Source organism: Nocardia sp. NBC_01503, assembly GCF_036327755.1.
Classification (GTDB): Bacteria; Actinomycetota; Actinomycetes; order Mycobacteriales; family Mycobacteriaceae; genus Nocardia.
This window is the reverse complement of the sequence record NZ_CP109596.1, coordinates 4118806-4176476: the sequence shown is the minus strand read 5'-3', so window position 1 is coordinate 4176476 and position 57671 is coordinate 4118806. Positions and strand designations below refer to the sequence as shown.

The following is a 57671-nucleotide window of genomic DNA, read 5'->3' as shown; positions in this document are numbered from 1 at the left end:
AGCCCCACCCTGGTCGCGGCCTCGATACAATCCACGAGCACCTCCTCCGGCGTAGCGGAGAACCCGGTCAGCGTCTCGAGATCGATCGTGTTGCCCCACACCGCGATATGCTGGAGCACGGTCCGCACGACCACCGGCAGCCGCTCGATTCGTTCGATCAGTACGGCCCGGATACTGGTCGGCATCGACCTGCGATCCCCCCGCACCGCGATGAATTTGGAGATCTCACGAATGAACAGCGGATTGCCGCCGGTCCGTTCGTGCAGGGTCCGGACGGTGTCACAGTCGATCGAGACCAAACCGGCATCCCGTGCGATCTGCCGCGTCCCGGACAGATCCGACCCGGTCAGCTCCAGACGCTCGGTGATACGGTCCGCCAGCATCGCCTCGGTGGCGCGCACCCGGGGCGGGAGTTCGGAATCGCGAGCGGTCACGACGATGAGGACCGGCTCACACTGCAACCAGGTCACCAACTGGCACAACACCTGCAGCGTCGCGTTATCGGCGCGGTGCACATCCTCCAGCACGATGACGGCAGGACCGTTGCGGGCGAGCTCTCGGCATCGCAGGCTGACGGCCCGGACGATGGTGAAGGGGTCGACTGTCTCCAGCCGGTCATCCGGTACCGACTGCCCGCCACCCAGCCCCGCCAGCACCTCCGACCAGGGCCAGGCCGGCGGTGCGCCGTCGACCTCCGGACAGCGCCCGGAAACCGTGACCCATCCGGCGGCGGCCAGGTTCGTCGACACCATGGACGCCAGGGTGGTCTTACCGGCACCGATATCGCCGACCAACCAGATCAGCCGCAATCCGGCGCTGCGGGCCTCCCGCGCCGCGCTCGCCATCGCGGCGAATTGTGCCGGGTAGCAACTGGTTCCAGGTTGCTGATCGGATCGCGGCACCGGTACCCGACGCGACCGCTCGCGCGCGTTCGATACCTCCGGCGCCCGGTCGTCGTGGACGGAGACGGTCGCGGGTGAACGCTCGGCGCGCTGATCCGCGGCGACGGATTGACTGAGAATCGCGGATTCGAGTTCGTTCAGCCTGGATCCGGAATCGATTCCGTACTCGGTACGCAGAAACTCCCGGGTTCGGCGTACCGTGGCGAGCGCGTCGATCTGCTGTCCGAGTCGATACTGCGCCAGCGCGAGCAGTCGCGCGGTCTCCTCACGCCCCGGAAACTCCTCGATCTGCCGGCGCAGGGCGGTGACCACCTCACCGAACCGATCGAGCTCGAGCGCGGCTTGGGCACGCATCTCGATCGCACTCGCGTGCAGATCGGTCAGCCGCGAAACCTCCGAGGCCGCCCAGGAGGCATCGGCAAAGGATTCGAACGCCGCACCGTGCCAACAGTCCAGCGCCTCACCGAGAATTCGGTAACGCTCCACCGGCCCCGGATGCTCGGCCGAATCATGAACGCGCTCTTCATATTGCCGCATCAATGTCTCGAACTGCCAAGCGTCGACATTTCCGGAATCCAGTCGCAGCGCATACCCACTGCCTTCGGAGACCAGAATCTGAGCGGGCGTCCGGGGTCTTCGAGTCGGTTCCAATACCCGCCGTAGATTATGGATCTGGACCTGTAGCGCGGACGGCGCGTGCGGTGGCGGACTGCCTTCCCACACGTCCTCGACCAAACGGTCGACGCCGAGAGTTCTTCCCCCCGCCAATACCAAACGACCCAGGATCGCCTGCTGCCGTCCCGCTCCGATACGTGCTGTCCGGCCGCCGAGCATTACTTGCAATGGACCGAACACGTGCACCTGTGGCTTCGTCATCACACAACGTCCCCTCCGATCGTCAAGCTTTCCGTAACAGAAATCTGAAACAGGTCGGTAAAGTACCTCCGCACCACACCATTGACAAATCAAGACCATACATTGATGCGTCATGAAAGCCATTGGGCGCCAACTCAATTGACCTATCACGCCGACATCTCGGAACATCCGCGCCGGCCGATCACCCCCCGGGAAGGCGCTCCACCCGGCAGAATCGCAACCGGCGCTGCCGCAACTGTATTCACAGAATCCAGCCGTGTCGCCACGATGCGGAATTACAAGATCGCATCGAATTGAATGTGAAGTCACGGGGAAGTCACGCGTAAGCAATAGGAAAGCACGCGGGCGGATACTCGGCGAAACACATTGTCCCACTCACGGAGTTGAACAGTATGGAAATGACCGAAACCAATCACCACGCCGTCCTCACCGGACTGCTCGGCGTCGCCGAACGGGTGATGGAGTTGACCAGCTATCTGATGGTCCCCGCGGCAGTCCCCGAAATCGCCCCGGAACTGGGCTTTTCCGAGCAGCAGGAGCCAACGCGCCCCGGGTTGTACCGCGATCGGGACGGTGATATCTGGCAGCGGAACGAGGTCGGCTGGCGGCTCTGCGTACAGCAGGGCGTCGCACTCGACGTCGCCTCCATCTGGAATTGGATGGACGGTCATGTCCGCGAATACGCGCCTTTCACCCCGCTCGCCGTGAACTGAATTCAGCGCATACACCCATCAGGATGCTCGATCGAGGCAGGGGACGATGACCGATTCCTTTCGCGCGCAGATCGACCGGAACACAGTCCAGCCGATCGGACGACCCGAGCTCTACGCCCGCTTCGACGCCGCGGTCCTGGCCGCGGCGGGCCATGTGGTGCGAATCACCGCGCCCGCGGGCAGCGGGAAGACCGTACTGATCACCGACTGGCTCGGAAATCGGCCGCACCGCACGCGCTCCGGCACCCACATCGGCCGATTGACCATGACCGGAACGAACTCCGGAGCGGTCGAGCTGAGAACCGCACTGCCGCAATGCCTCGGTCTGGACCCCGCCCCGCCCGAGACCGACTCCGCCGCGCACCTGGCCACCGCGCTGGGTGCGCGCGGAGATCGGAACATTCTCGTCATCGACGACGCACACGAGATCATCGATCCGGAGTCGATCGCATTTCTGGAGAAGTTTCTCGACAATGGTCCGGCCAACCTCACCACCGTGCTGGCCGCCCGCCACGACCCACCGCTGCGCTGGCACACCATGGAGTTGCGCGGCGGCGTATCTCGTTTACGCGCGCCGGATCTCGCGTTCAGCGCGGCCCGGGTACGGCAGCTGTGCGACCGGCACGGGTATCGGGTCACCGATACCGAACTCGGCACCATCATGCGGCTCACCCGCGGCTGGGCCGCGCTGGTCCGAATCGCCGTGCGACATCTCGCGGCACACCACGATCGGCCGACCGCGCTGGCCGAATTGGCACTCGTCCCACCCACCATGGCGGATCTGTTCGACAAGGAGATCCTCGAGCCGCTGCCCGAACACCTCCGCCGATTCGTCACCATCATGAGCGTTCCGGTCGCGTACACCGCGGCGCAGGCCGAATACGTCACCGGCACAACGTCACAACCATTCCTGGACGAACTCGCACAGCTCGAATTCCCGGTACTGCATACGGCCCGGGAAGGCGAGCTCTGGTTCACCTACCACCCATTGCTACGCGCACATCTGCTCGCCGAGTTCCGCCACCGCGGTACGAAGACCTGCGCCGAGCTGCACGCGCGCACCGCCGAGTGGTACCTGTTCACCGGTCGCCCGATGTCCGCCCTGCCCCATCTGCTCCACAGCCCCGACCCCGAACCCTTGCGCGAGTTCCTCCGCGAGCAGGCGCTGCGTGTGGTGCTCAATGGCAATGGCCCCAACCTGTTTCAGCAGATAGAACAAGGCAGGCCCGCGCTGGCCGCCGACCCGTTCCTGCGCGCCATGCGCACCGTCGCCGCGCTCGAACAGCAGAGTATCGCCAAAGCGACGGTCCAGCTGGATCTGCTGCTGCGCCGCCCCGGCGAGACCGGAACGATCGCCCCCGATCCGTGGCTGACCCCGCTCGCCCTGGCCGGCACCGCCGGAATCGCGCTGGCGACCGGTGCGGGGCTGACCGAATTCCGTATTCCACAACGCCTTCCGACCACCGGACAGCCAGATCTGGACAGCTATACAGCGATTCAGCTCGGCACCGTCATGATGGCGCGCGGCGATATCGCCTCCGCGGATCAGCAATTTCGCCGGGGCCTCGCACTGGCCGACTCCACCGGGAACGCCCGACTCACCATGCGCGCCGCCACCCGCCGCGCGGTCGCGGCCGGACTCGGCGGCGCCCTGGGCCGCATGCGACAGCATGCCGAGCGCGCCACCGACGTCGCGTCCGCACACGATCTGCTCGACTCCCGCGATGCCCGCCAAGCCGCGGCGGTAGCGGCATTCGCCGAATATCTGCGCGGCACAGCACCATCGGGCATCGAACGAGCCCGCCTGCTGCCCGGACACCGCCTGCCCGACGGCACACCGGCCCCCAGCGCCGGACGCTACGCGGAGGTTCTCGGGCGGCTGCTCACCTTCGACACCGACGACGACCAGTACGACGCGGCCGAATCGCTTCGGCGCGGTACGGCGGCGCTACTGCGGCGGCCGCCGCTGCTGCCCGCCGCGATCAGCCGGCTCATACCGCATGTGACCCGGGTTCTGCTCGAGGTCGGCGGAACGCACTCCGCGCGCGCGATCGTCGATCAGGCCGGCGCCTTGCTGGGCGACACCGCCGATATCGTGCTCGCCCGCGCCCTGCTCCTGATCGAGGATCGCCCCAAATCCGCACGGGCACTGGTGGAACCATTGCTCACCGCGGCGCAGCCCGGGCATCCGCTGACCACGGTCACCGCGTGGACGGTGGAGGCGAGCGCGCAGGCCGCACTGCGGAATCCGCCGAAGGCGCGTGCCGCCATCGCCACCGCCGTACGCCGCGCGGCGCCCGATCATCTCGTGCGCCCCTTCCTCGATGTCCCCGGCGCCTGTGCGCTGTTGGACGAACACACCGGAACCTTCGGACATGACAATGAATTCGCCGATATGGTCCGCCGCCACTCCGCCGTCCACCGCCCGCACTCCCAGCCCAACCTCACCGCGACCGAGCTGACCGTCCTGAATCAACTGCCCTCCGGGCGCACCGCCCAGCAGATCGCCGAAATCCTCGGCGTCTCCATCACCACGGTGAAGACGCATCTGCGTGGTATCTACGCCAAGCTCGGTACCAGTTCCCGCGCGGGCGCACTCGATCTGGCGCGCCGCAGCGGGCTGCTCTGATCAGCGAATCACATTGTCGTACAGCGCCTCCTCCACCGTGGGATACACACCGAGAGGGCCGCCTCGGGACCAGGCCTGCCGCGCCGAATCGACGACCCGGTCCGTACCGGTGGCCACCCGCAACGACACACCGCGCCAGGCCAGCGCCGAACTCAATCGGCCGAGCTCCCCCGCCGCGGTGATATCGATGAACGGACACTCCCGCGCGTCCACGACCACCAGCCGGGCGTGTGGGTCGCAGCTGCGAAAGACGCTCTGCCGCAGGCTCTCCACATTCGCGAAGAACAATCCGGACCGCACCGGGACGATTCGCGCGCTGCCCAGCGCCAGCGGGCCGATATCGCGTACCCGAGTGGCACGGCGGCGCACCAGCCGCGCCCACGCCGTCCGGCGCAGTGTCAACAGCAGCGAAAGTACGACAGCCGTCAGCAGACCCGCGAGCACACCGAAGATCAGCACGGCCAGCAGCGTGAGCGCCGCCGCACCGAAATCACCCACGACGGTGCGCTGGTACACACTGTGCGACCGCTCCCGCCACACCCGATGCAACCTGCGCAGCTCGGCCACATCCAGCACCTCGATCAGCAGGGCGATCGCGACGGCCGCGAGAACGGCGGTGGGCAGCCCCTCGAACATGCCGGTGAAACGCACCAGCGTCACCAGTGTGAACACCGCGACGACCGCACCGCACAATCGAGTTCGCGCCCCCGCCAGATCCATTGCCGCCGTCCGGGACGGACTGGCGCCGACCACCATTCCCGAACACGCTCCCGCTCCGAGATTGGCGAAACCGAAGCCGAGCATTTCCCGGCGCACGTCCACCTCGTCCCCGGTACGAGCCGCATCCGCCTTCGCGGCGGACAGCCCCTGCGCGAACCCGATCAGCAGTACCGCCAGTGCCGGACCCACCAGCGCCACCAGATCATGCGCGGTGATCGCGGGCGGATCCGGCACCGGGAATCCGGGTTCGACGGGTGGCTCCACCGCCATCCCGGTCTGGTCGAGCCGGAACAGCCGGACCAGGGCGACACCCGCTATCACCACGATCAACGGGCCGGGTAGCAGTGGCGCCCAACGCTTCACGATCAGCACCACGAGCAACGCACCGATCCCGAGCACGGTGGTACGCCATTCACCCGCACCGAGGTGCACACCGGCCGACCAGGCTCGGGAGACGAAGTTCCCCTGAAAGTCGGTCATCCCGAACAACTTCGGCAACTGGATGACAATTCCGGTCAAGACCAGACCGGTGATGAAACCCACCAGCACCGGCGCGCATACGCAGGCCGCCGCGGTACCCAGGCGAGCGAGACCGGCCAGGATTCCGGCCACCCCGCTGACCAGCGCGAGCGCCGCGGTCACCGCCAGAAAACGATGACCGCTCGCGGCGGCGATCGGAGCGGCCACCGCGGCCGAGAGCACCGCGGTCGCCGACATCGGCCCCATCAGAACATGTCTGGAACCGCCGGTCAGCGCGTACAGCAGCAGGGCCGGAATGACCGCGTACAACCCGGTCACCGCCGGCACGCCGGCGATGGTGGCGAAGGCGAACGCCTCGGGTACCAGCGCCGCCCAGATCGTCAATCCCGCAACGACATCCGCTCGCACCCGGCGACGCCGGGTCGCGACGCTCAGTCCGCCTGCGAGTGCCACGTCGCCACCGCCCAGATGACAACCACATCCAGCACGATGACCAGAATCGACCAGGCCGGGTAGTACGGCAGCGACATGAAGTTCGCGATGATCGACAACGCCGCCACCGACATGGCCGCGACGCGCCCCCACGCCGTACCGCTCATCAATCCTATTCCGGTGAGTATCAACACGATTCCGGTCACGATGTGTATCCAGCCCCAAGCCGTGGTGTCGAACTTGTAGAGATACTCGAGCCCGATGAAGTACAGCTGATCGGCGGCCACCGCGGAGATGCCCTGCAACATATCGAGTACGCCGACGGTCACCAGCAGGATCGCCGCCGCTACGGCTCCCCCGGGTGTCCGCTCCTGACGCACCACGCGATCGGTCTCTGCGCTGAATGTCATGGTCAACCCTTTCTCGACAGTGTTGGGTGCATTACGAACCTGCGCCCCGCACAGTCGATTCGCCTCCCCCGGATCGGATGAACCCGGAAACGGCGAAGCTCTGGATCCGGCGACGGGAACCGAATTCATCCGTTGCGAACGAGGGAAAACTCCGGCCGCGGTCGCAGGGTCGATTCCGTATCACCCATTCCGGGATCAACCCGGGACACAGAAGGGTTGTCGGAAAATGTCATTCTGGGACATCGTGTGGTTCATCGTGCTGAGCTTCCTGTTCTTCGCGTACCTGATGCTGCTGTTCTCGATACTCGCCGACCTGTTCCGCGACAGCAGCGTCTCCGGCTGGACGAAGGCCATCTGGGTGCTATTCCTGCTGTTCCTCCCATTCATCACCGCACTGATCTATCTGATTACCCGGGGAAATTCGATGGCGGCGCGAGCTGCCGCGCAAAGCATTCAGCGGCAGGAGGCACAGAACGACTACATCAGGCAGGTCGCCCGCGCGGACACCACCGCGCAGTTGTCCGATGCGAAGAAACTCCTGGACGAGGGTGCGATCAGCCCGGAAGAATTCGCCCATCTCAAGCGAATGGTGATCGGCTGATTCCGGTGCGGCACAGCGAAAGCGCCCGCGCACCGAATCCCACCGGTTCGGGTCTGGTGCTCACTGTTCTGGCCTCCGGCCAATTCCTCATGACCCTGGACAGCTCGGTCATGAACGTATCGATGGCCAGTGTGGCGGACGACCTGGGCACCCCCATCACCGGAATTCAGACCGCGATCACGCTCTACACCCTGGTCATGGCCAGCATGATGATCACCGGCGGCCGAATCGGCGCCATGCTCGGACGCCGCCGCGCCTTCCGGCTCGGCCTCATCGTCTACGGCATCGGCTCGTTCACCACCGCTGTCGCACCGAATCTCGCTGTGCTGCTACTGGGTTGGTCATTCTTCGAGGGCCTGGGCGCGGTGCTGATCATGCCCGCGATCGTCGCCCTGGTATCGGCGAATATCGTTCCGGAGCGCCGCACCGCCGCCTACGGCCTGATCGCCGCGGCGGGCGCCGCGGCCGTGGCGGTCGGCCCACTGATCGGCGGCGCGGTGACCACCTACGCCTCCTGGCGCTATGTCTTCCTCGGGGAGGTCGTCGTCGTGATCGCCATTCTGCTGACCCTGCGCCGCATCGCGGACGCGCCACCGGTCCCGGGCCACCTCGATATTCCCGGCGCCGCGCTCTCGGCCCTCGGCCTGGGGTTGGCCGTCACCGGAGTGCTGCGCTCGAGCGAATGGGGCTGGATCGCACCCAGACCGGATGGACCGCGACTACTCGGCCTGTCACCGGTGATCTGGCTGATTCTCGCGGGAATCGTTGTGCTGTACGGGTTTCTGCGCTGGCAGTTGTACCTGGTGCGCACCGGCGGGCTACCGCTGGTGGATCCCGGACTGCGCTCGAACCGGCAACTCCGCGGTGGGCTCGGAATGTTCTTCGCGCAGTTTCTGATTCAGGGCGCGGTGTTCTTCACCGTGCCACTGTTCCTATCCGTGCTACTCGGGCTCAGCGCGCTCGAGACCGGCCTGCGTATCCTGCCGCTCTCGGCCGCACTGGTGCTGACCGCGATCGGGATTCCCAAGCTGGCGCCGCGGGCCGGTCCCCGCCGCGTGGTGCGACTCGGACTGCTCTCGATGATCGTCGGAATCCTATTGCTCACCGCCGGAATGGATCCGAGCGCCAATGCCGGTGTGGTCACTGTCCCGATGCTGTTCCTAGGTTTGGGCCTGGGCGCGCTCTCCTCCCAACTCGGCGCGGTAACCCTTGCGGCACTGCCGGATTCGCGCAGTGACGAGGTCGGCGGATTACAGAACACCGCGACCAGCCTCGGCACCTGTCTGGGCACCGCGCTGATCGGATCGGTCCTGCTCGCGGCCTTGAACTCCTCCGACTCCCCACTGCTGGCCCTGCGCGTTTCCTTCGCGGTGACAGCACTGTTCGCGCTCTCGGCACTGTTCGGGACCGAGCGCATTCCACGCGCCATCGGTCCGCCGTCGGCCGATTCCGGGTGACGGACTTCCGCAACACCACAGGAGATCACCATGACAACGGAGAATATGGACCGCGGCGACCCGCTGTCCGATGACGAACGCGCGGAACTGGAGCGACTGCGCGCCGCCAGCGCCGCCCGGACACACCGGAACGGGCACCCGCTGCGCTGGACCGGCGTCGGAATCCTGTTGACGCTCACCGGGATTCTGCTCTTCGGCACGGTCACCGCACGCTTCGCCCGCAGCGAGATCTTCGATACCGATCACTATGTCGCCACCGTCGCACCGCTCGCCGACGACCCGGCCATCCAGAACGAATTGGCGGATCGGCTCACCACGGCCATCGTCACCCATGTCGATATCGCGGGCCTGACCGCCCAGGCCGTCGACGCACTCACCGAGAATGTGTCGCAACTGGCGGACCGGCCGCGCATCTCCGCCGCGCTGAGCAGTCTGCCGCCGCTGGTGGCCGCACAGGCCGAATCCTTCATTCACCAGACCGCCCGATCATTCGTCGCCGGTGACGAATTCGCACAGGCGTGGATCAGCGCGAACCGGCTCGTGCACCAGAGCCTGGTCGGCATCGTGACCGGGCAGACCAGACCCGGAATCGAGGTCGACGCCGACGGCACCGTCAGCATCTCCCTGCAGCCGATCGTGGCGAAGGTGCGCACCGAACTCGACGCGCGCGGATTCGCCTTCGCCGACCGCATTCCGGAGATCGACACCCGCTTCGTACTCTTCGAATCCACCGAGCTGCCCAAGGCCCAGCGCATCGTGCGCGCCCTCGACCGGGCCGCGAATATCCTCCCGTGGATCGCGGCGGGCTGCGTTATCGGCGCGGTTCGACTGGCCCCGAAGGGATTTCGACTGCGCGCACTGGCACTGGCCGGACTCAGCGGAGCCATCTCCATGATCGCGCTCGGCGTCGCGCTCATCATCACGCGCGGCCTCTACCTCGAGTCGATCCCATCGGACACCATGTCACCCGATGCGGCACGGGCACTGTTCGACACCGTGGTCACCCCGCTGCGCACCGGTATGCGGGCGATCGCGGCACTGGCCCTGTTCATCGCGACCGGGGCCTACCTGGCCGGGCCGTCACATTCGGCCCGCACGGTACGACAGGAGTTCCGCCGTCTCCCGGACGCCATCCGGAGTCGTCGTGGCGATGGCAAGCCAAGCGCCGCAGAGCAATTCGCTGCCCGCCATCGCACTCCACTGCGGGTGGCGGTACTCACCGTGGCCGCCTTGGCCCTGATGTTCTGGTCCTATCCCACCGCCATGGTCGTCATCGGCATCGCCGCGGCCGCCGGGCTGGTGCTGATGGCGCTGGAAGGCTTCGCGCGCTCCGACCCGGAGCACGAATCATCTTGATTCCCATCGATTTCCGTCCAAGCGACAGATCAGAGGAGTAGCCGCATGTCTCACTACCCGCCCATCGCCGACCACGGTCTGATCGGTGATCTACAGACCGCAGCACTGGTCTCCACCGACGGCACCATCGACTGGTTCTGTTGTCCCCGTTTCGATTCCCCGAGTGTGTTCGGGTCACTGCTGGACCATCAGCGCGGCGGGCACTGCCGGGTACGCCCGGCGCAACGGCCCTATCGCACCCAGCAGATGTACTTCCCCGACACCGCCATCCTCATCACCAGATTCATGACCGATATCGGCACCGGCGAGGTGATCGACTTCATGCCCCCTGCCGGACGCGACAGCACCGACACCCACCGGCTGGTCCGCATGCTGCGCTGTGTACGCGGGCGCATCACCTTCGAGCTCGATATCGCACCGCGCTTCGACTACGGTCGCCGCACCCACACCACCCGGCTCACCGCCGATGGCGCGGTCTTCGACAGCGGCAGCTCCGGCCTCACCCTGCACGCGGTCCGCGAACCCGGCGACGATCAGCTGGCACAGGTGCAGGTCACCGAGGATGGCAGCCTGCACGGCCTACTTCCCTTGGCGGCCGGGCAGGTTCGCGGCTTCGTCCTCGAATCGGGAGCACCGGGTATACCGATGGCGATCCCGGTGGCGGAGATCGAGACGATGTTCGACCAGGCGGTCCAGTTCTGGCATACCTGGCTGGCGCACTGCACCTATCGCGGTCGCTGGCGCGAGATCGTGCATCGCGCCGCGATCACCCTCAAACTGCTGACCTACGCACCGACCGGGGCCATAGTCGCCGCACCCACCGCCGGTCTGCCGGAGATGATCGGCGGCGAACGGAACTGGGACTACCGATACACCTGGATCCGAGACGCCTCCTTCTCCGTCTCCGCGCTGCTCTCGCTCGGCTTCACCGAGGAGGCAACGGAGTTCGCGGCCTGGCTGCGCGGCCGCTACCAGGACAAGGGCACACAGCTCGAGATCATGTACCGGGTGGACGGCTCGGCGGATCTACGCGAGGAGGTCCTCGGCCATTGGGAGGGCTACCGCGGCTCCAGCCCCGTCCGCATCGGCAACGACGCCTCCGGCCAACTCCAGCTCGATATCTACGGCGAACTGCTGGACAGTATCGACACGGCCGATCGGAGCGGGCTGCGGATCGGACATGAGGGCTGGCAGAAGGTGACCGAACTGCTCGACTGGCTGGCGATCAACTGGGATCAACCCGAGGAGGGCATCTGGGAAACCCGCGGCGGCCGTGCCGATTTCACCTACGGCAGGCTGATGACCTGGGTCGCCTTCGATCGCGGCATCCGCCTGGCCGAACGGCACAGCCTACTCGCCCCGATCGACGAATGGCGCCGCCAGCGCGACCTCGTCGACGCACAGCTGTGGTCGTGCGGCTGGAACGAACGCCGCCGGGCCTTCGTCCAGCGCTACGACGCCGAGGTGCTCGATGCCGCACTGCTGCGGATGGCGCAGGTCGGATTCATCGCGCCCCGTGACCCGATGTGGTTGTCCACGCTCTCGGGCATCCGGCGAGAACTGGTCACCGACAGCCTGGTCCACCGCTACAACCCGAGCGCGTCGCCGGACGGGCTCAGCGGTTCGGAAGGCACCTTCTCACTCTGCACCTTCGACTACGTCAATGCCCTGGCCCGGGCCGGAAACCTGACGCAGGCACGACTGGTCTTCGAGAAGATGCTGACCTACTCCAACCATCTGGGCCTGTACGCGGAGGAGATCGGCCTCACCGGTGAGCAACTGGGAAACTTCCCACAGGCCTTCACACATCTCTCACTGATCGACGCCGCCCTGACCCTGGACCATGCGATGGATGCGAGCGCGCTGCCCGTGGGCTGAGCGCGGCGCATCCGACACCCCGCGGTGCTGGCCCATGAGTTGCCGCGGGGATGGTCCACGACCGTGCAGTACGGCGGTCTCCGACCAGATCAGCACCGCGATCGGGCCACAGACGAAAAGCTCCGCGATCGGGGGTCGTTCGGGCGCGCCGGTCTGCTCATCGCTCGACACGGACATCACGCGGCCCGTAGCGGAGTAGCGAAGGACTTGCGCAGTGAGGACGGCCCGACCAGGGGCAGCAGTGCCGCCAGAATCTTGCCCTTGAATGCCCGCGGGGTCCGGGTCAGTTCGACATCGACCCGGCAACCGGGCAGGTCGGGCGTGATCTTGAAGACCCAACCGCCGCCCGCACCGAAGAGTTTGGAATCCATCGTGGTGACGGTGACGGTATCGCCGCCCGGGACCCAGTCGTAGCGGGCGCGTTCCCAGGCGGCGGCGGTGCCCTCGGTGACCTCGGCCCAGTTTTCGCCGCGTTCGTGAACGGTGAAGTGTTCGGCGTCGATACTCGGCCACGCCTCGGGACGGGTGGGCCCGAAATCGGTGAGCACCTGCAGGACTTCGGCGGGAGACAGGGTGGACATCAGGTGAAAGCGAATGGTAGCCATGGAAATACCTTCGCCGCCGGTGACAGGGCGCCGAATCTGTCGGATGACGCTGTCTTGACGTAATCCAGTTTCGGTAGGGTCACGACCGGGCCCGATACCGTCGGGGCCCGGAGGAGGATTCCGCACCATGCCGTTGTTCGGACGCGACACCGAACTGAAAGACCTGGCCGCGCTCGTGGACGGCCTCGGCGACCGGAACGGCATCCTGATCGAGGGCGAACCCGGCATCGGGAAATCGACGCTCGTCGAGCAGACCGCGACGGCCGCGACCGCCGCGGGATTGCGGGTGCTGCGGACCGCCGGGGTGGAGGCCGAGAGCAATCTCGTCTTCGCCGGACTGCACCGACTCCTGTACCCGCTGCGACGTGAGTTCGATGCCCTGCCGCCACGCCAGTTCGACGCGCTGGCAACCGCTTTGGGCATGTCGGACAGCACCGACGAGCCGAGCATCCACCTGGTCGGTCTCGCCGCGCTGACCCTGCTCGCCGACGCGGCGGCCGACCGCGCGGTCCTGGTCGTCGCCGAGGACCTGCACTGGCTCGATATGGCCAGCGCCGAGGTGCTCGCCTTCGTCGCGCGCCGCATCGACTCCGAACCCGTTGCGGTGCTGGCCACTTCGCGCGACTCCAGGACGTCGCCGCTGCGCGACGCCGGACTGACCGTCATGCGACTCGGCCCACTGCCCGACGACGCCGCGAACGCGCTCCTGGACACCATCGCACCGAACCTGCCCGCCCCGCTCCGCCACCGAGTGCTCACCGAGGCCCATGGCAATCCGCTGGCGCTGGCCGAACTACCCATGGCCGCAGCGGATCTCACCGAGACCGCCCTCGCGCTGCCCCTGACCGAGCGGCTGGAACGGGCGTTCTCGGCGCGTGGCTCCGCACTGCCCGGGCCGACCCGCTCGGCGCTGCTCGTCGCCGCCCTCAACGACGGCGATTCGTCCGCCGAAACACTCACCGCCACCGGGATTCTCCTGGAAACCGCGGTGACATCCGAAGTGCTCGCGCCCGCGGTGGCGGCCCGGTTGATCGGCACCGGTTCCGGCACGGTGACCTTCCGCCATCCGCTGGTTCGGTCCGCCCTGGTCGCGGCGGCGACGGCCGAGGAACGCCGACGCGCACACCAGGCACTCGCCGAGACACTCGGCGAATCGCCGGATCGCCAAGTGTGGCATCGGGCGGCGGGTACATCGGGCGCCGACGAGAACGTGGCCGCCGCACTGGAGGACGCGGCCGAACGGTCCCGGCATCGCGGAGGCGCGATCGCGGCGCTGGAACGTGCCGCGGCCCTGAGCGCCACTCCCGTCCGCCGCGCGGATCGCCTGCTGCGGGCGGCCGAGCTCGCCGTCGACTCCGGCCACCGCGAGACGGTCGAACGACTGGTCGGCGCCGCACGCACGCTCCCACTCACCGCCGAGCAGGAGGCCACCGCGAAGTGGGTGCTCAGCGGGCTGGAGGACGGCATGCGCGAAAGTCCCGCGCACATCGGGGAACTGGCCGCGCTGGCGGCCTCGGTCGCCACCGACGGATTTCCCGATGCCGCGCTGCGGATCCTGTGGGCCGCCGCCTCGCGGTGCTTCTGGTCCGAACCCGGACCCGAGATCCGTCACGCGGTGCTCTCCGTCGCCGACACCTTCGGCATTCCCGACGGCGACCCGGCCAAGCTCGCGATCGACTCGATCGTGGCTCCGTTCGAGCGCGGCGAGCAGGTCCTCGATCACCTGCGGACACTGGCCACCAGCACGGGGCGCGATACGGACGTCGATCACTTTCTCAGCAGCGCGGCCTACCAGGTCGGCGCCTTCGACCTCGCGGCTCACTTCGCCGCCGCGGCCACACCCGGATTCCGCGCCGCCGGGCAACTGGGACTGCTGACCCGCGCACTCGCGATCCAGGCCTGGAGCCTGGCCCGGCTCGGCGACCTCGCCGCCGCCGCGCCCATCGCGGCCGAGGCCGCGACCTTCGCCCTGGAGACCGGGCAGCCCTTCATGCACGCGACCGTTATCGCGGTGCAGGCCGAAATCGCGGCGCTGCGTGGGGATTACGCGCAGGCCGCAGCGCTCACCGCGGAGGCCGAACGCGCCGGACTGGCCGCCGGCGCGCGGCCCGTGCTGGCCACCGTGCAGCTCACCCGGGGGCTCACCGCGCTCGGCGAGGGCCGATTCGATGACGCCTTCACCGATCTGACCCGCATCCATGATCCGCGCGACCCGTCGTATTCGCTGACGCTGCGCGCGTGTTTCCTCACCGAACTCGCCGAGGCCGCGGTCCGCGCCGGACAGACCGATGCCGCGGCGGACCTGCTGCGCGGACTGGAACCGGTGGCGGCATCGACGTCGTCGCCTGCCTTGCACATCGGAATGCGTTACGCGCGAGCGGTTCTCGCCGGAGATTCGGCCTCCGAGCTGTTCGCCGTGGCATTGGCGGCGGATCTCACCGGCTGGCCCGCCGAACGCGGCCGCCTGCACCTGGCCTACGGCGAATGGCTGCGGCGGCAGCGCCGAGTCGTCGAGTCTCGCACCCATTTGCGCACCGCCCGAGAGATTTTCGATGCGCTCGGCTTCACCGCCTGGAGTGAGCGGGCCCGCCTGGAGCTGCGCAGCGCGGGGGAATCCAGCCCGAATCGCGACCCGGACGCTCGCGAGCGGCTGACCCCGCACGAGCTGTCCATCGCGCAATTGGCGGCGCAGGGGCTGACCAACCGGGAGATCGGCCAGCGGCTGTACCTGTCGCATCGGACGGTCAGCACCCACCTGCACCGGATCTTCCCGAAGCTCGGCATCAGCTCGCGGGGCGACCTCGCGGCGCTGCTGCCCACCCTGGAGGAAGCGGCGAGCTGATCGATCGGCCGCGCGGGCCGATCGACACCGATTACGTCATCCGACGCACGCGGCGGGGTGGGCGCGCTGCCTAGCGTCAATGGCATGAACATCAACCGACGCGGACTATTCGCCGGAGTGCTGGCGGCGGGCGTGGCCGCGGCTTCCCTCACCGCCTGCTCCACGGACTCCGCCCCCACGCCGGCGATCACCACCACTCCGGGCGCGGCCCTGCGGGCGGGATCGGGTGCGAATACCAGCCTGGGACCGATCAAGAAGATCGACGCCGGTGTCCTGAATGTGGCCTACGCCGAATTCGGTCCCGCCACCGGGCAACCCGTGATCCTGCTGCACGGCTGGCCCTACGATGCCTACAGCTACGCCGATGTCGCCCCGCAGCTGGCCGCATCCGGATACCGGGTGCTGGTCCCGTTCCTGCGCGGTTACGGCGGGACCACCTTCCTGTCCGCGCAGACCGTGCGCAACGGACAGCAGTCGGCCATCGCGCGCGACATCGTCGATTTCATGGACGCCCTGCATATCGACAAGGCTGTACTCGGCGGATTCGATTGGGGCGCACGCACCGTCGATATCATCGCCGCGCTGTGGCCGCAGCGCGTCAAGGCCATGGTCGCGGTGAGCGGATACCTCATCACCCAGCAGGCCGCACAGCAACAGCCGCTGCCGCCCGAAGCCGAACTCGGCTGGTGGTACCAGTACTACTTCGCCACCGAACGCGGCCGCCTCGGCTACGACCGGAATCGGCACGACTTCAACAAGCTGATCTGGAAGCGCGCCTCCCCTGCCTGGAATTTCGACGACGCCACCTACGATCGCAGCGCCGCCGCGTTCGACAATCCCGACCAGGTGGAGATCGTCATCTCCAACTACCGGTGGCGTTTGAGCCTGGCGCCTGGCGAGCCGCAGTATGACGCCTACGAACAGCAACTCGCCACCGGACCGGCAATCTCCGTGCCCGCCATCACGATCGGCAGCGACTTCGACGGAGCGGCCAAGGACGGGAAGAGCTACCGCGGCAAATTCACCGGGAAGTACGAGCACCGTGTGCTGGACGGTATCGGGCACAACGTCCCGCAGGAAGCGCCCCAGCCGTTCGCCCAGGCGATCATCGACGCCGACCACCTCTGATACCGCACCCACCGCCGGGCCCGGCAGTACAGCCGGGTCCGGCGCTACGCTGTCTACAGGGCGTCGCGACGCCGCATACCGCCATCGGTATCGAGCTCGATGACCGTATCGATGCCGATCCTGCGCAGGAACGGATAGTCGTGGCTGACAACGACTATCGCGCCGCGATAGTCGGTCAGGGCCTCGACCAGCTGATCCACGCTGGCGATATCGAGATTGTTGGTGGGCTCGTCGAGAATCAGCAATTGCGGCGGCGGATCGGCGAACAGCAAGCGCGCCAGGGACACTCGGAAACGCTCACCGCCGGACAACGTCGAGACCGGCCGTTCCACGCTGCTGCCGCGGAGCAGCAAGCGGGCCAAGTGATTTCGAATCGTTCCCGGCGAGGTGGTGGTGGCCACGGCGTGGACGTTGTCCAGCGCGCTGGCCCGCTCATCCAGATTGTCAAGACGCTGCGGCAGATACCCCACCCGATCGATGAACAGGGTGCCGCGTTCGGGGTGACTGCCCGCGAGCAGGTGCTCGATCAGCGTCGACTTTCCCGCACCGTTGGGGCCGATCAGGGCGACGCGTTCCGCGCCCTGAATGACAATGCGCCGATCACCATCGCTCAGTTCCGCGATGCGGCGACTGCGCGGCACATCCGGATCGGGCAGTTCGAGACGGATATGCTCCTCGCGGCGGACCCGTGCGGCCGCTGCATCCAGATTGTCCTGGGCGGCAAGGACTTTCGTTTCCAGCGTGGTGCGCATGGCGCCTGCAGAGCCCTGTGCCCGGCTCGCCCGGTTGCCCGCGAGAATTCGCGGAATCCCCCCGTCCCGTTGCGTCGCGCGGGCGGTGCGCTCGCGTCTGGCGAGCTTGGTCTCGGCCTCGATTCGCTGCCGCTTCTCGACCTTCAACGCCTGTTCGGCGGTCCGAGCCGCCTGAACGGCCGCCGCCTGCTCCTGGTCGACGTAGTGTTTCCAGGCGCTGTAAGGTCCGCCGAACACCTCCAGCGCCGCGCCATGCAGCTCGGCGGTGGCATCCATTCGCTCGAGCAATTCGAGATCATGGCTGACCACTACCAAGGCGCCCGGCCAGGAGTCCACGAATCCGGCCAGCTTGGCCCGGGTTTCGCGGTCGAGGTTATTGGTCGGCTCGTCGAGCAGGGTGATCGGCGTGCACGCGATCGACAGCCCCGTGATCGCGACGAGTACGGCCTCGCCGCCCGAGATCTCCCCCACCCGGCGATCCAGATCGATTGCGCTGAAACCTATTTCGTGTAGCGACTCGTCGGCGCGGGCTTCGATGTCCCAATCGTCGCCGATGGTCTCGAAGTGTTCTTCGGCGGTCTCCCCCGATTCGATCGCGCGCAGCGCCGCGAGTTTGCCCGCGATACCGAGTAATTCGGCGATGGTGGCATCGCGGCCGAGGGTGAGCGTCTGCGGCAGGTATCCCACCTCGCCGGTGGTATCGATACGCCCGGACGTCGGTGTCAGGATGCCCGCGATCAGCCGCAACAGCGTCGATTTCCCGGCGCCGTTGCGGCCGACCAAACCGGTGCGCCCGGTGCTCAATGTTCCGTTGAGCCCGGCCAGCGCGACGGTGCCGTCGGGCCATTCGAAGGACAGATTCCGCAGGGTGATGGCAGCGGGTATGGATGTGGACATGTGTCGTCGACTCTTTCCTGCTCGTGAACGAGCGGCCGCACGTGATTTCGGACGTGACGGAGCCAGACGAAGGCGAAAGTCCCGGGCCGTAACCGATACCGGGCACCGAGCGGAGTATGTGCGAGAAGCGCCGCCTTCGACTGGGCGGCTAGATTCTGTCGACTTCCTCGATGAGCACCCGACCACCCTACCAGCGGCGTCAGCGGGTGATCGTCTGATATTCGGTGTACTGACCGAGACCGACGGCACCGTATTCGCGGCCGATACCGCTGGCCTTGAAGCCACCGAAGGGACCGTCGAATCCGACCGGCGCACCGTTGATGGTGACCGTGCCGGTCCGGATGCGCCGGGCGACGGCCACCGCCGCGTCCTCATCCGCCGACCAGACGCCACCGGAGAGCCCGTACTCGGAGTCATTGGCGATGCGTATCGCATCGTCGATGTCGTCGTAGGCGAGGACGACCAGGACCGGGCCGAAGATCTCCTCCCGGGCAATGCGCATGGTCGGCATCACATCGGCGAAAACCGTTGGGGTGACATAGAAGCCGTCGGACACACCGGGTGGGAGCTGCGGGCCGCCGCAGACCAGGCGAGCGCCTTCGCCGATGCCGATCTCGATGTAGTCGCGGACCCGCTGTTGCTGATCGCCGCGGACCATCGGGCCGATAAAGGTTTCCGGATCGCGCGGATCACCGACCGGCAGCGACTCGACCAGCGCCGTCAGCGCCGCAACCACCTCCGCGTAGCGGGAATTCGGAGCGAGGATCCGCGTTTGGGCAATGCAGGATTCGCCGTTGTTCAGCAGCGAACCGTATTTCAGGCCGGTCATCACCGCGCTCAGATCGGCATCGGGCAGGATCATCGCCGCCGATTTACCGCCCAGTTCGAGACTGACTCGTTTGAGCTGTTCCCCCGCTATGGTCGCGATCCGGCGACCGGCCCCCGTCGAGCCGGTGAACGCGATCTTGTCCACCAGCGGGTGGGAGATCAGGTACTCGCTTGTTTCCCGTTCCGCCGGAAGCACACTGATCACCCCGTCCGGCAAGTCGAGTCGATCCACCAGCTCGGCCAGCAAGCCCATACTCAGCGAGTTCTCCGGAGATACCTTCAGCACCACCGAATTTCCGGTGAGCAGGGCGGGCAGGATCTTCGATGTCGCGGAGGAGAACGGCGAATTCCACGGGATGACCGCCGCCACCACACCGACCGGTTCGCGCCGAACCACGCTGCGCACCCGCGCATCCGGGTCCGACGGGGTCAGGGTGCGCTCCCAGTCGAAATTCTCGGCGGCCACGAGGTAGGCGTTCGCCTGCCGGGTCAAACCGGCCTGGCCCGCCTTGGTAAACCATGCGGCAGAACCGTTTTCGGCGGTGATGAGCTCGGCGATCCGGTCCGCCTGTTCCTCGCGCAGCGCATTGAACTTGCGCAGCACCGTGATTCGCTCGGCGGGCGGGGTATCACGCCACGCGCGGCTTTCGAAGGCCGCGTGCGCCGCCGCCACCGCGCGGTCCACATCGGCGGGTTGCGCCTGCGCCGCGACGCCGATGAGTGATCGATCGTGCGGAGAGAGGATCTCCAGCAGTGCCGGTTCGCTGGGTTCGGCCCACGCACCGCCGATGTAGAGCCGGTCGTAGGTGATCATTCGCCTTCTCCCTCCGCGATGGCCGCGAGTCCGAGTTGAGCTGTGGTCGTCGTCATAGCGCCGACGCTAGGGGCCGTCGAGCGAGCGCCGCGAGCGTCGAATGACGTAATCTCCGACGCTCATACGACGCTATTCCGCGCGGGCGGACCAGGACTTCGCACTCCGGTCCCGATAGGTCTCGAGCAGCCGCAGCCACACCTCACTGATGGTCGGGAACGCGGGCACCGCATGCCAGAGCCGGTCCACAGTGATCTCGCCGGTGATGGCGATGGTGGCCGAGTGCAGCAGTTCCGCGACACCCGCTCCGACGAAGGTGGCGCCGACGATCACCCGGCGCTCGGGATCGATGAGAATCCGCGCACGGCCGCGATAGTCCGGATCATGCTGGAGCGCACCGGCGACCCGGCCGATGTCGTAATCGACGATATCGACCGTGCGGCCCGTTCGCGCCGCGTCCTCGGTGGTGAGGCCGACGGCCGCGATCTCCGGATCGGTGCACACCACCTGTGGAACGGCCATGAGATCGGCTGTCCCGGTGTGCTTTCCCCACGGCGCGGTGTCCAGCTCCCGACCGGCCGCGCGGTCGGCGATGACCGCGCCCGCGATCCGCGCCTGGTACTTGCCCTGATGGGTGAGCAGCGCCCGGCGATTGACATCGCCTACGGCATAGAGCCATTCGCCCTCGACCGTGGTCACCGTGAACGCGTCATCGGTGGTGAGCCACTCCCCCGGGACCAAACCGACCGTCTCCATACCGATGTCATCGGTACGCGGCGCACGCCCGGTCGCGAGCAACAGTTCGTCGACGACGATCCGGGTGCCGTCATGCAGGCTCAGATGCACGCTGTCATCGGGCCCGCCCGATCGTTCGGCGGTCACGATGCCCGCGCCGAAACGCAGTTCGACGCCCGCGGCCCGGAGCCGGTCGGCCACCAAATCCGCGGCGAAGGGTTCGACGCGGCCGAGCAACCGCGACTCCCGGGCGATGAGAGTGACCTCGGCGCCGAGAGCCCGCCAGGCCGTGGCCATTTCGACCGCGACGACCCCGGCACCCAGAATGGCGAGCCGACGCGGCACCTCCCGGGCGCTGGTGGCCTCGCGGCTGGTCCACGGCCGCACCGCGTCCAGACCCGGCAGCGGCGGCAGCGCCGCGCGAGTACCGGTGCAGACCGCGACCGCGTACCGGGCGTGCAGGTGCGCGATGCCGCCGTCGGGGGTCTCGACCGTCACCCGCCGGACCCCATCGATTCGCCCGTGGCCTCGAATCAATGCGATACCAGCGGATTCGAGCCATTCGACCTGGCCCTGATCGTTCCAATCGCCGACCATGCGATCGCGGTGCTTCAACACGGCGCGCGCATCGAGTGGTCCGGACACCGCGTTCTGTACGCCGGGGAACCGCGCGGCCTCCGCGTACAACAGCGCGGGACGCAACAGCGCCTTGCTGGGTTCACAAGCCCAGTACGAACATTCGCCGCCGACGAGTTCGGATTCGACGATGACGGTGCTGAGTCCGGCGGCGGCGGTGCGGCCGGCGACATTCTCACCGACCGGCCCGGCCCCGAGGACAATGACGTCGTAGGTTTGGATGTTGTTGTCGGACATGGTGTTCGCTTTCGGGCCGGCGGTCAGCGGCCGGGTGCGCGCTGAGTGATTTCCTGCAGGAACCAGCCATTGCCGTCCGGATCATGGAAGGCGGCGAAGGAGCCGTAACTGCGACGCTCCGGATCCGCTCCCGCAACGCGATCCACCGTTCCGGCGTGATGGAAGACGCCGGTCGCGTCCCGGAACGGTCCGTCGACCGCGACGCCGCGTTCGGTGAGTTCGGCGACGGTCTGCTCGATATCGGTGACGATGAGATGCAGGCCGTCCAACGAGCCGGGCGCGGCGGCGGTAACGCCGGTTCCGAAGATGAGCGAGCATGCGGAGCCGGGCGGGGTCACCTGGATCACGCGGTAGCCATCGTCCACAGTGAAATCGGCGTCGAGCCGGAATCCGAGTCGCTCGGCATAGAACGCCTTCGCGCGATCGACATCCGAGACGGGCAGTACGACGACTTCCAGCTTCATATCCATGATCGTGTCCTCCTGTGGTGGTTGGGTTTTCGGGTCAGCGTGTGGCCGCTGCGGCCTCTTCGATCACCTTGGCGACCACATCCGGATGTGAGACGGCGACCGAATGCGAGGCGTCGACCTCGGTGACCTTGGAGTGGGCGCGGTCGGCCATGAATCGCTGCGCCTCGACCGGGATGTTCAGATCCTCGGTGGTGACGATGTCCCAGCTGGGCTTCTCGGTCCAGGCCGCGACCGTGGCCTTCTCCTCGAGCGCGGATTGGGCGATCGGCCGCTGCGCCGCTGCGGCGAGGGCGGCGCGATCCTCGGGGACGTCGGCCGCGAATTGCGCGCGGAATCTGTCCTGCTGGATGTAGAGATCGGTGCTGGCGCTGCCGTCGGCATTGGTGAACGGCACCGGATTCAAGGTGCCGGGCAGCGTGGAGCCGGGGTACTTGCCGGTCAGTTCCAGCGCGGTCTCGCCCGTCGCGGGCAGGAACGCGGCCACGTACACGAGCCCCTTGACCTTGTCGTTTCCGGCTGCCGCGGCACTGATGACCGAGCCGCCGTAGGAATGCCCGACCAGGATGACGGGCCCGTCGATGTGGCTGATCACGCTGCGCAGCGCGGCGGCGTCACTGCCCGGACCGCGCAGCGGGTTGGCCGCCGCCACTACGGGATACCGGTCCTTGCTCAACCTCGCGATCACATCGTTCCAGCTGGACCCGTCGGCGAACGCGCCATGCTCCAGCACGATGGTCGGTCGCGGTGCGTCCTCGTCGGGACCGGCGTGGGTGACGGTGTTCGAGGAGCAGGCGACGGTGAGACCGATGCCCGCGATACCGGCCACGAGTGCGGCGGCGGCCCGGGTAGCACGTCGCTTGTTGCGGCCATTTCCGTTGTCGACCATGGGATTTCGTCCTTCTAGCGGGTGGATGCGGGTTGTACGATTCCACTGTCGTCGCCGAGCCCGGGCGGCACATCCGTCAGGTGACGCTGGCATCGACGTACGTCGTTCCGCGACCCGATTACCTACGTCGCGATCACCGCCAGCTGATGGATGCGGATGCCTCCGGCCCGGCGCGACGGTGGTGTCCATGAACACCACTGCCGCTCTTCCCGATTCGGCCTGGCCGACACTCGCCAACTCATCCGCCGGATGGGGCGATCGAACTGTGCCACAGCGGTTTTCGGGCACACCGGTGCCGCTGCCGCGCGGGAAGGGGCTGGGTGGGTCATCGGCCATGCTCGACTCCGGATACTTCACGGCGGCAGCGGATGTCGAGGCGGTGGTCGCCGGCATCGAGGCCGCCCGCGCAATCACAGATCCCGCGGCCCTCCAGGCCATGTTCGACAAGGCGTTGGGGCCCAAGAGGATTCATTGATCCAGGGTGCGAGTCATGGCGACCTCCACGACAAGGAGCAGTACGTCGGTCCGACCGTGGAGCAGCGCACCGGCTTCTTCGCCGAGAGCCTCGTCCGAACCCGAATTACGTCGACCGAGCGTCATCCGACTGATGTGTCGGTGCTGGCACCCCGGACACAGTAGGTGCAATTCCAACCGAGGAGAGATCTTGAAACGACGAGTACTGGCACTCGCAACCGTCGGTGTCACGGTGGCAGGCGCCGCCGCGATCTACGCTCTGGTGGACAGGTCGGACGATTCCGCCACCACCGCGGCGAGCGCTAACGCGTTCAACTGCAACACATTTCAGATACCCGCACCGGCAGGCACGACCGTCGAGTCCCTGACCGCGACCGCAGTCCCCACGGGAACGTTCCAGGTTCCGGGGACCCCGCCACTGGGCGGCTACCCCGTGCCCGAGGTCCCCGCACACTGCGAAGTGACGGTCACTCTGACCCATCCCGGCGCGAACGACCATGCCAGGGTGCAGGTTTGGCTACCGGAGTCCGGCTGGAACGGCCGCTTCCAGGCGGTCGGTGGCGCCGCCTACGCCGCCGGGAACATCGGCGGCGTGGCCGCGGCCGTCAAGCAGGGCTACGCGGTCGGTACCACCGACGCCGGCGTGGATACCAGTGGCCTGAACAGCGGTTGGGCGCTGAACTCGAACGGCGGGATCGACACCGCGCTGCTGGAGAACTTCTCTTCCCGCTCGGTGCACGAACTGGCCGTCGTCGGCAAGCAGGTCGTCAATGACGTCTACGGCCACGCCGCGTCCTACGCCTACTGGAACGGCTGCTCCACCGGCGGACGACAGGGCTACATGGAGGCCCAGAAGTACCCAACCGATTTCAACGGCATCAACGCCGACGCCCCGGCCATCAACTGGAATCAGTTCGAGGTCGCCACACTCTGGCCGCAGGTGGTGATGAACCAGGCGCACACCTTCCCGACCACGTGCGAGTTCAATACGTTCAACCAGGCCGCGGTCAAGGCCTGCGATCCGCAGGACGGCGTTGCCGACGGTCTGATCAGTGACCCGAGCCGATGCGACTTCGACCCGCGCAGCCTGATCGGCACCAAGGTCGCGTGCGACGGCAAGGAATACACGATCAGCGAGGCCGACGCCGAAGTGGTCCGCAAGATCTGGGACGGCCCGCGCGACGGCAACGGCCAGCGGCTCTGGTACGGCCTGCCGATCGGCGCCGACTTCAGCAACCTGACTGCCAGCACCACCGGCCCCGACGGCATCACCGTGGGCGCGCCGTTCCCCGTTCCCGCCCAATGGGTCGCCAACTTCGTGCGGAAGCAGCCCGCCTTCGACACCGCGAACCTCACCTACGCGCAGTTCGATCAGATCTTCCAACAGGCCCGATCCGAGTTCGACCCGATCATCGGCACCGCCGACCCGAACCTGTCGGCGTTCCGCGACGCGGGCGGCAAGATCATCACCTGGCAGGGCGACGCCGACCAGCTCATCCCCACCGCCGGCACCGTCGACTACCGCAACCGCGTGGACGCACAGCTGGGCGGCACCGCCAAGGTCGACGACTTCTACCGCGTCTTCCTGGCACCGGGCGTCGCGCACTGCGCCCTCACCGGCAGCAACGACCTGACCGCCCTGACCGCGTGGGTCGAGCACGGCCAGGCACCGGATGTCCTGCGGGCCGACCTGACCACCGCCACCGGCCAGACGGTCTCACGCGACATCTGCCGTCTCCCGTTCGTCTCCCACTACAACGGCGACGGCGACCCGGCGTCCCCGGCCAGCTTCCGCTGCGTCGCACCCACCCCCTGACCCGACCCCGGACCGGGCCCGCCCTCGCGGCGGTCCTGGCCGGTCACATTCGACAGGCGTTCGGGGATCCGGAGGCGCGCCGCGGCTACGCCGACCAGGACCGGGCAGACCGCCGGCATCCCCGGTGGCTGGCCGAAAACGAAAATGGCCCGGAACCAAAAGGTTCCGGGCCATTTCGCTAGTAGCGGGGACAGGATTTGAACCTGCGACCTCTGGGTTATGAGCCCAGCGAGCTACCGAGCTGCTCCACCCCGCGTCGGTGAACACAACATTACACACGGGCTGTCGCCAGTACCAAATCGGCTGGTCAGAGCAGATTCGACGGGTTACGGGTTCGATCTTGGCGGGTGTGCCAACCATCCGGACGGTTGCGAACCGGAGGGTAGCGACCGGAAAACCTCCGACTTGACGGCGTCCGAGCGCGCGTGTCCCCGCAAAACACGCCCGAAACGTGACTGGAGTCACATTTTCACAGTGAGTTAAATCACATCACAGGCATATAACAGACCGATCGGATTTACGAATTCCAGCATAGCCAACCTGCATGAAGGCCATTTTTACTGTTATTCGCTTCATGCAATTCTTAAGTTATCAAGACGTGATCTGCCGAGATTTCCTCGTTATCGTCAGTCTCGGCCCGGATCAAACCCGTGATGGGCACCGCACCGAACCGCCGCACTCCCGAGACCCTGTCCCGCGGTTTGGTACCCAGAGCTCCTGGGGACAGGGACGCGACCGAGCAAGACGGCCGGGTGGGTGGGCGCAGGGAGGGAAAACACCATGAAACAGAACCGGAAGATCAACTCCCGCACCCTCGGCCTCATGGCCGTCACGGGCGCACTTGTTGCCGTCCCGTTCGGCTTCACCGCGACAGCCTCGGCAGCACCCGCACACGACTGGGACGGCGTCGCCCAGTGTGAGAGCGGCGGCAACTGGGGAATCAACACCGGCAACGGCTACTACGGCGGTCTGCAGTTCTCGCAGAGCACCTGGGCCGCCCACGGCGGTACCGGCACCGCGAGCAACGCCTCCAAGGCCGAGCAGATCCGCGTCGCCGAGAACGTGCTCGCCACTCAGGGCGTCGGCGCCTGGCCCGTCTGCGGCCAGTACCTGCGCGCCGGAGCCTCCGAGCCGGAGCCGGTCGTCGAACCGGAGCCTGTCGCACCCGCCGCCCCCGCCCCGCTCCCCACCGACAAGCAGGCCATCATCGATCAGGCCAAAGATGTCGCCGGCGGCCTCGCCCAGCAGTTCGGCGTCCAGGATCAGTACCACCAGGTGCTGGATCAGAACGCCGCCCTCATCGAATCCTGGGGCCGCTGAAATCACGCACTCCTTCCCATACCGGAAGTAGCGAGAGGCGCTGCTGTCAATGTCGACAGCAGCGCCTCTTGTCGTCTCCCAGGGGAATCCGGTCAGTTCAGGAACTCCGCGCGATGGCCGAGTGCCCAGTCGCGGAAGCTGCGCGGCGGGCGACCGGTCACCTGCGCAACGGTGGGGTGCACCACCGAGGTGAAGGATTCCAGCGCTGTCGCGCGTAGCGACATGATGGCATCGGCCATCTCCGGACCGACGCCGAAATCCAGCATGGCGGAGCGGGATTCGGCCGCCGAGGTCTCGACGTAGCGCAGCGGACGGCCGAGCACCTCGGCCAGGATTTCGGTCTGCTCCCCCGGCGAGAGTGGCTGCGGGCCGCTCAACGCGTAGACGTTTCCCGAATGCCCCTGTTCCACAAGTGATTTCACCGCCACCGCCGCGATATCCGCCGGGTCGACCACGGCTATGCGGCCCTGACCGAACGGGGCGCGGACGGTATCGGCGGCGCGGATACTCGGAATCCAGTGCAGGGCATTGGACATGAAACCCAAGGGGCGCACCATGGTCCAGGGCACTCCGCCCTCGCGGATGGCGGCCTCACCGGCGCGGTGCCACATGGGGATCGGATCGGTGGCGGCATCGTCTCCGGCGCGGCCGGAGGAGAGCTTCACAATGTGATGCACGCCGGAATCCTCCGCTGCCGCAACGATATTCGCATCATGCTTAGAAAGTTCCGGACCCGTCGAGAGCAGGAAGACACGATCGACGCCGCGCAGTGCGGGGGCGAGACTGTCCGGCTCACCGAGATCGGCGCGAACCACCTCGACAGACTCGGGCAGTCGCGCGGTCTCCGGACGGCGAGCCAGGGCGCGCACCGGCATATCCAGCGCGAGCAGTCCATCGATCACAGCTCGTCCGACCGTGCCGGTGGCTCCGGTTACGAGAATCATCAGGTCCTCCAGTTCCCGGCTGCGCCTCGGCAGCCCGTCGCGGATGCTCACCGCGCTGGAATCAGCCTGCTTCCAGGGTTACTCGCAATCCATTCCGCCTCCCGATATCGCCGATATCTTCCAGAGGACTCTCGATCGCGATGATTTCCTCCACGCTGAACGAGGTCGACCGCGAAGACCTCCATGCCGTGCGACTCGACCGGCGAGTGCCCTGCGATCACTTCGGCGAGGAGTCCGCGCTACTGCTCGTCACCGAGGGTTCGGCCGTGAACATGAACGGCATTGCCGTAGCAGCCTTCGGGCTGTCCGGCCAGCAGTGGCGGAATCTGTTGGGACACAGCGGCAACCGGCTCCGAACGGGTGGTCTCGTCATGTGCCTTCTTGTCGACCCACAACTGCGTCAGCCAAATGGTGTCCGGGTCGTCGAAGGCCGTGTTGACGCTGTAGCCGACCAGGCCGCCGCCCTCGCCACCCGCGCGAAAACCCTGTACCAGCAAGGCGATCAGCTCATCACGCCGACCGGGCCGCGCGGTCATCCGGCCGAACACACTGAACATATTCCCGTCGGACATGTCTCGCCTTCCGCTCGGTCGATCCGGTCCGAGCCTACGACGAACAAGGGGCGCTGTCGTCGAGATCGACGGCAGCGCCCCTTGTTTCGGCTCAGCGGAGGTTAGCCGCCGGCCTTCTCGTAGTTGGTCACAGCGGTTTGCAGCTGCTCCAGGGCCTTGCCCAGCTGACCCAGATCACCCGACTTCTGGGCGTCCTGAACTGCCTTCAGGGCGTCATCCAGCTGTTTGACCGCAGCGTCCTTACCCGTCGAACCCGTCGGTGGCGGCACCGTCTGGTTGGCGGGTGGTTGCGTGCCCTGGTTCACCGGCGGATTGCTCTGGTTGGGCGGTGCGCCGGGCTGGTTCGGCAGATCCAGTGCGGCGGAGGCCAGTTCGGGGGCCACCTGGTTGAGCGCTTCCTTGACGGTCGCGCCGTAGCCGATCTTGTCGTGATACGAGACCAGCACCTTCACCAATTGGGGGAAGGTCGGCGCGTTATTGGCACCGGCGACACTGCGTTCCAGATACCAGGGCTCCACATAGAGGATGCCGCCATCGCCCACCGGCAGGGTGAGCAGGTTGCCGTATTTCAGTTTGTTGGCGCTGCTGCCCGTCAACAGGGTTCGGTCCGATGCGACCGCACTGTTGCCCGTCATCTGACTGTGTGTCTGCCCCGGGCCCTGCGCCGCCGAATCCGGCAATCGCAGCACCGTGAGCTTGCCGTAGTTCTCCGGGTCCGAATGCGCCTGGATGTACGCCGACAGATAGTTCCGCTTGTAGCCGACCATCACGCTGGTCAGATTGAACTCGGCCTTACCGGTCTTCGGATCGCCGATCAGCACGTAGTACGGCGGTTGATGGGCACCGCTGGCCGCACCCTCCTGGGTGGGATCGTTCGGCACGGACCAGAAGGCGTTGTTGGTGAAGAACTCGCGCGGATCATCCACGTGGTACTTCGCCAGCATCTCGCGCTGCACCTTGAAAAGGTCCTCGGGATAACGGAAGTGGTCCCGCAGATCCTTGCTGATGGCGCTCTCGGGCTTCACCGTGCCGGGGAAGACACTGCTCCAGGCCTTGAGCACCGGATCGGTGGAGTCCACCGTGTACAGCGAGACGGTGCCGTCATACGCGTCGACGGTGGCCTTCACCGAATTGCGGATGTAGGAGACCTCCTTGCGCGGCACCACCCGGCCGGTGGTCTGGTCGATGCTGTCCTCGACCGCGCCGTCGAGCGAGGTCTTCTGCGCGTACGGGTAGTTGTCGAGGGTGGTGTAGGCGTCGACGATCCACAGGATGCGCCCGTCCACCACCGCCGGGTAGGCGTCGGTGTCGGCGGTCAGCCACGGTGCGACCTCCTGCACCCGGTCGCGTGGATTGCGATTGAAGATGATCTTCGAATCGGATCCGATGGCACCCGAGAACAGAATGTTCCGCTCGGCGTACTTGGCGGCGAAGGCGAACCGGTTGAACCAGTTGCCGATCGGCACGCCACCCGAACCGTTGTAGGTGAATTGCGTTGAATTGGTGTCGTATTCGCGCGGCGGCTGATTGTTCCCGCCCACGATGGCGTAGTCGGCATCGGTCTTGGAGATCAACTGACCGAAGTAGATACGCGGCTGATCGACCTGAATGGCCTGCTGATCCTTGGGCGTACCGAGATCACTGACCGTCTTGAGCTCGGTCCCGTTCGGACCGGGCACGGTGAAGACCGGATAGCCGTAACCGCCACCGCTGCTGTCACTGCCCGCGGTCTGCTGCGCCTGCTTGGGATCGGCGGGCGGAGCGGCATTGACCTTGTTGGCGGGCGAGGCGACGAAGCCGTCACCGTGCGTGTACACGGTGTGCCGGTTGATCCAATCCTTCTGGTTATCGGCCAGATTCTGCGGCTGCAGCTCGCGCGCCGCCACGACGTAGTCACCGATCTGGTTGTTGATGGTGTAGCGATCGATGGCCAGCGTGTCCGGGAAGCCGTAGATGTTCTGCAGCTGATTGCGCTGAATGAAGGTCGGCGCCAACAGGTTCGGATCCAGCAGGCGCACATTGCCGATGGTCTGCTGATCGGCGGTGCTCTGCCCGGGTCCCTTCTGGGCGCCGCCCTTGTAGTCGACGTACTCCACCTTGTCCGGGGTGATGCCGTAGGCGTCTCGGGTGGCGGCGATATTGCGCTGGATATACGCGCTCTCCTTGGTGGCCGCGTTCGGGCGCACCGAGAACTGCTCCACCAGCAGCGGCCACACCGCACCGACCAGTACCGAGGAGAGCACCAGCAGCGCCGCCGCCATGGCCGGAATCCGCAAGTCACGCAGGACGACTCCGGCGAAGAACGCCACCGCGCAGATCACCGCGATGGAGAGCAGGATCAGCTTGGCGGGCAGCACCGCGTTGATATCGGTGTACGAACCACCGGTGAAGGTCGGCTCCTTACGCGTACTCGACAGCAGCGCGTACCGGTCGAACCAGTACGCGATCGCCTTCAGCAGTACGAAGAGTCCGGCCAGTACGGCCAGCTGCACGCGCGCCGCGGTGCTCAGCGTGCCCTCGCGGCCCGCCAGGCGCAGACCGCCGAAGACGTAGTGCGTCACCAGATTCGCGAAGAACGCGATCACCACGGCGACGAACAACCAGTTCAGCACCATCCGATAGAACGGCAGGTCGAAGGTGTAGAAACCGATATCCAGATGGAACTGCGGATCCTGCACCCCGAACGAACCGCCGTGCAGGAACAACTGCACCGTCGCCCAGCTGGACTGCGCCACCAGACCGGACAGCAGGCCGATCAGCAGCGGAATCCCGATGCCGAACAGGCGCAGTCGGCTCATGACGGTGGTGCGGTAGCGCGCGATCGGATCGCCCGGACCCGAGACCGGTACGAAGACCGGCCGCGAGCGGTACGCCAATAGCAGGGACAGCCAGATGATCGCGCCGACGATCACCGCGACCACGAGGAAGAGCAGGAACCGAGTCAGCAGCACCCGGTGGTAGACACCCCGGAAACCGACTTCCCCGAACCACAGCCAGTTCGTATAGGCGTCGGTGAGCCGCGGCCCGACCAACAAGAGTGCCGCCAGTACCAGTGCTGTTACCAACAGCACTCGACTGCGACGTGACAGCGAAGGTAAGCCAGTCGGGGGGCGCACGCCCACGATGCCACTCTCCCAGGGTCCGGCAGGCCCGCCGGAAAAACCGGGCGGTGCACCGCAGTCCGATGATGCGAGTTGGTCCCAGGGGACCGTTCGCGCCCCACTCTACGTAAATCGCCCGGGATCCGGCCCAACACCCGGACTCGAGACTCCGAGATCTCGATGCGAGGATTGCGGGGTGAACCCTGAGCAGTGGGCCGCATCCGCCCTGTACCGGTGCATCCGCGAAGTCGCCGAGTATGCCGACGGCGAGGGCTGGGACCGCCCGCCGCAGATGTTCGCGCTGGTACCGACCGTGGACCTGGTGGCCGCGGAGCCTTCGCTGCTGGATCAGGTCGATGAGAAGGACGCGCTGACTCCGATTGCGCAGGAGCCGTTTCCGGAGGACATCAACGGCGACCATCCGCGCGCACTCGACGAATTCCTGGCCACCACCAGTTGGCCGCTGGCCGTCGAGGGCTGTGTCCTGGTGCAGCAGATCGTCGTCCTGCCGCCCGATGCCGAACAGACCCTCGACGATGCGATCGAGCCGCTGCTCGCCGATCCCGATGCCGCCGATTCGGCCGCCCGGCAGGCCGCCGTCTCACATCCCGAACGCCGCGATGCCCGCCTGTTCGTCGGCGTGCTCCGCGACGGCACCTCACTGTCGCTGCTCCAGGTCCGCCCCGCCGAACACGAGGAAGACCCCTTCGGCGACCTCGACCTGCGCACCGCCCCCAACCTGGCCCCCAACCTGGTCGAGGCCGTGCGGCAGACGCTCGAGAACGACCCCGAGGACTGAACGGCCTGCGGCTGAAAGCAATCCGTGCCCGCTGCCTGATGGCGGCGGGCACGGTCGTGAAGTAGGGGGAACAGGCGCGTCCGCCCCGTCATCCCGGAATGCGTTCGGCCGGGATCCACCTTGTCGGGTCAGCTACAGCTGGGGGTTTCCTTACCCGCGTTGAGATCATCGAGGGATTGCACTGCCCCCGCGAGGTTCTCGACCTTGACCAGTTTCAGGCCGTCGGGCGTGCGCTGGGCGGCCTCACCGCAGTTGGCGGCGGGGACCAGGAAGGTCTTCGCACCCGCCTCGTGCGCGGCGATCATCTTGTACTGAATGCCGCCGATCGGGCCGACCTTGCCGTCCGGGTCGATGGTTCCGGTGCCCGCGATGAACTTGTTGCCGCTGAGCTCACCCGGGGTGAGCTTGTCGATCAATGCCAGGGTGAACATGAGACCGGCCGAGGGTCCGCCGATCTCGGCCAGGTTGAAGTCGACCTGGAGTGGGCCGCTGGCGAATTCACCGGGCGTGATGCCGAGGTAGCCCTTGTTGGAGTCGTCCGGCCGCGCGCCCAGGGTGATCTCGGCGGTCTGCTCCTGCCCGTCGCGGCGGAACACCACCGGAATCGCACTGCCGGGCTTGGCGGCCGATACCGCCGCCACCACATCCTTGGAGGTGGCGATCGGCTTACCGTCGACGCTCACCAATTCATCGCCCTTGCGCAGTACATCCTTGGCGGGGCCGTCCTCGGTGACCGCGCGCAACCGCACCACGGTCGGCATCTTCAGATAATGCAGGGCCGCCAATTCCGCATTGTCTTCGGAATCCTTGAAGTCCTGTTGATTGGATTTGTCTATCTCGTCACGCGACACTCCGGGCGGATACACCTCGGCACGCGGAACAAGACCGTGCTGACCATCCGCCCAGAGGCCGAATGCCTCGAAGATATTCAGCTGATCGCGAACGGAGACCGTGGTCATATTCAGATTGCCGGCGGTCGGATCGACGGGTGCTCCGCGCACCTCGACGACCTCTTTTCCATTCACTTCCCCCAGCGTATTGAATGTCGGCCCAGGTCCGAGCGCCACGAACGGGACGGTGACGACACTGCCGATGATTCCCAGCACCAGAATGGGGATCAGGGCGGCGAGCAGGGTGAATATCCGACGGTTCACGCGGCCAAGGGTACTGGTGATGCCTCCGATTGCCGCGTTCCGCTCGGCGGTTCGCCGCTTGGAAGGCTCCAGTACCGTAGATGTCATGAGTGATTTCCCGTTCGGATTCTCGAATCGCGACGACGACCCGGAGCGCAAGCCCGGCGACGAGTCCAGCGGTTCCGGTGCGAACAACCCGTTCGGACTCGGTGGTCCGGGCGGCGGCGGATTCGATCCCTCGCAACTCGGTCAGATGCTCAGTCAGCTGGGGCAGATGTTCACCAGCATGAGCCAGCCCGGCGGGGATTCCGGTCCGGTCAATTACGACCTCGCCAAGCGACTGGCCCGCCAGCAGCTCGGCGCCAGCGTCACCCCGGTCACCGAGGGCGCCCAGCGCGCGGTGGCCGATGCCTCGCATCTGGCCGAACTCTGGCTGGATCCGGTCACCACGCTGCCCGCGGGCGCGACCAAGACCGTGGCCTGGACCGCCAACGACTGGATCGAGGAGACGCTGCCGACCTGGAAGCGCCTGTGTGATCCGGTGGCGCAGCAGGTTTCGGGCATGTGGACCGCGACCCTGCCCGCCGAGGCCAAGGAGTTCGCCGCGCCCATGATGGGCATGCTCGGGCAGATGGGCGGACTCGCCTTCGGTTCGCAGCTCGGCTCGGCGCTCGGCCAGCTCGCCAAGGAGGTGCTGACCTCCACCGATATCGGCCTGCCGCTCGGCCCGGCCGGTACCGGCGCGCTCATGCCGGCGGCCATCTCCGAATTCAGTGCCGGACTGGAGCAGCCCGAGAGCGAGATCCTGGTCTATCTGGCCGCGCGCGAGGCCGCGCATCAGCGGTTGTTCGGACATGTGCCGTGGCTGCGCCAGCAGGTGCTGGGCGCGGTCGAGGATTACGCGCGCGGGATCAAGATGGACTTCTCCGCCATCGAACAGGCCGCGGCCGGACTCGATCCGATGACCCTGGCCTCGGATCCGTCCAAGTTGGAGGAGCTGCTCTCGCAGGGCACCTTCGAACCGCAGACCACGCCGGAGCAGCAGGCCGCGCTGGATCGCCTGGAGACCCTGCTGGCGCTCATCGAGGGCTGGGTGGAGACCGTGGTGTCCGATGCGGTCGGTGATCGGCTGCCCGGTGCGGGCGCGCTCGCCGAGACCCTGCGTCGCCGCCGCGCCACCGGTGGACCGGCGGAGCAGACCTTCGCCACCCTGGTCGGCCTGGAGCTGCGCCCGCGCAAGGTGCGTGAGGCGGCCACCCTGTGGCGTCGGCTCACCACCGATGCGGGCATCGAGCAGCGGGACGGCGTCTGGGCGCATCCGGACCTGCTCCCGGACTCCTCGGATCTGGACACACCGGCCGGTTTCATCGATTCGGTACTCGGCGGCGGCACAACCGCTTTCGACGATCCACTGGCCCAGCTCGCCGAGGTCGAGAAGCGGGAACAGGCCGAGAAGGACAAGGCCGCCGGGGACAAGCCGGTGGACACCGAGAAGAAGGACAAGCCCGGCGACGGCGAAGGCGACACCCCCGCCTGATTTCCACAACCCCTATTTCACGACTTGTGGATAACCCTCGAAAGCGCTGGTAGTCAGGCGTTTCCGAGGGTTTTCACATTTTCCGGTCGGCGCAGAATCTCCCCATGACGACGCTCGCTCGTACTTACGGACCGATGCTGCATCCGCGGATCACGGTGCTGGTGCGCCGGAATGGGGCGGTGCAATTGGGTTGGGCACCCGGGGAGGCGATCGTGCTGCGGCCGCCCGGACCGGTCGAGGCGGTGCCCGCGCTGTTGCGGCTGCTGGACGGGGGTCGGCCCGAGGGCGAGATTCTCTGTGCGGCGCGGGAATTGGGGTTCAGTACCGAGACCATTCGCGGTGTACTCGAGGTTCTCGATGATGCGGGGTTATTGATCGACGCGGAGACGCCCTCGCGGCTACGGCACGTTCGGATACATGGGCGGGGGCCGCTGTCGGATGCCCTGCTCGAGGGTTTGCGACGAATCGGGTTGCGGGGCAGCCACTCCTATCCGAGGCATGCACCGGGCACACGACCGGAGCGACCGGATCTGGTGGTGCTGACCGATGCCCTGGTTCCGGATCCGGCGCTGGTGGCCGAGCTCATGCGACGCCGAATTCCGCATCTGCAGGTGCGGATCAGGGACGGGCGCGGGGTGGTCGGCCCGCTGGTCCTGCCGGGTGAGTCCAGCTGTCTGCGCTGCGCCGATCTACTGCGCTGCGATCTGGAACCCGAATGGCCGCAGTTGAGCGCCCAACTACTGGGGCGGGTCGGGCACGCCACCCCGGCCGGTATCGCCGCCGCGGCCGCACTCGCACTGCACGAGATCGACACCATCGCGCACGGCGAGGCCGAGTACGCACCGGCATCCTTGAGCGCCACCCTGGAGTTGAATCTCGACCTACCGCATCTGGATGTGCGCCCCTGGCCGGTGCATCCGCTCTGCGGTTGCCTCGACTCCACCGCAGCCGCCGGGGCGGACCCCGCGGCGCCCACCGCGAGCGAAATCCGCTCGGAGAACATCGATCCCGCCGCACCGGCAATCGCGAATCGGAGTTGCTGTGACGGATCCCACTAAACGCTCGGACCCGCGATTACATCCGATTCCCATGGCGAACCGTCTGGGACATCGGCATGATGGGAGCGTGTCAGAGATTGTGAGCAAGCGCTCTTCCCGCAATGCCAAGTTGGCCAAGATTCCACTCGGTATCGCGGGGCGGGCGGCCGTGGGTTTCGGCCGCAAACTGGCCGGGGGCGATAAGACCGAGATCAACGCGGAACTCAACCAGAAGGCCGCCGAGCAATTGTTCGCGGTCCTGGGCGAGCTCAAGGGTGGAGCCATGAAATTCGGGCAGGCGCTGTCCGTCTTCGAGGCGGCCGTGCCCGAGGAGTTCGGCGAGCACTACCGCGAAGCGCTCACCAAATTGCAGGCCGCGGCCCCGCCCATGCCGACCGCCGCGGTGCACCGCCAACTGGATCAGCAGTTGGGGACCGGTTGGCGGCAACGCTTCCGCGAGTTCGACGATGAGCCCACCGCCTCCGCGAGTATCGGCCAGGTGCACAAGGCCGTATGGTCGGACGGTCGCACCGTCGCGGTGAAGGTGCAGTACCCGGGGGCGGACGAGGCGCTGCGCGCCGATCTCAAAACCCTCAATCGCATGGCGGGCATGATGGGCGCGCTCATTCCGGGCGCGGATGTGAAGCCGATTCTCGCCGAGATCAGCGAGCGCACCGAGGAGGAGTTGGACTACCGCATCGAGGGCGGGCATCAGCGCCAATTCGCCAAGGCTTTCGACGGTCACGCCCGTTTCCTGGTGCCGAAGGTCGTCGCCAGCGCGCCCAAGGTGATCGTCACCGAATGGCTGGACAATGCCACCCCGGTCTCCAAGGTGATCAGCCAGGGTATGGAGGATCCGGCGGGCACGGTGGAGCTGCGCAATCGGGTCGCCGCCATGATGGGCGAATTCCATTTCTCCGCACCGGCTATCGCCGGCCTGCTGCACGCCGATCCGCATCCGGGCAATTTCATGGTCATGCCGGACGGTCGACTCGCTGTCATCGACTACGGCGCCTGCGCACCGCTGCCCAATGGTTTCCCGCCGGTGCTGGGTCAGATGGTGGCGCTCGCGGTCGAGGAGCGCTTCGACGAACTCACCGAGCTGATGAACACCAATGGCTGGGTGATTCCCGGAAAGACGGTGACGCATCAGGAGATTCAGGACTACCTGCGCCCGTTCACCGATCCCATCAAGACCGAGACCTTCCACTTCACCCGTAAGTGGATGCAGCGCGTGGCCGGTAAGGCCACCGATATCTCCAATCAGGAGATGTTGAAAACCGCTCGCGCCCTGCAACTCCCGGCCGAGCACGTCATGATCTTCCGCGTGCTGGGCGGCTCCATCGGCATCTGCGCCCAGCTCGATGCCGAACTGCCGTTCATGAAGCTCATGCAGGATTGGGTGCCGGGCTACAAGGAGTACCGCACCGCCAGCTGAGCCCGAAAACCCTTCTGACGCACCGTATCCCAAACGCAAAGCGACCCGCTTACCGAGAAGTAAGCGGGTCGTATGCGTTCTTTTTCACCCCCGGCGCTCAGGCCGATCATGCCACCGCGACCTTGCGCGGACGCCCACGCGGGCGCTTACGGGCAATGACAACACCCTGATCGAAGATCTCGCCGCCCCAGACGCCCCAGGGCTCGGCGCGATCGATGGCGGCGGACAGGCAGCCCTGCCGGATCGGGCACGCGGCGCAGAGCGTCTTGGCCTCTTCCAACTGAGCGGGGCTCTCGGCGAACCAGAGATCGGGGTTGCCGTCTCGGCAAGGTACGGACATAGTGGCGCCCCGGCGGATGCGGGGAGTCGAGGCCACTGTGTTGCGGCATGTCACGCGGTCACGGGTAACCGTGGTGGACACGTCGTTCTCCTTCTCGTGCAGCGGTCGTTTCGGTGTGTGAAGCGAAACCGGTGCCGGAAGGCGGAGGCCGATAAAACTATGGCCACGGTTTCGCTTCGAGGCGATCCGTGGCCAGTTGGTCTGGGAGTAATCCCTTACCTGAGTCGACTCCTATGTCGGCTCATGATCACGGTCGCGAGGTGGATGTTGCGGGGGCGGCGGGCTGCCGGCAGCAGATGCACCGGATTGACTCCGGCTTCCGCTGCGAAGGCGTCGGTAGCCACATATGTGACTGCCGGGTGCCAGCTGCCCTCGGGCTTGTCCTGCTTCATGACGATCTGCTCTGCCGCTTGGGTTTTGGTTGCAAAACCCTGAAGACCAAGATCGCCGACAATGCTGGACAGACGAATCCCCTGCGTAGCGAGGATCCCCCGGGAGACGGACATGGCAGCGCCGCCCGCAACGGTCGCCAAATCACCGGACATCGTCCGGACAGATGAATTGGTGTTCATGAAGTCGTTCACTGGTCTGCCTCCCTCCTGCTCTCGTAGCCGATAAGTACCCATGCGCGCCGGGATTCCTCCCGTGTGCATGAAACCACCCTAAGTAGATATACCGATGCGCACAACCTATTTTTGACCAGCAGTTTTGTGGTCTTGCGGATGATCATCGAGAAGGGCAGCGTGACAACCCGTTCCGGGCGAATCCGGCATTCCCCTGCGAATCAGTCGTTCCGGCGCGAACGCACGATGGCCAGCACATCGGCCCCGTAGGTCTGTAGCTTCTTCGCACCGATCCCCGGGATAGCCACGAGCGCGCGGTCATCGGCGGGGCGCTGTTCGGCGATGGCGGTCAGCGTCGTATCGCTGAACACCACGAAGTGCGGCAGCTTCAGCGACTCCGCCTTGTCCTTGCGCCACTCCTGGAGCGCGGCCAGCAGCCCGGGATCGACATCCGCGGGACAGCGGGTGCAGCGGCCCAGCATGGTCGCCTGGGTATTGAGCAGCGGGCGGCCGCAGACCCGGCAGGTCGGGTGCACGCGCTTGGGACCGCGCCGATCGGTCGTACTCGGCGCGATACGCGAGGCCGGGGAGTCGTCCGGTACCAGGCCGATGAGGAAACGCGAGCGGCGCCGTACCTTGCGGCCACCCTCGGAACGTGCCAGCGCCCAGGACAATTGGAGATGCTCGCGGGCGCGGGTCACGCCGACATAGAGCAGTCGGCGCTCCTCCTCCAGGGCCGCCTCATCGCTGACCGCACCGTCGTGGCCGAGCACATGCTGAATGGGCAGGGTGCCGTCGGCCAGGCCGACCAGGAATACCGCATCCCATTCCAGCCCCTTGGCGGCGTGCAGTGAGGCGAGCGTGACGCCCTGCACGGTCGGTGGGTGCCTGGCCTCGGCGCGGGCGGCGAGCTCGCGCAGCAGACCGCCGAAGTCGAGTTCGGGTTCGTGGGTGCCGAGCTCCTCGGTGAGATTGACCAGGGCCATGAGCGCGGACCAGCGTTCGCGCGCCTGGACACCGACGGGCTCTTCGACGGTGAGGCCGATGCGGGCCAGGACGGCGCGCACCATATTCACCAGTTCCGGGCCGCGCGCATCGGGCAGATCATCGCGGGCGGCGGCCTGGCGCAGCGCCTGTACGGCCTGGCGCACATCGGTGCGATTGAAGAAACCTTCGCCGCCGCGCACCTGATACGCGATACCCGCCTCGGTGAGCGCCTGCTCGTACGCCTCGGACTGGGCGTTGATGCGGTACAGGATCGCGATCTCGGCCGCGGGCACGCCCTTGCCGAGCAATTTCGAGACGGCATTGGCGACGGCCGCGGCCTCGGCGGGCTCATCGTCGTATTCGGCGAACGAGGGTTCCGGCCCGTCCGGGCGCTGACCGATCAGCTGAAGGCGGGTGCCCGCGATCCGGCCGCGCGCCGCGCCGATCACCCGATTGGCGAGCGAGACCACCTGCGGGGTGGAGCGGTAGTCCCGTTCGAGGCGGATCACCGTGGCGTCGGGGAAGCGCCGCGAAAAGTCCAGCAGGAAGGCCGGACTCGCGCCGGTGAAGGAGTAGATGGTCTGGTTGGCGTCGCCGACCACGGTGAGATCGTCGCGCTCGCCCAGCCAGGCATCGAGTACACGCTGTTGCAACGGGGTGACGTCCTGATACTCGTCGACCACGAAACTGCGGTAGCGGCCGCGGAACTCCTCCGCGACCGAGGTGAAGTCCTCGAGCGCGGCGGCGGTGTGCAGGAGTAGATCGTCGAAGTCCAGCCACAGCCCGTCGGCGGTGGTCTTGAGCGATTCGTATCCGGAGTACACGGCCGCGACCTTCGACGCCTCGAACGGTGCGTCCCGCTGGAGCCGTGCGACGGCGGTGGCGTAATCCTCCGGCGCGATGAGTGAGCTCTTGGCCCATTCGATTTCGCTGGTCAGATCGCGCAGCGTATCGGTATCGGTGGCCAGTCCGGCCCGTCCGGCGGCCTGCGCCACGATGGGGAACTTCCGATCGAGCAGCTGCCACGGCACATCCCCGACCACCTGCGGCCAGAAATACTTCAGCTGCCGCAGCGCGGCGGCGTGGAAGGTGCGCGCCTGCACCTGTCCGGCCTCGCCGCCCAGCCCCAGCGCCCGCAGTCGACTCCGCAGCTCCCCCGCCGCGCGGGCGGTGAAGGTCACCGCCAGCACCTGATCGGCCCGCACATGCCCTGCCGACACCAGATGTCCGATCCGATGGGTAATGGTCCGGGTCTTGCCCGTCCCCGCACCGGCTAGTACACAGACCGGCCCGCGCGGTGCGCGCACGGCCGCCGCCTGCTCGGCATCGAGTTCGTCGAGCCGGAGCTTCTGGGTCGCGGCGGCAGTCACGCGCACCATCATGTCAGTGCCGTCCGACAACCCGCCCGCCGCTCACGCACCCGGCCCGGATCAATGCGGCCGACAAGTGCGCCACGCTCTCGACACACCGCGAAACCGTCAAGACTCGCCGGGGGCGAACCGTGGACCGCGTGGCCCGCGATCGCGGCGTCGATCACGTCGGCCTCCGAGTGATCGGCGGCCTGCCGGCTAGCGTGCCGTCGTGGTGAATGAGGTGCCCCACGCGGAGGGCAGGTGGCGTGGGGCGCTCAGTCACGGTCGCGAAGGCGACGCAGGGCCGTACTGAACGCCGGGGTGTGGTCGCCGAGCGGGCCGAAGAATTCACGGTCGCAGGATTCGACCGCGACTATTGCCCGGTTCACCAGTGCCACACCGGTTTTCGTGGGAACAAGAGATTTGGCGCGGCGATCGGACGGGTGATCGCGGCGTTCGACCAGACCCTTCTGCTCCAGTGCGCGCAGCACCTGGGAGGTCATCATCGGGTCGGTGGCGGCGTGCGCGGCCAGATCGCGCTGCATGACCGGCTCGTCACCGGATTTCCCGGTGAGCCAGGTGAGTGAGGCCAGCAGGACGAACTGCACATGGGTCAGGTCGAAGGGCGCGAGGGCGGCGCGTTGTGCCGCCTGCCAGCGGTTGGTCACCTGCCAGAGCAATAGGCCCGGGCTTTCGTCGGCATCACCGAAACCGGTGCGCAGTGCGCCGGTTTCGCTAGATGAGTCCTCGGTGTCGCCATCTGCGGTCACTGCCCGACCATAGCGCGGGAAATCCCAGCGATCCGGTACCCGGTCATACCCGCACTGCCTCGGCGGCGGCGACCAGCGCGTCCAGGTCGGCCTGGGCGGATTTGGCGATGTCGCCGCCGAGGATCCGGGTCCAGAACCAGCCCAGCGGGCCGTCGATGGAGACCTGGACCGAGACGGTGGTGCGCTCGGCCCGGCTGACGGTGTGGGCGAAGGTCATTCGCGCGCCGAGCAGGTTGGAGACATCCACGAATTCGGTATCGGTGAGCTTCTCGACCACGAAACCGACCTTGGGGCCGCCCTTGGGCTTGAGGGTTCCGGTCGCGCCCTGCACGAAGGGGCCGTCGAGCCTGACCCATTCGGTGTCCTGGTTCCACTCGGGCCAGGTGGCCATATCGGCCCATTTGGCGAAGAAGGCGGCGGGAGCGGCGGCGGAGGTGGCGGTTGCTGATGCGATCATGTTCATGGATTTAGTATGTGCGCATACTAAATTTCCGTCAACCCCCGATGGTGAACTCGCGGGGAACACGATCGGAACCGCTCACGTTGCACACTCCGTGACTGCAACCGACCTGACCATGTACTCGACGACCTGGTGCGGCTACTGCCGCCGTCTCCGGACCCAGCTCGACGAGGCCGGTATCACCTACACGGTGATCGATATCGAAGAGAATCCGGATGCCGCCGAATTCGTGGGCAGCGTCAACAATGGCAACCATGTGGTGCCGACCATCAAGTACAGCGATGGGTCCACGGCCACCAACCCCAGCCTGGTGCAGGTCAAGAAGGCCCTCGCCAGCATCGGCTGAACAGCCCGGTAGAACAGAAAGCCGCACATCCGATGGATGTGCGGCTTGTCGTGATTGCCGAGCCCCGCGAATCAGCCTTCGGCGGCCCAGGATTCGACAATCGTGCGAGCGATCGAAATGGAGCCCGGAAGCAGCAGGCGCGCATCGGTTTTCGCACCCCACGCACCCGCCGCGAGGGCTTCGCGCACCTCGGCGCGGGTGAACCAGTGCGCCTCGGCGATCTCACCGTCGTGGAAGGTCACCTGCTGCTCCGGATCGGCGACGGCCGCGAAACCCAGCATGAGCGAGCGCGGGAACGGCCAGGGCTGACTGCCCAGGTAGCGGATATCGGTGACATGGACGCCGACCTCCTCGAAAAGCTCGCGTTCGACGCAGCGCTCGAGGGATTCCCCGGCCTCGACGAATCCGGCCAGCAGGGAGAACAGGCCCTCGGGCCAGGTGTGCTGGCGGGCCAGCAGGACCCGGTCGCCGCCATCGTGGATGAGGCAGATGACAGCCGGATCGATCCGCGGGAATTCCTCATGACCGGATTCGCTGGTGCGGGACCAGCCACCCGCGGTAACGGTGGTCTGGGTGCCGTCGGCGGAGCTGAATCCGGCCTTGTCATGCCAGTTCAGCAGGGCGATGGCGGTGGAGAGCAGACCGGTGCCGAAATCGTCGAGCTCCAGGGTGCTGCCGTAGGCGCGCAGGTCGGCCAGGGTGCCGTCGATCTCGTTATCGCGCACCGCCCACAGGTGGATTTCGTCCTGCACCCCGAGGAAGACCGCGTTCGGGGCCGGTTCGGCGGCGAGCGTGGTGGTGGATTCGAGAATCACCGTGCCGGCGTCGACACGCACCTGCCCGCGCTTGTTCATCCGTAGCAGCTTGGCCTGCGCCCAGCCCTCTTTGAGGGCCTGCTCGTCGGCGCGCAGATGCTCCGCCCGATCGAGGGTGGTGCGAGACAGGACCGGAACCGCATTCAGCTGAAAAGACACAGTGCTATCTTGCCTCCGCTTCGCTCCGGCGGGTTCGTGGCCCCTGAAGTCTCACTTCTTCCCTCCCTCCGCTCCTCCGCTGCGCTCCCCCGCTCCACTCAGTCCAGAAGCGAGACGGGCCACGAACTTTGGGGATTTGTACGGGTCAGGGTTGTACGCGGCGGAGGTAGAGGAGTTTGTCGGCCTTTTCGAGGGCGTCGGTCTCCGGCTCGCCGACGCGGATGAGGGTGCCGCCGCGGACCACGCCCAGGATGATATCGCGCAGGTGGCGGGGTGAGCCGCCGACCTCTTCGGGCTCGACGTCGCGTTCGGCGATGGCGAATCCGGCCTCGGGGGTGAGCAGATCCTCGATCATGTCGACGACGCTGGGGGTGGTGGTGGCGATACCGAGCAGGCGACCGGCGGTCTCGGAGGAGACGACCACCGAATCCGCGCCGGATTGCCGCAGCAGATGGGTGTTCTCGGCCTCACGGACGGCGGCGGAGATGCGCGCCTTGGGATTGATCTCGCGGGCGGTGAGGGTGACCAGCACCGCGGTGTCATCGCGATTGGCCGCGACCACGATGGCGGAGGCGTGCGCGACACCGGCCAGGCGCAGCACATCCGAGCGGGTCGCCGAGCCGTGCACGGTCACCAGACCCGCGTTGGCGGCGGCCTCCAGCACCACCGGATCGGTATCGACCACCACGATATCGGCGGGCTGGACGCCGTCACCGAGCATGGCGTCGACCGCGGTGCGGCCCTTGGTGCCGTAGCCGACGACCACGGTGTGATTGCGCACGCTGTGCCTCCATCGCTGAATCTTGAAAGCCTGCCGGGATCGTTCGGTGAGCACGGCGAGGGTGGTGCCGACCAACACGATGAGGAAGAGGATCCGCAGCGGGGTCACCACGAGGATATTGATGAGCCGGGCGCTGGGGGTGACCGGCGTGATGTCGCCATAACCGGTGGTGGAGAGCGAAACCGTCGCATAGTAGGCGGCATCGAGCAGCGACATGTGTTCGCGCGCGTTGTCGTGATAGCCCTCGCGGCCGAGGTAGACCACCCCGGTGGCGACCGCCAGCAGCAGTACCGCCATACCGAGTCGCCGCACCAGGGCCTGCCAGGGGCTGGCCTGTTCGGTCGGGATGCGCAGAATGCCCACCAGGGCGAAGTCGGGCCGGTCGGTGAGCCGGGCCAAACCCCGTGAGGATTCACCGAACACGAGAATCACCAGCCATTTCGGGGACGTCTTGCTGCGGCACGGACCGGAGCGTACCTTTCCCCCGCCCACATTGCGGCATGGGCGCGGGGGCGCGTCGCTACTGGCCAATCAGGTCCGGCGGCAAGGATTCCGGATCCGGTGGGGGCTCGAAATCCGGTGGTGGGTGCAGATCCGGTGGCGCGGCGGCACCGGCGGTGCGCGGTGAATCCGGCTCGAGCCGAAGTGAATCGACGTCGATGGGAGGGCGCGGTTCCGGCTGAGACGCGCGGCGGCCGGCGGTGGCCGGGGCCTCGGTTGATTGCGACGGATCCGCACCGGCAGACGCGGTGGGCCCGGTCCGGCGGCCCCCGCCATCTGGTACCCGCGCGGTTGTGCCGCCGGGCCCCGAGGTCACGCGGCCGGGCTCTTCGGCGAAAGGTTCGGTCGCATCATCGGATTCGGGGGTGGCGATCGTGCGGAGCGGGGCGGCGGTGGTGATGAGGGCGGCGAGTTCCTCGGGGCCCGCGAGGTGGTCGGGGGCGATGGTGCGGACGGTGCGGACATAGTGGAAGGCGGCGTGGGTGCGGGCGAGGATCTCGGCTTCGGGGATGCCGGAGCGGGCGGCCTCGAGGCGGGCCCAGGCCAGACGGTAGACGGCGAGCTGAATGGCGACCGAATCCTCCTCGGCCGGTTTGGGTTCCCCGCCGGTCTTCCAGTCCACGACCACCCAGGAGCCGTCGGGTTCGCGGAAGACGGCGTCCATCCGGCCGCGAATCACGGTGCCCGCTATGGAGGTTTCGAAGGAGACCTCGACCTCGACCGGGTTGCGGTCGGCCCACTGCGAGGCCAGGAAGGCTTCCTGGAGCCGGACCAGTTCGGCGTCGGTGTCCGAGATATCGGCCGCGCCGGGGAGTTCGTCGAAGGCGAGCAGGCGGGCGCCGCCGAACCAGCGTTGCAGCCAGGCGTGGAAGGCGGTGCCGCGCCGGGTGAACGGGCTGGGCGGGTACGGGAGTGGACGGCGCAGGCGGGCAGCGAGTTTCGCCGGATCGGCGCGCAGGTCGACCAGGGCGGTGGCGGCGAGCTGGCCGGGGAGTTCGACCTCGCGCACGGCTTGTTCGGCGGCGAGGTGTTCGGCGATGAGGGCGTCGACGTCGGCGGCCCAGCCTTCGGGGTCCGAGTCCTGGTCGTCGAGCATCTCCGAATCGACTGTGTCGCTGCCTGTTTCATCGGCGAGGAACGGGTCCTCGGTCAGCCCGAGGTCGAATTCGAATTGTTTGGGCCGGGATTCGATCTCGAGGGTGGTCAGGGCCGACTTGACCAGTGCCGCACCCTCTTCCACGAATTCGCGGCGGGAGCCGAGTGGGTCGCGGGGCCAGTAGGCCGTGGGCGGATTGTCGGTGAAGGGGTTTACCGTATCGGGCAGCGGCGGATCGTCCCAGCGGTCGATGCGCACACCACGGTTGAGAGGGGAGTCGGGAACGTCGCTGGCCTCTTTGAGTTCGAGCAGAAAGTCACTGGGGCCCTTGGGTTTCGAGCCGGTCTCGGCCCAGTGATGGGCGGAGACGAACAGAGCGCGTTCGGTGCGGGTGAGCGCGACGTAGAAGAGACGGCGGTCCTCGTCGAGGCGGCGGCGCGCGAGGGCCTTCTTATGCGATTCGAGGGCGCGCTCCAGATCCGCGCGGTCGTAGAGGTCGGACAGGTCCAGCACGGGTACGCCATCGCCCGCGTCCTCCTGCTGCCGATCACCACGCAGGTGGGTGGGGAGTTCGGCGAGGGCGCCCATCCAGGTGGTGGTGCCGGTACCGGAGGGGAAGGTGCCGTCGACCACGTGCGGGACGGCCACCACCTCCCATTCCAGCCCCTTGGCCGCGTGCACGGTGAGCACCTGCACCCGATCGTGCGCCACCTCGACCTCTCCGGGTTCCAGGCCGTTCTCGACTTCCTCTGCCGCGGAGAGGAAGTCGAGCAGACCGGCCAGCGAGGAGCGATGGTCGGCGGAGTATCCTGCGACCACCTCGGCGAAGGCGTCGAGATGTTCGCGCCCGGCGGCGGCCACCGCTTTGCGCGCCTGCGTCTCCACGCCGACGCCGATGGTCCGCTCCACATCGGCGACCAGCTCGGGCAGGGGTTGCCCGCCGCGCTCACGCAATGCGCCCAGCTCGCGCCCGAGTGCCACAATGCGCGCGAATCCCTGCGCCGAATACTGTTCCGCTTCACCCGGATCGGCGATGGCATCACCGAGTCCGGCCCGTTCGGCGGGTTCGGGCGCAACCTCCCGCAGGGCGGAGTCCAGCCCGGCCGCATCGGCGATCTCCGCGGATTGACCACCTGGCCGCCGAATCGACAACTCCCGCGCCCGCCGCGAGAGCGCGGCGATATCCGCCACGCCGATACGCCAGCGCGCACCGGTCAGAATGCGCACCGCCGCGCTACCCGCCGACGGATCGGCGATAAGCCGAAGTGTGGCAACGATATCCGCGACCTCTGGCGTATGCAGCAGTCCGCCGAGCCCGACGATCTCCACCGGTAGCCCCTGCGCGCGGAGCGCTTCGGCCAGCGGTGCGGCATCGGCATTGCGCCGCACCAGCACCGCCGAAGTGGGCGGCTCCTGCCCCGCATCGGCGGCCGCCTCCCACTCCGCCTTGATCCGCTCGGCCACCCACTCGCGTTCCTCCGCAACGGTTTCCGCCAGCGCCAAGGCCACCAACCCCGGTTCCGCCCCCGGCCGCGGCCGTAGCGCGTCCACCGTCACGCCCCCACCCTCGGCAGCCTTGACTCGCAGCGGATCCGCCACCAGATTCGCCAGATCCAACGCCTCGGGCGGATTCCGCCAACTGGTCAGCAGCGGCAGCACCGGCGCGGGAACCCCCGGCGCACTGGGAAAGTCGGTCGCGAACCGCGGCAGATTCGCCGCCGACGCCCCCCGCCACCCATAAATCGATTGCATGGGATCCCCCACCGCCGTCACGGCGAGCGGTTGCGCCGACACATCCGGCGGCTGCGCCGACACGCCAACCGAGTGGCCGAACCCACCCCCCGATTCGGAACCTCCCCCCGTCATCCCGGCATGCTTTTGGCCGGGATCCACTGCATCCGTGCGGATCCCGGCCAAAGACGCGCCGGGATGACGAGAGGGGTCGTCCGCCCCGAGACGAGAGAGATCGTCCGCCCCGGAACTAGAGAGATCGTCCGCCGCGAGACGAGAGGGGTCCACCGACTCCGGAGAGCAAGACGCATCCGCGGGCCCGGGATGGCTGGAGGCGTCCGTCTGCATGGGCGAGCGAGAGACGTCCACCGAGCCGGGAGCGCCCTTGGGCGGAGATGTGTGCACGCCGCCGAAGAGGGCGGAGAGCAGGATGCGCTGGGAGTGGCCGGTGTCCTGGTATTCGTCGAGGAGGACGAGGCGGAAACGGGTGCGTTCCGCGGTGCTGACCTCGGGGTGCAGGGCGGCGAGCTTTGCGGCGAGGGACATTTGGGCGCCGAAGTCGAGGGCGCCGCGGCGGCGGAGTTCGTCGGCGAGGCGCTCCACCAGCGGGAGCAGGGAGACGCGTTCGTGCTGGGTTTCCAGGAGGTCCAGCAGGGCTTTCTTGGGGCCGCCCTTCTGGCGCGGACCGGCCGGGAGGGTGTGGATGAGCTGGTCCAATTCCCGGTGGGCCGCGGCCAATTGGCGCGGCTCCACCAGATGTTCGGCGAGCTGACCGGAGAGCGCCAGGACGGCCTCGGTGACCGAGACGGGGCTGCGGTCGGTGTCGAGATCGCCGTCCCAGGTGGAGACGACGCGGTAGGCGAGCTGCCAGAGCTGCGTTTGGGTGAGCAGGGTGGCGGTGGGTTCGACGGGCAGCAGTAGACCGTATTCGGTGAGCAGGCGGCCCGCATACGAGTGATAGGTGCTGATCTCGGGTTCGGAGCCGGTGAGCAGGGCGCGCAGTCGCCCGGTGGGGTCGATATCGCGCAGCAGCGGTGCGCCCGCGAGCCGCGCCAGCCGGGTGCGGATTCGAGTTGTCAACTGCTGGGCGGCTTTTCGGGTGAAAGTGAGGCCGAGTACCTGCTCCGGTTCGACCAGCCCGTTCGCGACCATCCACACCACGCGGGCTGCCATGGTCTCGGTCTTGCCCGCGCCCGCACCCGCCACCACCAGGGTCGGCCCGGGTGGGGCGGCGATGACCGCGGCCTGTTCGTCGGTGGGCGGCGGCAGGCCGAGGGCGTCGGCGAGTTGCCGGGGAGTGATCCTCACTCGTCGGTTACCTGGCGGCCGGTGTCCTGTACCGGGCAGCTGCCCGCGACCTTGCAGTGCCGGCAGCCGTCATTGCGCATGGCCAGATAGCTGGGCCCGGTGGAGGCGGCGGCCGCGTCGTGAATGACACCGCGCCACTCCTCGACGCCGCCGTCGTCGAGGGCGGGCTGCATGCGTTCGGTCGCCGCACCGTCGCGGGCACTGGGTTTGGCCACGTACACCAGGCGCGCACCACCGGGTTCACCTTCGCCGAGCGCGCCCGCCGCGGCCGCGACCTGATACGTGGCGAGCTGCGCGTGCTCCTGCGCGGCCTGCTTGGTGATGGGCGTCTTACCGGTCTTCACATCGACAATGACGAAGCGGCCCTGGGCATCTCGCTCCAGTCGATCCATTCGGCCGCTGATCCGCACCGGGAGTTCACCGGGCGTGCGCGAGGGCAGGACGCAGTCGATCGGGACCTCGACACCGATATTGGTGAGTTCGTCGCGGGTATTGCGCAGCCACGCCAGGAAGGTGTCGACCATGGTTTCGGTGCGGCGCAGTTCGGCTCGGGAGTACCAGTTCTCGCCGTCGCGGGCGGTGGGGTCGATCTTCTTCCACGCCTTGACCAGAGCGGTCTTGACCTGATCCTCGGTGACCTGACCGGCGAGCGCCTGCACCAGGGTGTGCACCAGATTTCCCTTGAGCGCGTGCGGGTTCTCGCCGTCACTGCCGCCGTGGCGCTCCAGGGCCCAGCGCAGCGGGCAGGTCTTGAGCTGCTCGACGGTGGAGGGCGAGAGCGCGACCGATCCGTCCTCGCTGTCCCAGAGCGGGCTGTCCGAGGAGAGTTCGGCGGTGCCGTACCAGTCATCGGGGTGCGCGCCCCGGACTCCGGCGCGAGCGAGTTTGGCGAGCTGCCGGGCGGCTCGGCTGCGGCGCTCCGGCGTGGTCTCGGGATCGCATGCGGCACCGCGCAATTCGGCGATGAGGGTGTGCATGGCCAGGGCCCGGCCTGGGTCGACGGCGGGCGGGATACGACCGGGCTGACCGTCCTCCCCATCCGCGTCGAGTTCGGCCAGGAAGCGGGACGGCACCAGATCCTGGTCGCCGGTGACGGATTCGACGGCGGTCACCAGCAGCGACCGCCGGGCGCGGCTGCACGCCACCAGCAGCAGGCGGCGCTCCTCCGCGAGCAGCGGCGCGGCGCGGCTCACCCGTTCACCCGAATCCCGCACTCCGGCAAGCACATCCACCATGTCTTCGACACCGAGCAGGGTGCCGCGCGGTCGCAGATTGGGCCAGATTCCCTCCTGCACAGCGGCGACGGCGACGGTGTCCCATTCGCGTCCGGCGGCGGAGTGCGCACTGCAGATGGTGACGGCCTCGCCCGGATCGGTGTGCGGGGCATTGTCCTGCGGAATCTCCTGCTGCTCCAGGTATTCCACGAAGCCCTCGATGGTGGCGCGCGGCAGCCGATCCACGTACGCCGCGGCGGCCTCGAACAATCCGACCACCGCGTCGAGATCCCGATCGGCCTGCATACCGACCGCTCCCCCGCGCTCGGACTGTCCGACCCAGCGCCGTTCCAGGGTGGACCCGGTCCACAACCCCCACAGCACATCTTCGAGGCCGCCCCCATCGCGCCGTATCTTCCGCGCCCGCCCCAGCGCCTTCAACACCCGATGCAAAGGCGCGGCCTCCACCGGCGTCAGTTTCGCCAGAATGACCTGATTCCCGGCCCCCACCAACAGATCCCGCAGAATCTCCGCCGACGACCGGTCCAGGTCCGCGTATCGATCCGCCGCGTCGGGGTCATCGGCGCGGTCCGCCGCCGCACCGGATGCCGGGGCCGCACCGGACGCCGCCGCGGACCCAACGGAGCCGACCGTCGTATTCCCCTCGCGGCCAACAGGTTCGGCGAGCTCGGCCTCCTCCGCCTCGCGCGTACGTTCCGGATATCCGAGCTCGAGTACGGTGCGCCGAATACCGCGGCGCAGCCGGCGCAGGCTGATCTGGTCCGCCCCGCCGAGCGGACCGGCGAGCAGATCGAGCGCGTCGTCGGCCGTGAAGGCGATCGGGCGCGGATGCCGAACCCGCGTCGGATCACCCGCGGTGACGGCCCGCAGCGCCAACATGGCCCAGGCCGCACCTCGCCGCCGCGCCAGCGGCACATCGGCGGGCGGCTGCCGCACCGGTACACCCGCCGCCAGCAGCGCACGCCGCAACGGAGCCAAAGATAATGGGACAGAACGAACAATGACCGCCATCCGCGACCACGGCACGCCATGGGTGAGATGCGCCCGCCGCAGGTGATCGGCGATCAGCGCCGCCTCCTTCGCCGGGGTGGTGAGCACCTGCACCCGCACCTCACCCTCGAATGGCGCACTCTCCCGGGAATTCTCACGCCCATCCACGGCGCCTTCGCCGCTCTCCGGCGCGATTTCACGAAGGAAGTGGGTGCCGTCGGGCGAGCGGAGCAGGCTCGCCGGCGGGGTGCGGTGGCGGCCGGTACCGGGGAGCCGCGCGGTGATCCGGGCGGCGACCTCTTGCAATGCCGTGCCGGATCTGTGGTTGGGGCGCAAGATGATTCGGCGGTCGGCGGAGGTCTCCGGATCGGCGGCGAAGCGGGCGTCCGCACCGCGGAAGGTGAAGATGGCCTGGTCCGGATCGGCCGCCAGCACGGTGGTTGCCGTGCCGCTGCCGAGCTCTCGAATAAGTTGGGCGGCAAGGGGATCCAGGTGCTGGGCGTCGTCCACCAGGATGGTGTGCAACCGGGTGCGTTCGGCGGCGAGCAGCTCCGGGTCGATCAGCAGCGCATCCAGCGCCGCGCCCACCAATTCGGCGGCGTCCAGGGCGGGCGCACTGGCCTCGGGCACGTCCATACCGACCGACCAGCGCAGCAGCATGATCTGTTCATAGCGTTCGTGGAATCGCCCGGCGGCGACCCATTCGGGATGCCGATGCGTGTGGCCGAGGGTAATGAGATCCTCGGGCCCGAGTCCGCGTTCGGTGGCGCGCAGCATGAGGTCCCGCAACTGTTCGGCGAATCCTCCGGTGGGCAGGGCCGGATGCAGCCTTTCGGGCCATTCCGGGGCATCCTCGGAGAGCTCCCCGCGCAACATTTCCCGAATGACGATGTCCTGTTCGGACCCGGTGAGCAGGCGCGGCGGCGGATTACCGTGCGCGGCCGAGACGGTGCGCAGAAGTCCGAAGGCATAGGAGTGCAGGGTGCGTACCAATGGGCCGCGTGTGGCCCCTGGTACACCGCCCAGCAATGGATCGGCCTCGACAATTCGGGCGGTAATGGCATTGCGCACCGCGGTGGCCGCCCGTTTGGTGTACGTGAGCACCAGGACCGATTCCGGATCGGCCCCGGCCAGAATGCGTTCGGCGGCGATATCCACCAGCAGCGCGGTCTTACCGGTGCCCGGCCCGCCCAGCACCTGCCAGGGCGTCCAACCGGGGTCGATGCCGCCGTCCTCGAACAGCGGTCGGACGGCGGCATCCCACTCCCGGGGGTGGGAGACTGCCTCGGCCCGGCGCACCAATTGCACCGAGCTATCCGATCGCATCACGTCGGCTATTTCAACAGACCGCCCCGACATCTTCGGTTTGCCATCCGTCGGCGGTGCCGCCGGTCATAGCGCGAGGCAGCAGAATGGGCGGGGTGTCCGATCTTCATACGCATTATTTCGGTCCTTCGACCGGTCCGGTTGTGCTGGCGCTCCACGGTCTGACCGGGCACGGCAGGCGCTGGGAGGCGCTCGCGCGGGAGCAGCTGCCCGATCTGCGGATTATTGCGCCGGATCTGCGCGGACATGGGAGGTCGCCCGGCGTGCCGCCGTGGGATTTCGAAACGATCGTGTCGGACCTGGTGACGCTGCTGCGACGGGAGACGAGCGAACCGGTGGTGGTGCTCGGGCATTCGTTCGGCGCGGCGGTGGGCGTATGGCTGGCGCGGTCGCATCCGGAGCTGGTGCGCGGTCTGGTGCTGCTGGATCCGGCGATCGGCCTGGATCCGGAGTTCATGCTGCGTATCGCCGATTCGATGCTGGAGCATCCGGATTACGCGAATGTGGACGATGCCCGCTTCGACAAGCTGGAGACCGCGTGGGCCGAGGTGGATCCGGTGATCCTGGAGGCCGAATTGGCCGAACATCTGGTGCCGACGGCGGACGGCCGGGTCGGCTGGCGCATGAGCCTGCCCGCGATCATCGCGTACTGGGGTCAGCTGGCCCGAGATTTCGTACTGCCGCCCGCGCACCTGCCGACGATTCTGGTGCGGGCCGCGAAGGTCGATCCGCCATTCGTGACGCCGGCATTCCGCACCGCGCTCGCCGAGCGCCTGGGCGACAATCTGACCATGCGCGAGTTCGACTGCGATCACATGGTGGCGCAGTCACTTCCGGCCGAATCCGCGGCGCTCGTCCGCGAACTGCTCTGAAGGAGGGTCATGGCCACCACCGATGCCGATATCGAACGCGTCCGCGAGTTGGTGGCGGCCATTCCACCCGGCCGGGTGGCCACCTACGGCGATATCGCGGCCGCGGCGGGTCTGTCCACACCCCGCACGGTCGGTTGGATCATGCGCACCGATTCGGCGGATCTGCCGTGGCATCGGGTGCTGCGCGCGAATGGCACGCCCGCACCGCATCTGGCGCATCGGCAACTACGACAGCTGGCGGCCGAGGGCTGTCCGGTGCTGGATGACCGGGTGGATCTGCGACGCGCCCGGCACCACTTCGACTCGCCGGACTGAGCTGCCGACCGGCCGCAAGACCCGAATTCGGTTCCGCCAAACCTGATACGCGCCCCCCGGCGCGACGGTTACCGTGGATGGCATGTCCACCCGTCTGGCATGCGTGGTGTTCGATGCGGTCGAGCCCAGGAGCGTAGCCCGCTTCTGGGCCGAATTGCTGGGCTGGGAGGTGCTGGTGGACCGGCCGGGCGAGGTCGATGTGGCCGCCTCCGACCCGGACGGGTTGGATGTGGCGCTCACCTTCCTGCCCGCCCGCCGATCCAAATCGGCGAAGAATCGCATTCATCTGGATCTGTCCAGCCGTTCGCTGGATCATCAACGCGTGCAAGTGGATCGGGCACTGTCCCTGGGTGCGCGCCGCCTGGATATCGGGCAGGGCGCGGTGCCGTGGGCGGTGCTGGCCGATCCGGAGGGTAATGAGTTCTGCGTGCTGGAACCGCGCGAACACTATGTCGATACCGGCGCGGTGGCGGCGATCGTGGTCGATACCGAGAATCCGCTACGCCTGGCCGAGTTCTGGTCCACGGCCGCGGGCTGGCCCGTCACCCATGACAGCGCTCGCTATGCCGGTATTCGGTCGGCCACGGGTCAGGGTCCGTGGCTGGAGTTCCTACGTACGCCCGAGGCGCAGGGCGAATGCAGTCGGCTACATCTGGATCTCATCGCTTTCCCCACCGATGACCCCGCAGAGGAAGCCGCGCGCCTGCGTGCCGCGGGCGCTGTTCCGATGAATCCGGATACGCCTCCGGCCAATGCACCGGCGCTGGTGCTGGCCGATCCGGAAACCAATGAATTCTGCTTGCTACGAGCGGCTTCCGGTTAAGCCGCACCGCGTTCGTAGCGCCGCCGTTCGCGCGGTGAGAGTCCACCCCAGATACCGAATCGCTGATCGTGGCTGAGCGCGTAGTCCAGGCATTGGCGCTTCACCTCACAGGAGCCGCAGATGCGCTTCGCCTCGCGGGTCGAGCCACCCTTGTCGGGGAAGAACGCCTCCGGATCGGTCTGCGTGCACAGCGCCTGCTGATGCCAGGATTCCGGCTCGAATTCGTCCTTGCGAGCGATGGTTTCGAACATCGCATCGAAATTGGTGAAAAGCATTTTCACGTCGTTCACCTCTTCATACGTGTTGACAGAGAATTACGCGGGTGCTGCCCGAGGGCGCACCTAGTCACCGGCGACGGCGGCGAGCCGGGCCTGTTCGCCGCAGTTGAAAACTCGGCGGGCGTGTACCGCGGCGGGCGCGGTGGACCAGGGCGCGAGCGCGGTGGTGAACATGAGTTCGCACCAGGAAAGCGCGGGCACCTCACCGAGCGAAAGCGTGTTGAGCAGTGACAATTCGGTGTCGGAATCGTGCCAGGCGGCGAAGAGCCAGGAGGAATCGAGACGGCCGAGAAATTCCTCGGCGTCCTCGGGCGTTCCCAGTGGCGCATCGACCGCGAGATGAACGACCGCGGCAATGGCATGACGCATTCGTGCGTCCAGACCGACGCCGTCGTGCAGCAGCAATCCCTCGAGTGAATCTCGCAACGCGGCTCCGGCATCCAGACGGAAGTCGCGGCGGGCGGCAGTGGTGGCGTCGAACATTATTTCCTCCCTTTCGAATTGACGCTTGTCCCAAAAGCGTCACGGCTGATTTAAAAGGCCGAAAGGTCTTGTTGTCCAGTTTTGACGGCTTTTGGGGCAAACCCCTAGCAGTACTGACACTGACCAGTGTGGGTACCCGTCGGGAACAGCACCGAAGGGTGCCTGGCACCACGCGGGCAAACATTAGGGTTGGGCGTGTTCCGCCCTTTACGGTCTGACCATGCCTTATGTGCGATCAGGTGCCGCCATGGTTCATTTCGTGACCAGCGACATACCCGGACCGACTCTCGTTCTCACCCATGGATTTCTGATGGACGAAACCATGTTCGAACCGATGCGCGAACCTCTGGCAGCTGCCGGAATCAATCTCGTAACAATCGACGCGCGTTGCCATGGACGCACACAGTCACCTGATGGCGAACCATTCACCTACTGGGATATGGCGGCCGACACCTTGTCGGTCATGGATGAATTGGGGATCGAGAAAGCGGTAATCGGCGGAATGGGCCAGGGCGGGTATACCGCGCTGCGCCTGGCGTTGCTCGCACCCGAACGCGTGCGCGGATTGGCGCTGATCGATACCGACGCCGGTGCCTGCACGGAGCACGAAGTCGACTTCTACCACAGCTTTTTCGAGCGCTGGGCCAGTGCGGAACCGATGGCTCCGCTGGTCGCGGAGTTGGCCCCGCTGCTGATCGGCGGCAATGATCCGCGCCTGTGGCGGGCCTGGACCAGCCGCTGGTACACCGGCGATCGACAGGCCGTCCTACCCGCGGCGCGCTGTCTGGCGGAGCGGCGTTCGCTCCTGCATCGACTCTGTGAGATCGGTGCGCCCACGCTGGTCATCCGGGGCAGTCAGGACGGCACCAGTACCGCGCGGAAGAACGCCGCCATGGCGGCGGGGCTGGTCAATGCCGATGGCGTGGTGACCATTCCGGGCGCGGGGCAGGGTGCGGCCTGGACCCATCCGGAGGTGTTGGGGCCCTTGCTGATTCGCCTGGTGCGCCGGGCGTCCGCACGACCCGCGAATCCGCTCACGCAGGCGCTGGCGCGCGCGTGGCCGGAGCGCACGGCGGCCGAGATTCATATCGCACGGTGATTGCGTGGTTGAAGTGACGGATCTGTACGAATGGGCGCGGCCGACGGGTCGCGGCCGCTATTCGTCCCGCCCATCCGCGCGTAGGTGATCGGTACCGATCCGAACGCCGGAATCCGCGCACCAGGTGGGAATACCGAGGAAGATCTGGATCTGGGTGGGATAGGCCGCGGAGAAGACGCTGAAGAGTTGCACATCGATGGCACGGCAGCGTCCGGTGAGATTGTCCTTGAGATGCATGATCGAACTCGGCCGCCCGTACGCGGCAATTCCCTCATCCCACATTTCCCGGAAGAGTCCGAAACTCCCCAGCTCAGCCAGGAAATCCGCCGACCAGGCGGTATCGCCGGAGCTGGCAATGAGACCGCGCAGCCAGTGCACGGTGAGCCGGACCTCCGCCTCCCACTCCACCATGACTTCACGAGCCAGGTCGTTGCCGAGAAACCAGCGCAGGATATTCACATCCTGCTCCAGCCCCGGAAATGCCTGTGCGTAACTCGCGTTGCAGGCCAGCACATTCCAGCGGGTGTCCACATACGCGGCCAGATTCGGCTCGTGCAGATCGAGCGCGCGGCGCATGTCATCGGTGATTTCGGCCTGGAGTTGCTCGATGGAGGGAAATTCGCTGACACCGAGCCCGGCGAGGTCCAGCAGATGCCGGCGTTCCACCACCGAGAGCGGGTCTATTCGGTCCAAATATCGGACCAGTGCGTCCACCACCTCGCGGGTCGGATGGCCGCGGTCGCCCTTCTCCAAATGGCTGATGTAGCTGGCGCTCACGCCCGCGTTGAAGGCGAGTCTTTCACGCGATACGCCCCGGGTGTCGCGCAGCTTACGCAGCAGGAGGCCGAATGTCGGCGGTTTCAGCTCTTCGAAGTCTCTATTCGGTTTCACGCCCAACACCACGCCGTTCCCTCTCCCACAAACATTCAGCAAACCAACCTTCATCGATCCGGTACCCACTGGTTCCGAACAGCGGGACCCGCTGTAACGCCTGCTGTGAACTGTGGCGAATCTCCCTCGACCCCCCGCAGCCCTGGCTCCGGATACTGCCATATGCGATTGTTCCGAAGTTCAAAACATGCTCATTTCTACTATGTGTCGGGACACACCGCGCAACTCGAGCGGGATGAGCAATTGCTTAGCAAGCCTTGGAATCGCCTGCCGAGACACCACTTCCAGGGTCACCCGCCGGGTAGCCACTACGATCTTCAACCATGATCACCGTCCTGCCCGGGTACGCCTCGTGAGCACCGTCGACGCGATAGTGCTCGCGGGTGGACGGGCCAGCCGAATGGGTGGGGTGGATAAGCCCGCCATTGTGGTCGGCGGCCGATCGATGCTGGATGCGGCCCTTTCCGCGGTCTCCGACTGCACCCGGATCGTGGTCGTCGGACCGCATCGGCCGGAGTTGTCGCCGGAAATCCTTCAGGCACAAGAGGTACCGGCCGGGGGCGGTCCGGTGGCCGCGATAGCCGCCGCGATGACGATGCTCGCGAGTTGCGAATTCCCGGCCGGGCATATTGTGGTGCTCGCCGCGGACATGCCATTTCTCACATCCGCGGCGGTGCACGAACTACTCGCGCACGCAA

At 67.1% G+C, this 57671-nt stretch carries 47 protein-coding genes and 1 tRNA gene (2 of these 48 only partly in view); 21 read left to right on the top strand and 27 right to left on the bottom strand.

The window, feature by feature from the left end; translation table 11 throughout:
• On the bottom strand, positions 1-1778 hold the 5' portion of the coding sequence (locus tag OHB26_RS18745; protein ID WP_330185430.1) for a BTAD domain-containing putative transcriptional regulator. The gene continues 1606 nt to the left of window position 1, outside the view; 1778 of the gene's 3384 nt are visible here — the first part of the coding sequence; it begins with the start codon at positions 1776-1778; its stop codon lies beyond the left edge, outside the window.
• Between the two features lie 398 nt (positions 1779-2176).
• Between OHB26_RS18745 and OHB26_RS18740 the strand changes: the two genes are divergently transcribed.
• A complete protein-coding gene (locus OHB26_RS18740; RefSeq protein WP_330185429.1) occupies positions 2177-2491 on the top strand; it encodes a hypothetical protein in 315 nt (104 codons plus the stop codon).
• Positions 2492-2537: 46 nt separating this feature from the next.
• Positions 2538-5120, top strand: coding sequence for a LuxR C-terminal-related transcriptional regulator (locus OHB26_RS18735; protein WP_330185428.1), 2583 nt, complete (start codon positions 2538-2540; stop codon positions 5118-5120).
• Here the strand turns inward: OHB26_RS18735 and OHB26_RS18730 are convergent, their stop codons facing one another.
• Together OHB26_RS18730 and OHB26_RS18725 are read right to left on the bottom strand one after the other, a co-directional pair.
• A complete protein-coding gene (locus OHB26_RS18730) occupies positions 5121-6773 on the bottom strand; it encodes a SulP family inorganic anion transporter (protein WP_330185427.1) in 1653 nt (550 codons plus the stop codon).
• Complete coding sequence (locus OHB26_RS18725) at positions 6752-7162, bottom strand: DUF7144 family membrane protein (protein ID WP_330185426.1); 411 nt, start codon at positions 7160-7162, stop codon at positions 6752-6754. Before OHB26_RS18725 ends, OHB26_RS18730 begins: the two co-directional genes overlap by 22 nt.
• Before the next feature lie 226 nt (positions 7163-7388).
• Between OHB26_RS18725 and OHB26_RS18720 the strand changes: the two genes are divergently transcribed.
• The 4 genes from OHB26_RS18720 to OHB26_RS18705 are packed head-to-tail and all read left to right on the top strand — an operon-like array spanning position 7389 to position 12454.
• Positions 7389-7763, top strand: a complete 375-nt coding sequence (locus OHB26_RS18720; RefSeq protein ID WP_330185425.1) for an SHOCT domain-containing protein — start codon at positions 7389-7391, stop codon at positions 7761-7763.
• Positions 7764-7768: 5 nt separating this feature from the next.
• Positions 7769-9220: an MFS transporter gene (locus tag OHB26_RS18715; protein WP_330185424.1), complete on the top strand. Its 1452-nt coding sequence runs from the start codon at positions 7769-7771 to the stop codon at positions 9218-9220.
• Positions 9221-9250: 30 nt separating this feature from the next.
• Positions 9251-10576, top strand: a complete 1326-nt coding sequence (locus OHB26_RS18710; RefSeq protein WP_330185423.1) for a hypothetical protein — start codon at positions 9251-9253, stop codon at positions 10574-10576.
• A 45-nt stretch (positions 10577-10621) separates the two neighbouring features.
• A complete protein-coding gene (locus tag OHB26_RS18705; protein ID WP_330185422.1) occupies positions 10622-12454 on the top strand; it encodes a glycoside hydrolase family 15 protein in 1833 nt (610 codons plus the stop codon).
• 176 nt (positions 12455-12630) lie between these two features.
• On the opposite strand, the gene OHB26_RS18700 is transcribed toward OHB26_RS18705, so the two are convergent.
• A complete protein-coding gene (locus OHB26_RS18700) occupies positions 12631-13059 on the bottom strand; it encodes a hypothetical protein (protein ID WP_330185421.1) in 429 nt (142 codons plus the stop codon).
• Between the two features lie 127 nt (positions 13060-13186).
• On the opposite strand from OHB26_RS18700, the gene OHB26_RS18695 reads away from it, so the two are divergent.
• Both OHB26_RS18695 and OHB26_RS18690 read left to right on the top strand, forming a co-directional pair.
• Positions 13187-15901: an AAA family ATPase gene (locus OHB26_RS18695; RefSeq protein WP_330185420.1), complete on the top strand. Its 2715-nt coding sequence runs from the start codon at positions 13187-13189 to the stop codon at positions 15899-15901.
• Positions 15902-15985: 84 nt separating this feature from the next.
• Positions 15986-17029, top strand: coding sequence for an alpha/beta fold hydrolase (locus OHB26_RS18690; protein ID WP_330185419.1), 1044 nt, complete (start codon positions 15986-15988; stop codon positions 17027-17029).
• A gap of 53 nt (positions 17030-17082) precedes the next feature.
• Here OHB26_RS18690 and OHB26_RS18685 read toward each other — a convergent pair whose 3' ends face one another.
• The 5 genes from OHB26_RS18685 to OHB26_RS18665 form a co-directional block, all read right to left on the bottom strand.
• Positions 17083-18678, bottom strand: a complete 1596-nt coding sequence (locus OHB26_RS18685) for an ABC-F family ATP-binding cassette domain-containing protein (RefSeq protein ID WP_330185418.1) — start codon at positions 18676-18678, stop codon at positions 17083-17085.
• A 199-nt stretch (positions 18679-18877) separates the two neighbouring features.
• On the bottom strand, positions 18878-20320 hold the full coding sequence (locus OHB26_RS18680; protein WP_330185417.1) for an aldehyde dehydrogenase: 1443 nt from the start codon (positions 20318-20320) through the stop codon (positions 18878-18880).
• Between the two features lie 129 nt (positions 20321-20449).
• Positions 20450-21925, bottom strand: coding sequence for a dihydrolipoyl dehydrogenase family protein (locus tag OHB26_RS18675; protein WP_330185416.1), 1476 nt, complete (start codon positions 21923-21925; stop codon positions 20450-20452).
• A gap of 23 nt (positions 21926-21948) precedes the next feature.
• On the bottom strand, positions 21949-22389 hold the full coding sequence (locus OHB26_RS18670; RefSeq protein WP_442942974.1) for a VOC family protein: 441 nt from the start codon (positions 22387-22389) through the stop codon (positions 21949-21951).
• 40 nt (positions 22390-22429) lie between these two features.
• On the bottom strand, positions 22430-23281 hold the full coding sequence (locus OHB26_RS18665; protein WP_330185414.1) for an alpha/beta fold hydrolase: 852 nt from the start codon (positions 23279-23281) through the stop codon (positions 22430-22432).
• Between the two features lie 187 nt (positions 23282-23468).
• Between OHB26_RS18665 and OHB26_RS18660 the strand changes: the two genes are divergently transcribed.
• Positions 23469-23756, top strand: a complete 288-nt coding sequence (locus OHB26_RS18660; RefSeq protein WP_330185413.1) for a hypothetical protein — start codon at positions 23469-23471, stop codon at positions 23754-23756.
• Here OHB26_RS18660 and OHB26_RS18655 read toward each other — a convergent pair.
• Positions 23750-23881 carry a hypothetical protein gene (locus OHB26_RS18655; protein ID WP_330185412.1) on the bottom strand — a complete coding sequence of 44 codons (132 nt, stop codon included), beginning with the start codon at positions 23879-23881 and terminating at the stop codon, positions 23750-23752. The two genes, OHB26_RS18660 and OHB26_RS18655, sit on opposite strands and share 7 nt — an antisense overlap.
• A gap of 64 nt (positions 23882-23945) precedes the next feature.
• Here OHB26_RS18655 and OHB26_RS18650 point away from each other — a divergent pair, with 64 nt between their 5' ends.
• On the top strand, positions 23946-25571 hold the full coding sequence (locus OHB26_RS18650) for a tannase/feruloyl esterase family alpha/beta hydrolase (protein WP_330185411.1): 1626 nt from the start codon (positions 23946-23948) through the stop codon (positions 25569-25571).
• 182 nt (positions 25572-25753) lie between these two features.
• Here the strand turns inward: OHB26_RS18650 and OHB26_RS18645 are convergent.
• Positions 25754-25827 (bottom strand) — tRNA-Met (locus OHB26_RS18645).
• 524 nt (positions 25828-26351) lie between these two features.
• Between OHB26_RS18645 and OHB26_RS18640 the strand changes: the two genes are divergently transcribed.
• Positions 26352-26891 (top strand): transglycosylase family protein, encoded by a 540-nt coding sequence (locus OHB26_RS18640; protein ID WP_330185410.1) that lies wholly within the window; start codon positions 26352-26354, stop codon positions 26889-26891.
• A 92-nt stretch (positions 26892-26983) separates the two neighbouring features.
• Here OHB26_RS18640 and OHB26_RS18635 read toward each other — a convergent pair whose 3' ends face one another.
• The 3 genes from OHB26_RS18635 to OHB26_RS18625 all read right to left on the bottom strand — a co-directional run bounded on the left by OHB26_RS18635 (position 26984) and on the right by OHB26_RS18625 (position 31529).
• Positions 26984-27835 (bottom strand): SDR family oxidoreductase, encoded by an 852-nt coding sequence (locus tag OHB26_RS18635; RefSeq protein ID WP_330185409.1) that lies wholly within the window; start codon positions 27833-27835, stop codon positions 26984-26986.
• A gap of 239 nt (positions 27836-28074) precedes the next feature.
• The gene (locus OHB26_RS18630; RefSeq protein ID WP_330185408.1) at positions 28075-28407 is read right to left on the bottom strand and encodes a putative quinol monooxygenase; all 333 of its coding nucleotides are present in this window, start codon (positions 28405-28407) and stop codon (positions 28075-28077) included.
• 101 nt (positions 28408-28508) lie between these two features.
• Positions 28509-31529 carry a UPF0182 family protein gene (locus OHB26_RS18625; protein ID WP_330185407.1) on the bottom strand — a complete coding sequence of 1007 codons (3021 nt, stop codon included), beginning with the start codon at positions 31527-31529 and terminating at the stop codon, positions 28509-28511.
• 175 nt (positions 31530-31704) lie between these two features.
• Between OHB26_RS18625 and OHB26_RS18620 the strand changes: the two genes are divergently transcribed.
• Entirely contained in the window at positions 31705-32307 is a 603-nt protein-coding gene (locus tag OHB26_RS18620) for a PPA1309 family protein (RefSeq protein ID WP_330185406.1), read from the top strand.
• A 128-nt stretch (positions 32308-32435) separates the two neighbouring features.
• Here the strand turns inward: OHB26_RS18620 and OHB26_RS18615 are convergent, their stop codons facing one another.
• Complete coding sequence (locus tag OHB26_RS18615) at positions 32436-33461, bottom strand: YlbL family protein (protein ID WP_330185405.1); 1026 nt, start codon at positions 33459-33461, stop codon at positions 32436-32438.
• 85 nt (positions 33462-33546) lie between these two features.
• On the opposite strand from OHB26_RS18615, the gene OHB26_RS18610 reads away from it, so the two are divergent.
• The 3 genes from OHB26_RS18610 to OHB26_RS18600 all read left to right on the top strand — a co-directional run bounded on the left by OHB26_RS18610 (position 33547) and on the right by OHB26_RS18600 (position 37452).
• Positions 33547-34977 carry a zinc-dependent metalloprotease gene (locus tag OHB26_RS18610; protein ID WP_330185404.1) on the top strand — a complete coding sequence of 477 codons (1431 nt, stop codon included), beginning with the start codon at positions 33547-33549 and terminating at the stop codon, positions 34975-34977.
• Between the two features lie 104 nt (positions 34978-35081).
• Positions 35082-36035, top strand: a complete 954-nt coding sequence (locus OHB26_RS18605; RefSeq protein ID WP_330185403.1) for a TOMM precursor leader peptide-binding protein — start codon at positions 35082-35084, stop codon at positions 36033-36035.
• A gap of 31 nt (positions 36036-36066) precedes the next feature.
• Complete coding sequence (locus tag OHB26_RS18600) at positions 36067-37452, top strand: ABC1 kinase family protein (protein WP_330185402.1); 1386 nt, start codon at positions 36067-36069, stop codon at positions 37450-37452.
• 106 nt (positions 37453-37558) lie between these two features.
• Here the strand turns inward: OHB26_RS18600 and OHB26_RS18595 are convergent, their stop codons facing one another.
• From OHB26_RS18595 to OHB26_RS18575, 5 genes are all read right to left on the bottom strand, one after another.
• Entirely contained in the window at positions 37559-37792 is a 234-nt protein-coding gene (locus OHB26_RS18595) for a WhiB family transcriptional regulator (RefSeq protein WP_084515246.1), read from the bottom strand.
• 215 nt (positions 37793-38007) lie between these two features.
• Entirely contained in the window at positions 38008-38376 is a 369-nt protein-coding gene (locus tag OHB26_RS18590) for a hypothetical protein (RefSeq protein ID WP_330185401.1), read from the bottom strand.
• A gap of 200 nt (positions 38377-38576) precedes the next feature.
• Positions 38577-40724, bottom strand: coding sequence for an ATP-dependent DNA helicase UvrD2 (locus OHB26_RS18585; RefSeq protein WP_442942973.1), 2148 nt, complete (start codon positions 40722-40724; stop codon positions 38577-38579).
• 245 nt (positions 40725-40969) lie between these two features.
• Positions 40970-41464, bottom strand: coding sequence for a MarR family winged helix-turn-helix transcriptional regulator (locus tag OHB26_RS18580; protein WP_330185400.1), 495 nt, complete (start codon positions 41462-41464; stop codon positions 40970-40972).
• A 43-nt stretch (positions 41465-41507) separates the two neighbouring features.
• Positions 41508-41921, bottom strand: coding sequence for an SRPBCC family protein (locus OHB26_RS18575; protein ID WP_330185399.1), 414 nt, complete (start codon positions 41919-41921; stop codon positions 41508-41510).
• Between the two features lie 97 nt (positions 41922-42018).
• Between OHB26_RS18575 and OHB26_RS18570 the strand changes: the two genes are divergently transcribed.
• Positions 42019-42270, top strand: a complete 252-nt coding sequence (locus tag OHB26_RS18570; RefSeq protein ID WP_067572455.1) for a mycoredoxin — start codon at positions 42019-42021, stop codon at positions 42268-42270.
• Positions 42271-42341: 71 nt separating this feature from the next.
• Here the strand turns inward: OHB26_RS18570 and nudC are convergent, their stop codons facing one another.
• From nudC to OHB26_RS18550, 4 genes are all read right to left on the bottom strand, one after another.
• Positions 42342-43244, bottom strand: coding sequence for an NAD(+) diphosphatase (nudC, locus tag OHB26_RS18565; protein WP_330185398.1), 903 nt, complete (start codon positions 43242-43244; stop codon positions 42342-42344).
• Between the two features lie 145 nt (positions 43245-43389).
• Complete coding sequence (locus tag OHB26_RS18560) at positions 43390-44448, bottom strand: potassium channel family protein (RefSeq protein ID WP_442942972.1); 1059 nt, start codon at positions 44446-44448, stop codon at positions 43390-43392.
• A 97-nt stretch (positions 44449-44545) separates the two neighbouring features.
• The gene (locus OHB26_RS18555; RefSeq protein ID WP_330185396.1) at positions 44546-48661 is read right to left on the bottom strand and encodes an ATP-dependent helicase; all 4116 of its coding nucleotides are present in this window, start codon (positions 48659-48661) and stop codon (positions 44546-44548) included.
• Positions 48658-52212 carry an ATP-dependent helicase gene (locus tag OHB26_RS18550; protein ID WP_442943028.1) on the bottom strand — a complete coding sequence of 1185 codons (3555 nt, stop codon included), beginning with the start codon at positions 52210-52212 and terminating at the stop codon, positions 48658-48660. Before OHB26_RS18550 ends, OHB26_RS18555 begins: the two co-directional genes overlap by 4 nt.
• Before the next feature lie 86 nt (positions 52213-52298).
• Between OHB26_RS18550 and OHB26_RS18545 the strand changes: the two genes are divergently transcribed.
• The 3 genes from OHB26_RS18545 (at position 52299) to OHB26_RS18535 (ending at position 54222) form a co-directional block, all read left to right on the top strand.
• Positions 52299-53084 (top strand): alpha/beta fold hydrolase, encoded by a 786-nt coding sequence (locus OHB26_RS18545; RefSeq protein WP_330185394.1) that lies wholly within the window; start codon positions 52299-52301, stop codon positions 53082-53084.
• Between the two features lie 9 nt (positions 53085-53093).
• Complete coding sequence (locus OHB26_RS18540) at positions 53094-53399, top strand: MGMT family protein (protein WP_330185393.1); 306 nt, start codon at positions 53094-53096, stop codon at positions 53397-53399.
• Between the two features lie 82 nt (positions 53400-53481).
• Positions 53482-54222: a VOC family protein gene (locus OHB26_RS18535; protein ID WP_330185392.1), complete on the top strand. Its 741-nt coding sequence runs from the start codon at positions 53482-53484 to the stop codon at positions 54220-54222.
• Here the strand turns inward: OHB26_RS18535 and OHB26_RS18530 are convergent.
• Positions 54219-54497, bottom strand: coding sequence for a WhiB family transcriptional regulator (locus OHB26_RS18530; protein WP_442943027.1), 279 nt, complete (start codon positions 54495-54497; stop codon positions 54219-54221). The two genes, OHB26_RS18535 and OHB26_RS18530, sit on opposite strands and share 4 nt — an antisense overlap.
• Positions 54498-54563: 66 nt before the next feature.
• The gene (locus OHB26_RS18525) at positions 54564-54983 is read right to left on the bottom strand and encodes a hypothetical protein (RefSeq protein WP_330185391.1); all 420 of its coding nucleotides are present in this window, start codon (positions 54981-54983) and stop codon (positions 54564-54566) included.
• 259 nt (positions 54984-55242) lie between these two features.
• Here OHB26_RS18525 and OHB26_RS18520 point away from each other — a divergent pair, with 259 nt between their 5' ends.
• Positions 55243-56082: an alpha/beta fold hydrolase gene (locus OHB26_RS18520; RefSeq protein ID WP_330185390.1), complete on the top strand. Its 840-nt coding sequence runs from the start codon at positions 55243-55245 to the stop codon at positions 56080-56082.
• A 57-nt stretch (positions 56083-56139) separates the two neighbouring features.
• Here OHB26_RS18520 and OHB26_RS18515 read toward each other — a convergent pair whose 3' ends face one another.
• Positions 56140-56973 (bottom strand): helix-turn-helix transcriptional regulator, encoded by an 834-nt coding sequence (locus OHB26_RS18515; RefSeq protein ID WP_330185389.1) that lies wholly within the window; start codon positions 56971-56973, stop codon positions 56140-56142.
• Positions 56974-57325: 352 nt separating this feature from the next.
• Here OHB26_RS18515 and OHB26_RS18510 point away from each other — a divergent pair, with 352 nt between their 5' ends.
• Positions 57326-57671, top strand: the 5' portion of a protein-coding gene (locus tag OHB26_RS18510; RefSeq protein ID WP_330185388.1) for an NTP transferase domain-containing protein. Its footprint extends 1403 nt past the window's final position; only the first 346 of its 1749 coding nucleotides appear in the window; the start codon lies at positions 57326-57328; its stop codon lies off the right edge, out of view.

Bases quoted from the DNA above. Each gene is read 5' to 3' on its own strand.
- OHB26_RS18575 (WP_330185399.1), bottom strand. From the start codon at position 41,921: ATGATCGCATCAGCAACCGCCACCTCCGCCGCCGCTCCCGCCGCCTTC.
- OHB26_RS18600 (WP_330185402.1), top strand. From the start codon at position 36,067: ATGGCGAACCGTCTGGGACATCGGCATGATGGGAGCGTGTCAGAGATT.
- OHB26_RS18710 (WP_330185423.1), top strand. From the start codon at position 9,251: ATGACAACGGAGAATATGGACCGCGGCGACCCGCTGTCCGATGACGAA.
- OHB26_RS18735 (WP_330185428.1), top strand. From the start codon at position 2,538: ATGACCGATTCCTTTCGCGCGCAGATCGACCGGAACACAGTCCAGCCG.
- OHB26_RS18680 (WP_330185417.1), bottom strand. From the start codon at position 20,320: ATGATCACCTACGACCGGCTCTACATCGGCGGTGCGTGGGCCGAACCC.
- OHB26_RS18540 (WP_330185393.1), top strand. From the start codon at position 53,094: ATGGCCACCACCGATGCCGATATCGAACGCGTCCGCGAGTTGGTGGCG.
- OHB26_RS18635 (WP_330185409.1), bottom strand. From the start codon at position 27,835: ATGATTCTCGTAACCGGAGCCACCGGCACGGTCGGACGAGCTGTGATC.
- OHB26_RS18705 (WP_330185422.1), top strand. From the start codon at position 10,622: ATGTCTCACTACCCGCCCATCGCCGACCACGGTCTGATCGGTGATCTA.
- OHB26_RS18605 (WP_330185403.1), top strand. From the start codon at position 35,082: ATGACGACGCTCGCTCGTACTTACGGACCGATGCTGCATCCGCGGATC.
- OHB26_RS18610 (WP_330185404.1), top strand. From the start codon at position 33,547: ATGAGTGATTTCCCGTTCGGATTCTCGAATCGCGACGACGACCCGGAG.
- OHB26_RS18630 (WP_330185408.1), bottom strand. From the start codon at position 28,407: ATGTCCGACGGGAATATGTTCAGTGTGTTCGGCCGGATGACCGCGCGG.
- OHB26_RS18675 (WP_330185416.1), bottom strand. From the start codon at position 21,925: ATGTCCGACAACAACATCCAAACCTACGACGTCATTGTCCTCGGGGCC.
- OHB26_RS18660 (WP_330185413.1), top strand. From the start codon at position 23,469: ATGAACACCACTGCCGCTCTTCCCGATTCGGCCTGGCCGACACTCGCC.
- OHB26_RS18545 (WP_330185394.1), top strand. From the start codon at position 52,299: ATGGGCGGGGTGTCCGATCTTCATACGCATTATTTCGGTCCTTCGACC.
- OHB26_RS18595 (WP_084515246.1), bottom strand. From the start codon at position 37,792: ATGTCCGTACCTTGCCGAGACGGCAACCCCGATCTCTGGTTCGCCGAG.
- OHB26_RS18530 (WP_442943027.1), bottom strand. From the start codon at position 54,497: ATGCTTTTCACCAATTTCGATGCGATGTTCGAAACCATCGCTCGCAAG.
- OHB26_RS18720 (WP_330185425.1), top strand. From the start codon at position 7,389: ATGTCATTCTGGGACATCGTGTGGTTCATCGTGCTGAGCTTCCTGTTC.
- OHB26_RS18665 (WP_330185414.1), bottom strand. From the start codon at position 23,281: ATGGTCGACAACGGAAATGGCCGCAACAAGCGACGTGCTACCCGGGCC.
- OHB26_RS18695 (WP_330185420.1), top strand. From the start codon at position 13,187: ATGCCGTTGTTCGGACGCGACACCGAACTGAAAGACCTGGCCGCGCTC.
- OHB26_RS18655 (WP_330185412.1), bottom strand. From the start codon at position 23,881: ATGACGCTCGGTCGACGTAATTCGGGTTCGGACGAGGCTCTCGGCGAA.
- OHB26_RS18670 (WP_442942974.1), bottom strand. From the start codon at position 22,389: ATGAAGCTGGAAGTCGTCGTACTGCCCGTCTCGGATGTCGATCGCGCG.
- OHB26_RS18700 (WP_330185421.1), bottom strand. From the start codon at position 13,059: ATGGCTACCATTCGCTTTCACCTGATGTCCACCCTGTCTCCCGCCGAA.
- OHB26_RS18640 (WP_330185410.1), top strand. From the start codon at position 26,352: ATGAAACAGAACCGGAAGATCAACTCCCGCACCCTCGGCCTCATGGCC.
- OHB26_RS18585 (WP_442942973.1), bottom strand. From the start codon at position 40,724: ATGATGGTGCGCGTGACTGCCGCCGCGACCCAGAAGCTCCGGCTCGAC.
- OHB26_RS18690 (WP_330185419.1), top strand. From the start codon at position 15,986: ATGAACATCAACCGACGCGGACTATTCGCCGGAGTGCTGGCGGCGGGC.
- OHB26_RS18740 (WP_330185429.1), top strand. From the start codon at position 2,177: ATGACCGAAACCAATCACCACGCCGTCCTCACCGGACTGCTCGGCGTC.
- OHB26_RS18725 (WP_330185426.1), bottom strand. From the start codon at position 7,162: ATGACATTCAGCGCAGAGACCGATCGCGTGGTGCGTCAGGAGCGGACA.
- OHB26_RS18525 (WP_330185391.1), bottom strand. From the start codon at position 54,983: ATGTTCGACGCCACCACTGCCGCCCGCCGCGACTTCCGTCTGGATGCC.
- OHB26_RS18535 (WP_330185392.1), top strand. From the start codon at position 53,482: ATGTCCACCCGTCTGGCATGCGTGGTGTTCGATGCGGTCGAGCCCAGG.
- OHB26_RS18685 (WP_330185418.1), bottom strand. From the start codon at position 18,678: ATGTCCACATCCATACCCGCTGCCATCACCCTGCGGAATCTGTCCTTC.
- OHB26_RS18550 (WP_442943028.1), bottom strand. From the start codon at position 52,212: ATGCGATCGGATAGCTCGGTGCAATTGGTGCGCCGGGCCGAGGCAGTC.